This window comes from Azospirillum sp. B2RO_4 (assembly GCF_051124815.1).
Taxonomy (GTDB): domain Bacteria; phylum Pseudomonadota; class Alphaproteobacteria; order Azospirillales; family Azospirillaceae; genus Azospirillum.
The window spans coordinates 540822-595821 of sequence record NZ_CP118487.1 but is presented as its reverse complement, the minus strand read 5'-3'; the positions used below and the strand labels follow the sequence as shown (position 1 = coordinate 595821).

The 55000-nt window shown below is 68.4% G+C and carries 56 protein-coding genes and 2 tRNA genes (2 of these 58 only partly in view); 26 read left to right on the top strand and 32 right to left on the bottom strand.

Going from position 1 to position 55000, the window contains the following annotated elements; all coding sequences use genetic code 11:
* From PWS46_RS20275 to PWS46_RS20245, 7 genes are all read left to right on the top strand, one after another.
* Positions 1 to 198, top strand: partial view of an ABC transporter permease subunit gene (locus tag PWS46_RS20275; RefSeq protein WP_434622416.1) — the final stretch only. The gene continues 813 nt to the left of window position 1, outside the view; only the last 198 of its 1011 coding nucleotides appear in the window; its start codon lies off the left edge, out of view; it ends in the stop codon at positions 196 to 198.
* Positions 199 to 207: 9 nt separating this feature from the next.
* A complete protein-coding gene (locus tag PWS46_RS20270; RefSeq protein ID WP_434622414.1) occupies positions 208 to 1131 on the top strand; it encodes an ABC transporter permease subunit in 924 nt (307 codons plus the stop codon).
* Between the two features lie 4 nt (positions 1132 to 1135).
* Positions 1136 to 2125 carry an ABC transporter ATP-binding protein gene (locus tag PWS46_RS20265; RefSeq protein ID WP_434622412.1) on the top strand — a complete coding sequence of 330 codons (990 nt, stop codon included), beginning with the start codon at positions 1136 to 1138 and terminating at the stop codon, positions 2123 to 2125.
* Positions 2125 to 3150, top strand: a complete 1026-nt coding sequence (locus tag PWS46_RS20260; protein WP_434622410.1) for a peptide ABC transporter ATP-binding protein — start codon at positions 2125 to 2127, stop codon at positions 3148 to 3150. Before PWS46_RS20265 ends, PWS46_RS20260 begins: the two co-directional genes overlap by 1 nt.
* A gap of 91 nt (positions 3151 to 3241) precedes the next feature.
* Positions 3242 to 4189, top strand: coding sequence for a lysozyme inhibitor LprI family protein (locus PWS46_RS20255; RefSeq protein ID WP_434622409.1), 948 nt, complete (start codon positions 3242 to 3244; stop codon positions 4187 to 4189).
* Between the two features lie 97 nt (positions 4190 to 4286).
* Positions 4287 to 4775 carry a YajQ family cyclic di-GMP-binding protein gene (locus tag PWS46_RS20250; RefSeq protein WP_149200103.1) on the top strand — a complete coding sequence of 163 codons (489 nt, stop codon included), beginning with the start codon at positions 4287 to 4289 and terminating at the stop codon, positions 4773 to 4775.
* A gap of 181 nt (positions 4776 to 4956) precedes the next feature.
* On the top strand, positions 4957 to 5361 hold the full coding sequence (locus PWS46_RS20245) for a hypothetical protein (RefSeq protein ID WP_434622407.1): 405 nt from the start codon (positions 4957 to 4959) through the stop codon (positions 5359 to 5361).
* A gap of 19 nt (positions 5362 to 5380) precedes the next feature.
* On the opposite strand, the gene PWS46_RS20240 is transcribed toward PWS46_RS20245, so the two are convergent.
* Positions 5381 to 5596 carry a hypothetical protein gene (locus tag PWS46_RS20240; RefSeq protein ID WP_434622405.1) on the bottom strand — a complete coding sequence of 72 codons (216 nt, stop codon included), beginning with the start codon at positions 5594 to 5596 and terminating at the stop codon, positions 5381 to 5383.
* A gap of 373 nt (positions 5597 to 5969) precedes the next feature.
* Here PWS46_RS20240 and oxlT point away from each other — a divergent pair, with 373 nt between their 5' ends.
* Entirely contained in the window at positions 5970 to 7265 is a 1296-nt protein-coding gene (gene oxlT / locus PWS46_RS20235; RefSeq protein ID WP_434622403.1) for an oxalate/formate MFS antiporter, read from the top strand.
* A 12-nt stretch (positions 7266 to 7277) separates the two neighbouring features.
* Here the strand turns inward: oxlT and PWS46_RS20230 are convergent, their stop codons facing one another.
* The 3 genes from PWS46_RS20230 to PWS46_RS20220 form a co-directional block, all read right to left on the bottom strand.
* A complete protein-coding gene (locus PWS46_RS20230; RefSeq protein WP_434622401.1) occupies positions 7278 to 8180 on the bottom strand; it encodes a S49 family peptidase in 903 nt (300 codons plus the stop codon).
* Positions 8181 to 8243: 63 nt separating this feature from the next.
* Positions 8244 to 8966, bottom strand: coding sequence for a tRNA1(Val) (adenine(37)-N6)-methyltransferase (locus tag PWS46_RS20225; protein ID WP_434622400.1), 723 nt, complete (start codon positions 8964 to 8966; stop codon positions 8244 to 8246).
* Between the two features lie 44 nt (positions 8967 to 9010).
* Entirely contained in the window at positions 9011 to 9217 is a 207-nt protein-coding gene (locus PWS46_RS20220; RefSeq protein ID WP_085083912.1) for a DUF2007 domain-containing protein, read from the bottom strand.
* Positions 9218 to 9317: 100 nt separating this feature from the next.
* Between PWS46_RS20220 and PWS46_RS20215 the strand changes: the two genes are divergently transcribed.
* The 3 genes from PWS46_RS20215 to PWS46_RS20205 all read left to right on the top strand — a co-directional run bounded on the left by PWS46_RS20215 (position 9318) and on the right by PWS46_RS20205 (position 10839).
* Positions 9318 to 10334 (top strand): polyprenyl synthetase family protein, encoded by a 1017-nt coding sequence (locus tag PWS46_RS20215; RefSeq protein WP_434622398.1) that lies wholly within the window; start codon positions 9318 to 9320, stop codon positions 10332 to 10334.
* A gap of 144 nt (positions 10335 to 10478) precedes the next feature.
* A tRNA-Pro gene (locus tag PWS46_RS20210) sits at positions 10479 to 10555 on the top strand.
* A gap of 207 nt (positions 10556 to 10762) precedes the next feature.
* Positions 10763 to 10839, top strand: a tRNA-Pro gene (locus tag PWS46_RS20205).
* Between the two features lie 59 nt (positions 10840 to 10898).
* Here the strand turns inward: PWS46_RS20205 and PWS46_RS20200 are convergent.
* The 3 genes from PWS46_RS20200 to PWS46_RS20190 form a co-directional block, all read right to left on the bottom strand.
* Entirely contained in the window at positions 10899 to 11315 is a 417-nt protein-coding gene (locus PWS46_RS20200) for a carboxymuconolactone decarboxylase family protein (RefSeq protein WP_434622397.1), read from the bottom strand.
* 172 nt (positions 11316 to 11487) lie between these two features.
* Positions 11488 to 12198 carry a metallophosphoesterase family protein gene (locus PWS46_RS20195; RefSeq protein ID WP_434622395.1) on the bottom strand — a complete coding sequence of 237 codons (711 nt, stop codon included), beginning with the start codon at positions 12196 to 12198 and terminating at the stop codon, positions 11488 to 11490.
* A 188-nt stretch (positions 12199 to 12386) separates the two neighbouring features.
* Positions 12387 to 13826, bottom strand: coding sequence for a tetratricopeptide repeat protein (locus PWS46_RS20190; protein ID WP_434622394.1), 1440 nt, complete (start codon positions 13824 to 13826; stop codon positions 12387 to 12389).
* Between the two features lie 124 nt (positions 13827 to 13950).
* Between PWS46_RS20190 and PWS46_RS20185 the strand changes: the two genes are divergently transcribed.
* Positions 13951 to 15213 (top strand): ABC transporter substrate-binding protein, encoded by a 1263-nt coding sequence (locus PWS46_RS20185; protein ID WP_434622392.1) that lies wholly within the window; start codon positions 13951 to 13953, stop codon positions 15211 to 15213.
* Between the two features lie 155 nt (positions 15214 to 15368).
* Here PWS46_RS20185 and PWS46_RS20180 read toward each other — a convergent pair whose 3' ends face one another.
* Positions 15369 to 16013: a trimeric intracellular cation channel family protein gene (locus PWS46_RS20180; RefSeq protein WP_434622390.1), complete on the bottom strand. Its 645-nt coding sequence runs from the start codon at positions 16011 to 16013 to the stop codon at positions 15369 to 15371.
* Positions 16014 to 16098: 85 nt separating this feature from the next.
* Complete coding sequence (locus PWS46_RS20175; RefSeq protein ID WP_434622388.1) at positions 16099 to 16659, bottom strand: hypothetical protein; 561 nt, start codon at positions 16657 to 16659, stop codon at positions 16099 to 16101.
* A 162-nt stretch (positions 16660 to 16821) separates the two neighbouring features.
* Here PWS46_RS20175 and PWS46_RS20170 point away from each other — a divergent pair, with 162 nt between their 5' ends.
* Together PWS46_RS20170 and cueR are read left to right on the top strand one after the other, a co-directional pair.
* A complete protein-coding gene (locus PWS46_RS20170) occupies positions 16822 to 19257 on the top strand; it encodes a heavy metal translocating P-type ATPase (RefSeq protein ID WP_434622386.1) in 2436 nt (811 codons plus the stop codon).
* Positions 19257 to 19655: a Cu(I)-responsive transcriptional regulator gene (gene cueR, locus PWS46_RS20165; protein WP_434622384.1), complete on the top strand. Its 399-nt coding sequence runs from the start codon at positions 19257 to 19259 to the stop codon at positions 19653 to 19655. The genes PWS46_RS20170 and cueR overlap by 1 nt, the downstream gene beginning before the upstream one ends.
* Before the next feature lie 177 nt (positions 19656 to 19832).
* Here the strand turns inward: cueR and PWS46_RS20160 are convergent, their stop codons facing one another.
* Positions 19833 to 19967, bottom strand: coding sequence for a hypothetical protein (locus tag PWS46_RS20160; RefSeq protein ID WP_434622382.1), 135 nt, complete (start codon positions 19965 to 19967; stop codon positions 19833 to 19835).
* A 3-nt stretch (positions 19968 to 19970) separates the two neighbouring features.
* Positions 19971 to 20156, bottom strand: a complete 186-nt coding sequence (locus PWS46_RS20155) for a hypothetical protein (protein ID WP_310118209.1) — start codon at positions 20154 to 20156, stop codon at positions 19971 to 19973.
* Between the two features lie 160 nt (positions 20157 to 20316).
* On the opposite strand from PWS46_RS20155, the gene PWS46_RS20150 reads away from it, so the two are divergent.
* Positions 20317 to 21735, top strand: a complete 1419-nt coding sequence (locus PWS46_RS20150; RefSeq protein ID WP_434622379.1) for an MFS transporter — start codon at positions 20317 to 20319, stop codon at positions 21733 to 21735.
* Between the two features lie 5 nt (positions 21736 to 21740).
* Here the strand turns inward: PWS46_RS20150 and PWS46_RS20145 are convergent, their stop codons facing one another.
* The 4 genes from PWS46_RS20145 to metX form a co-directional block, all read right to left on the bottom strand.
* Complete coding sequence (locus tag PWS46_RS20145; protein ID WP_434622377.1) at positions 21741 to 22331, bottom strand: PRC-barrel domain-containing protein; 591 nt, start codon at positions 22329 to 22331, stop codon at positions 21741 to 21743.
* 211 nt (positions 22332 to 22542) lie between these two features.
* The gene (locus PWS46_RS20140) at positions 22543 to 22797 is read right to left on the bottom strand and encodes a DUF3072 domain-containing protein (protein WP_434622375.1); all 255 of its coding nucleotides are present in this window, start codon (positions 22795 to 22797) and stop codon (positions 22543 to 22545) included.
* Between the two features lie 77 nt (positions 22798 to 22874).
* A complete protein-coding gene (metW, locus tag PWS46_RS20135; protein WP_434622373.1) occupies positions 22875 to 23486 on the bottom strand; it encodes a methionine biosynthesis protein MetW in 612 nt (203 codons plus the stop codon).
* Positions 23487 to 23512: 26 nt separating this feature from the next.
* The gene (gene metX, locus PWS46_RS20130; RefSeq protein ID WP_434622371.1) at positions 23513 to 24730 is read right to left on the bottom strand and encodes a homoserine O-acetyltransferase MetX; all 1218 of its coding nucleotides are present in this window, start codon (positions 24728 to 24730) and stop codon (positions 23513 to 23515) included.
* 199 nt (positions 24731 to 24929) lie between these two features.
* On the opposite strand from metX, the gene PWS46_RS20125 reads away from it, so the two are divergent.
* Both PWS46_RS20125 and hisC read left to right on the top strand, forming a co-directional pair.
* Positions 24930 to 25823 carry a chorismate mutase gene (locus tag PWS46_RS20125; protein WP_434622369.1) on the top strand — a complete coding sequence of 298 codons (894 nt, stop codon included), beginning with the start codon at positions 24930 to 24932 and terminating at the stop codon, positions 25821 to 25823.
* A gap of 150 nt (positions 25824 to 25973) precedes the next feature.
* Positions 25974 to 27065: a histidinol-phosphate transaminase gene (gene hisC, locus PWS46_RS20120; RefSeq protein WP_434622367.1), complete on the top strand. Its 1092-nt coding sequence runs from the start codon at positions 25974 to 25976 to the stop codon at positions 27063 to 27065.
* A 159-nt stretch (positions 27066 to 27224) separates the two neighbouring features.
* On the opposite strand, the gene PWS46_RS20115 is transcribed toward hisC, so the two are convergent.
* From PWS46_RS20115 to PWS46_RS20085, 7 genes are all read right to left on the bottom strand, one after another.
* On the bottom strand, positions 27225 to 28505 hold the full coding sequence (locus tag PWS46_RS20115; RefSeq protein ID WP_434622365.1) for an amidohydrolase family protein: 1281 nt from the start codon (positions 28503 to 28505) through the stop codon (positions 27225 to 27227).
* A complete protein-coding gene (locus PWS46_RS20110; RefSeq protein ID WP_434622363.1) occupies positions 28505 to 29428 on the bottom strand; it encodes an ABC transporter permease in 924 nt (307 codons plus the stop codon). Before PWS46_RS20110 ends, PWS46_RS20115 begins: the two co-directional genes overlap by 1 nt.
* Before the next feature lie 6 nt (positions 29429 to 29434).
* Positions 29435 to 30484 (bottom strand): ABC transporter permease, encoded by a 1050-nt coding sequence (locus tag PWS46_RS20105; protein WP_434622361.1) that lies wholly within the window; start codon positions 30482 to 30484, stop codon positions 29435 to 29437.
* Positions 30474 to 32042, bottom strand: coding sequence for an ABC transporter ATP-binding protein (locus PWS46_RS20100; RefSeq protein WP_434622359.1), 1569 nt, complete (start codon positions 32040 to 32042; stop codon positions 30474 to 30476). Before PWS46_RS20100 ends, PWS46_RS20105 begins: the two co-directional genes overlap by 11 nt.
* A 17-nt stretch (positions 32043 to 32059) precedes the next feature.
* Positions 32060 to 33070: a BMP family protein gene (locus PWS46_RS20095; RefSeq protein WP_434622357.1), complete on the bottom strand. Its 1011-nt coding sequence runs from the start codon at positions 33068 to 33070 to the stop codon at positions 32060 to 32062.
* A 287-nt stretch (positions 33071 to 33357) separates the two neighbouring features.
* Positions 33358 to 33537 (bottom strand): DUF2256 domain-containing protein, encoded by a 180-nt coding sequence (locus tag PWS46_RS20090; RefSeq protein WP_434622355.1) that lies wholly within the window; start codon positions 33535 to 33537, stop codon positions 33358 to 33360.
* Positions 33534 to 34391, bottom strand: a complete 858-nt coding sequence (locus PWS46_RS20085; RefSeq protein WP_434622353.1) for an IclR family transcriptional regulator — start codon at positions 34389 to 34391, stop codon at positions 33534 to 33536. The genes PWS46_RS20090 and PWS46_RS20085 overlap by 4 nt, the downstream gene beginning before the upstream one ends.
* Before the next feature lie 188 nt (positions 34392 to 34579).
* On the opposite strand from PWS46_RS20085, the gene PWS46_RS20080 reads away from it, so the two are divergent.
* From PWS46_RS20080 to PWS46_RS20050, 7 genes are read left to right on the top strand one after another with little or no spacing between them, the layout of a single operon-like run.
* Positions 34580 to 35674, top strand: coding sequence for an ABC transporter ATP-binding protein (locus tag PWS46_RS20080; protein WP_434622351.1), 1095 nt, complete (start codon positions 34580 to 34582; stop codon positions 35672 to 35674).
* Positions 35671 to 36567 (top strand): ABC transporter permease, encoded by an 897-nt coding sequence (locus tag PWS46_RS20075; protein ID WP_434622349.1) that lies wholly within the window; start codon positions 35671 to 35673, stop codon positions 36565 to 36567. The genes PWS46_RS20080 and PWS46_RS20075 overlap by 4 nt, the downstream gene beginning before the upstream one ends.
* A 7-nt stretch (positions 36568 to 36574) precedes the next feature.
* Positions 36575 to 37369 (top strand): ABC transporter permease, encoded by a 795-nt coding sequence (locus PWS46_RS20070; RefSeq protein WP_434622347.1) that lies wholly within the window; start codon positions 36575 to 36577, stop codon positions 37367 to 37369.
* Between the two features lie 42 nt (positions 37370 to 37411).
* Positions 37412 to 37702 (top strand): (2Fe-2S)-binding protein, encoded by a 291-nt coding sequence (locus PWS46_RS20065; protein WP_252139743.1) that lies wholly within the window; start codon positions 37412 to 37414, stop codon positions 37700 to 37702.
* Complete coding sequence (locus PWS46_RS20060) at positions 37699 to 39303, top strand: FAD-dependent oxidoreductase (protein ID WP_434622345.1); 1605 nt, start codon at positions 37699 to 37701, stop codon at positions 39301 to 39303. Before PWS46_RS20065 ends, PWS46_RS20060 begins: the two co-directional genes overlap by 4 nt.
* Complete coding sequence (locus tag PWS46_RS20055) at positions 39303 to 40427, top strand: NAD(P)/FAD-dependent oxidoreductase (RefSeq protein ID WP_434622343.1); 1125 nt, start codon at positions 39303 to 39305, stop codon at positions 40425 to 40427. The genes PWS46_RS20060 and PWS46_RS20055 overlap by 1 nt, the downstream gene beginning before the upstream one ends.
* Before the next feature lie 41 nt (positions 40428 to 40468).
* Positions 40469 to 41530, top strand: coding sequence for a polyamine ABC transporter substrate-binding protein (locus PWS46_RS20050; RefSeq protein ID WP_434622341.1), 1062 nt, complete (start codon positions 40469 to 40471; stop codon positions 41528 to 41530).
* Between the two features lie 54 nt (positions 41531 to 41584).
* Here the strand turns inward: PWS46_RS20050 and PWS46_RS20045 are convergent, their stop codons facing one another.
* Positions 41585 to 42976, bottom strand: coding sequence for a class II 3-deoxy-7-phosphoheptulonate synthase (locus tag PWS46_RS20045; protein WP_434622339.1), 1392 nt, complete (start codon positions 42974 to 42976; stop codon positions 41585 to 41587).
* Between the two features lie 303 nt (positions 42977 to 43279).
* Here PWS46_RS20045 and PWS46_RS20040 point away from each other — a divergent pair, with 303 nt between their 5' ends.
* Complete coding sequence (locus PWS46_RS20040) at positions 43280 to 44644, top strand: AmpG family muropeptide MFS transporter (protein ID WP_434622337.1); 1365 nt, start codon at positions 43280 to 43282, stop codon at positions 44642 to 44644.
* 36 nt (positions 44645 to 44680) lie between these two features.
* Here PWS46_RS20040 and PWS46_RS20035 read toward each other — a convergent pair whose 3' ends face one another.
* The 3 genes from PWS46_RS20035 to PWS46_RS20025 form a co-directional block, all read right to left on the bottom strand.
* A complete protein-coding gene (locus PWS46_RS20035) occupies positions 44681 to 45586 on the bottom strand; it encodes a manganese catalase family protein (protein ID WP_434622335.1) in 906 nt (301 codons plus the stop codon).
* Positions 45587 to 45839: 253 nt separating this feature from the next.
* On the bottom strand, positions 45840 to 47207 hold the full coding sequence (gene gor / locus PWS46_RS20030; protein WP_434622333.1) for a glutathione-disulfide reductase: 1368 nt from the start codon (positions 47205 to 47207) through the stop codon (positions 45840 to 45842).
* Positions 47208 to 47298: 91 nt separating this feature from the next.
* The gene (locus PWS46_RS20025) at positions 47299 to 47793 is read right to left on the bottom strand and encodes a flagellar basal body-associated FliL family protein (RefSeq protein ID WP_434622331.1); all 495 of its coding nucleotides are present in this window, start codon (positions 47791 to 47793) and stop codon (positions 47299 to 47301) included.
* A 392-nt stretch (positions 47794 to 48185) separates the two neighbouring features.
* Here PWS46_RS20025 and PWS46_RS20020 point away from each other — a divergent pair, with 392 nt between their 5' ends.
* Positions 48186 to 49364, top strand: a complete 1179-nt coding sequence (locus PWS46_RS20020; RefSeq protein ID WP_434622329.1) for a nicotinate phosphoribosyltransferase — start codon at positions 48186 to 48188, stop codon at positions 49362 to 49364.
* A 142-nt stretch (positions 49365 to 49506) separates the two neighbouring features.
* Here PWS46_RS20020 and deoA read toward each other — a convergent pair whose 3' ends face one another.
* The 6 genes in view from deoA to PWS46_RS19990 are tightly spaced (at most 15 nt apart) and all read right to left on the bottom strand, a layout consistent with a single transcriptional unit that may run on beyond the window.
* Positions 49507 to 50826, bottom strand: coding sequence for a thymidine phosphorylase (gene deoA, locus PWS46_RS20015; RefSeq protein WP_434622327.1), 1320 nt, complete (start codon positions 50824 to 50826; stop codon positions 49507 to 49509).
* Between the two features lie 3 nt (positions 50827 to 50829).
* On the bottom strand, positions 50830 to 51645 hold the full coding sequence (gene deoC / locus PWS46_RS20010; RefSeq protein ID WP_434622325.1) for a deoxyribose-phosphate aldolase: 816 nt from the start codon (positions 51643 to 51645) through the stop codon (positions 50830 to 50832).
* Positions 51642 to 52475 carry a purine-nucleoside phosphorylase gene (locus PWS46_RS20005; protein ID WP_434622323.1) on the bottom strand — a complete coding sequence of 278 codons (834 nt, stop codon included), beginning with the start codon at positions 52473 to 52475 and terminating at the stop codon, positions 51642 to 51644. Before PWS46_RS20005 ends, deoC begins: the two co-directional genes overlap by 4 nt.
* A 15-nt stretch (positions 52476 to 52490) precedes the next feature.
* Positions 52491 to 52910 (bottom strand): cytidine deaminase, encoded by a 420-nt coding sequence (cdd, locus tag PWS46_RS20000; RefSeq protein ID WP_434622321.1) that lies wholly within the window; start codon positions 52908 to 52910, stop codon positions 52491 to 52493.
* 4 nt (positions 52911 to 52914) lie between these two features.
* Positions 52915 to 53889 (bottom strand): ABC transporter permease, encoded by a 975-nt coding sequence (locus tag PWS46_RS19995; protein WP_434622319.1) that lies wholly within the window; start codon positions 53887 to 53889, stop codon positions 52915 to 52917.
* Positions 53890 to 53892: 3 nt separating this feature from the next.
* On the bottom strand, positions 53893 to 55000 hold the 3' portion of the coding sequence (locus PWS46_RS19990) for an ABC transporter permease (protein WP_434622318.1). The gene runs 35 nt beyond the window's last position; 1108 of the gene's 1143 nt are visible here — the last part of the coding sequence; its start codon lies beyond the right edge, outside the window; it ends in the stop codon at positions 53893 to 53895.

The following is a 55000-nucleotide window of genomic DNA, read 5'->3' as shown; positions in this document are numbered from 1 at the left end:
CTGGGCGGCGCCATCCTGACCGAAACCATCTTTTCCTGGCCGGGGGTCGGCAAATGGCTGATCGAATCGATCAACCGCCGCGACTATCCGGCCCTGCAGGGCGGCATCCTCCTGATCGCCACCTCGGTGATCCTGGTCAACCTGCTGGTGGACGTGCTTTACGGCGTCCTCAACCCCCGCATCCGTCACGCGCGGTGAGGCCAATCCATGTCCGCTGAATATTCGACCAACGCAGAGCCGGCAACCCCCGAACCGGTCGCCGTATCGCGCCCGCCGCATCCGCTGACCGAGTTCTGGTATCACTTCCGCCAGAACAAGGGCGCGCTGGGCGGCCTGGTGGTGATCGCGCTGATCGCGCTGATCGCCATCTTCGCCGGCGTCATCGCCCCGCACGATCCCGACATCCAGTATCGCGATGCGATCCTGACCCCGCCGGTCTGGCAGGATGGCGGCAGCTGGAGCTACATCCTGGGCACCGACGACATCGGCCGCGACATGCTGTCCCGCCTGATGTACGGCGCGCGGCTGTCGATGATGATCGGCCTGATCGTCGTCACCCTGTCGCTGGCCGTCGGGCTGGGGCTGGGGCTGCTCGCCGGTTTCTTCGGCGGGATGACCGACGTGCTGATCATGCGCGCCATGGACATCCTGCTGGCGCTGCCGTCGCTGCTGCTGGCGGTGGTGGTGGCCGCCATCCTCGGGCCGGGGCTGGTGAACGCCATGCTGGCGGTGTCGGTGGTGGTGATCCCGCACTACGCCCGCCTGACCCGCGCCGCCGTGCTGGCGGAGGTGAACAAGGATTACGTCATCGCCTCGCGCGTTGCCGGGGCCGGGCCGATGCGCCTGATGCTGATCGTGGTCCTGCCGAACTGTCTGGCGCCGCTGATCGTGCAGGCGACGCTGGGCTTTTCCACCGCCATCCTGGACGCGGCGGCCCTGGGCTTCCTCGGTCTCGGCGCCCAGCCGCCGACGCCGGAATGGGGCACCATGCTGGCCTCCTCGCTGCAGTTCCTCCAGCGCGCGCCCTGGGTCGTGACCTGGCCCGGCATCGCCATCCTGGTGACCGTGCTGGCCTTCAATCTGTTGGGCGACGGTCTTCGCGACGCGCTCGACCCCAAGCTGAAACGTTGACCTCATGCCTCTTCTCGACATCAAGAACCTGTCGGTCGAGTTCACCACCCGCGCCGGCACCTTCCGCGCGGTGGATGGCATCGACCTGACCGTGGACGAAGGCGAGGTCGTCGGCATCGTCGGCGAATCCGGCTCCGGCAAGTCCGTGACTTCGCTGGCCGTGATGGGGCTTCTCGGCTCCAACGGCCGGGTGGTCGCCGACCGGATGACGTTCGGTGGCCGCGACCTCCTGACCATGCCCGCCGCCCAGCGCCGGAAGATCACCGGCAAGGACGTCGCCATGGTCTTCCAGGAGCCGATGACCAGCCTGAACCCCTGCTTCACCGTCGGTTTCCAGATCATGGAAACCCTGCGGGTGCATGAGGGCTTGTCCGGCAAGGCGCTGCGCAACCGCGCCATCGCGCTCTTGGAGCAGGTCGGCATCCCGGCGCCGGAATCGCGCCTGTCCGCCTTCCCGCACCAGCTGTCGGGCGGCATGAGCCAGCGCGTGATGATCGCCATCGCCATCGCCTGCAACCCGCGCCTGCTGGTGGCGGACGAACCGACGACAGCGCTGGACGTCACCATCCAGAAGCAGATCCTCGACCTGCTGGTCCAGCTGCAGCGCGAGCGCGGCATGGCGCTGATCCTGATCACCCACGACATGGGCGTGGTGGCGGAAACGGCGCAGCGAGTCGTCGTCATGTATGCCGGTCAGGTGGCGGAGACGCGACCCGTCGGCTCCCTGTTCGAGCGGCCGCGTCACCCCTACACCGGCGCCCTGCTCGACGCCCTGCCGGAGCGGGCGTTGGGCAAGCGCCGACTGCCGACCATTCCCGGCATGGTGCCGGGCATCGCCGACCGGCCGGCCGGCTGCCTATTCAGCCCGCGCTGCCGCTTCGCCGACGCCCGCTGCCGTGCCGAGCGCCCGGCCCTGTTCGATGTGGACGACGGGCGCGCCCGCTGTTTCTACCCGCTGCCGGACGGCCATCTCGCCGCCGGGGAGGCGCTGTGATGAGCACCCAGACCGAGTCCAATACCGGCCCCCACATTTTCGAGGCCGCGGCCGAGCGGTCGGTCGTGCTGGAGGCGCGCGACCTGCGCAAGCACTATGCGGTCAAGCGCGGCGCCTTCAAGCCGCTGGCAACGGTGAAGGCGCTTGACGGCGTGTCCTTCCGTCTGCAGGCCGGCAAGACGCTGGCGGTGGTCGGCGAGTCGGGCTGCGGCAAGTCGACGCTGGCCCGCTCCGTCACCATGATCGAGCCGCCGACCTCCGGCGAGCTGCTCTATGACGGCCGCGAGGTGGTCGGGCGCAGCGCGGCGGAGATGAAGGAACTGCGCCGCACGGTGCAGATGGTCTTCCAGAACCCCTACGGCTCGCTGAACCCGCGCAAGACGGTCGGCTCCATCCTGACCGAGCCGCTGGTCATCAACACCGACATGGACAAGCACGAGCGGCGCGACCTCGCGGTGGCCATGATGGGGAAGGTGGGCCTGCGTCCCGATCAGGTCGACCGCTATCCGCACATGTTCTCCGGCGGCCAGCGCCAGCGCATCGCCATCGCCCGCGCCCTGATGCTGAACCCGCGCGTCGTCGTGGCGGACGAGCCGGTGTCGGCGCTCGACGTGTCGATCCAGGCGCAGGTGCTGAACCTGATGATGGACCTGCAGGAGGAGCTGAACCTAGCCTACCTGTTCATCTCCCACGACCTCAGCGTGGTGCGGCACATCGCCGATTCGCTGATGGTGATGTATCTGGGCAAGCCGGTGGAGCATGGCGCCAAGGACGTGGTCTTCACCCGGCCGCGCCATCCCTACACCCGCATCCTGCTGGCGGCGACGCCGCGGGTTAACCCGGATCTGCGGGTCGACCGGGTGGTGCCGAAGGGCGAACTGCCGTCGCCGCTGAACCCGCCGCCCGGCTGTGCCTTCCACAAGCGCTGCCCCTTCGCCACCGACCGCTGCGCCGCCGAGGTTCCGGCCCTGCGTCCGGTCGATGAAAGGCTGGTCGCCTGCCATTACGCCGAAGAGATGAACTGAGGGGTTGCGGAAGAATGACCCCGGCCGCTCTTGCGGCGGTCGGGTTGCCTCTGCTCCACTGTCGCAGTTTCCTTCGACTGGACATCGCGACATGGCCCGCCTTCCTGCCGCCGTTTTCTGCCTGGCGCTCGTCCCCGCCTTTGCCGGTCCGGCGATTGCCGCCAGCTTCGACTGCGGCAAGGCCGGCAGCGCGGTCGAAAGGTCGATCTGCTCGACCCCGGCGCTCGACGCCGCCGACGCGGCGATGGGTGCCGGCTACAAGGCGCTGCTCGGCGATCTGGCTGCCGACGAGGCGGGACGGAGCTTCGCCCGCGCCGAACAGCGCGCCTGGACCTTGCGGCGCAACCGCGCCTGCGGCTTTGACGCCAAGGCCGGCGGCAATGCCGGTTCGGGCTCTGACGATCCCGCCGATTGCCTGCAGGCGGAAACCGAACGGCGGACGCGGCAGCTTGCCGCCCTGAGGGCCGGCCCCGCCCTGGGCGCGCGGCTGCGCACGGTGCTGCTGACCGAAGGACGTCCCGGCTCCCGCCTTCATATCCAGGCCGAGCGGCCGGAAATCGCCGATCCCGCCTATCCAGGGGCGGTGGCTTTCAACGACACGGTACGCCGCTTCGTCGATGGCGAAATCCGCCGGTTCCGCGAGAGCTCCGCCGATCTGCCCGACCGGATCGAAGCCGAATTGATCCTGACCGCCGACAGCTATGTCGTCACCCCCGCTCTGCTGTCCGTCCAGTTCCGTGGCGAGGGGGTGCAGGGAAACGGCTTCCGCTATGCCGCCGCGCTGACGGTGGATTTGGTGCGCGGTGATGTGCCGACCCTGGCGCGGATGTTCGGCGCGGAATCCTGGCTGACGGTGGCCATCGCCGCCTGCCGTAGGGAACTTGCCGCCGATCCGGATCTGGTGCCGGAATGCGACGGCCCCGACCTGCGGGATCCGCGCAGTTGGCGCCTCGAACCGGATCGGGCGGTGGCGACCTTGCTGCTGCCGGGCAAGGAGCTGCGGGAAATCGTCATTCCCTTCCATCCGCCGACCCGTTGACGGGAACCCGGCCGCAGCTGTCTGTTGAGTGTGGCGGCCGTCTTCTTTACGGTGCGGCCGATTCGTTCTTCAGCCGTCCTATAGGGAGAGAGCCGCCATGCCGTCCTTCGACATCGTGTCCAAGACGGACGTCCACGAGGTCGACAACGCCATCGCCGGCGTCCGTCGCGAGATCGAGACCCGGTTCGACTTCAAGGGCTCCAAATGCACGGTCGAGCGGACCGAGAACGAGATCGTTCTGCTGGCCGACGACGCCACCAAGCTGGAGCAGATGCAGGAGCTGCTGCGCGTCTATGTGACCCGCCGCAAGCTGGATGCCGCCGCGCTCGACTTCTCCGCCAAGCCGGAGCGGGCGGCGGGCGACGCGCTGCGCCATGCCGTGACGATCAAGCAGGGAATCGCGCAGGATTTGGCGAAAACCATCGTCAAAGGGATCAAGGACAGCAAGATGAAGGTCCAGGTCTCGATCCAGGGCGACGAGCTGCGGGTGACCGGCAAGAAGCGCGACGACCTGCAGGACGCCATCGCCCTGGTCAAGCGGCTGGGCATCGAGCAGCCGCTGCAGTACCAGAATTTTCGCGACTGATTGGCCGCGGCATGGGCAAGGCTTGCCGGCCGCTGGGAAACTTCTGCCGGGTGGCTGGGTAAATTTTGCCGGTCAAATCGTCGCAGGGGTGGCTGTGAGGCTTGCGATCCGCCGGTTGTGTTGATGGCGTGATTATTGCGTGTGTCCCTGCGGTTCGCCACTAACCGCAGGGAATCGTCCCATGTCGATGATGGCCAACAGCGAGGCCACGCAAGCCATGCGCATCCGGGCGGAAGACGTCCTGGAGCGCAAAGGGACGTCCGCGTCCCGGCAGGCGGGGGCGCTGGCCGGCCAGTTCGCGGCGATGCTGGAAACCCTCAACGGGGTGGGGGAGGCCGGAACCTCCGCCGATGCAACCGGCGTGGTGCCGAATGCCCAGCCCTCGGTGCGTCTCGGCGTCGGTGCCGTCACCCTGTTCGCCCAGGAAGAGGGGCAGGGCGAGGCCGCCATGGATCCTGCATCGATGGTGCCCGATCCCCAGGACCCGGCGACCGCCATGCAGGTGGTGGAAAGCGCCATCCAGGCCGGCGACGGAACGAACTTCCGCTGGCTCACCACCCTGATGACGCAGAACTCCGCGGCTTAGCCTTTCTTAAATATTCCGCTCAGAAGCCCCGACCGAACTCGGCCCAGGACTGCGCGACGTCCGCCGATTCCGGCTTGCGCTTGCCGCCGCCGTGCCGGATGCGGAAGCCGGCGAACAGGTCGGCCATCGCGATCTGCGTCAGCGCCTCGGCAAAGGTGAAGCCGGCGGGAGCGATGCCGGCGGGCGCCAGGACGGCGGGACCGGCGAACGGGCGGCTCAGAATGCTCGACATCATGTGATTTCCCCTTGCTGCGGCACCGTCCGCCGGCGCCGTCGACCATGAGCGGATCATGCGCCCGGTTCGGCGCTGCAGCAAGATATTCTGTATACCAGATACCGTATTTCAAATATGTGTTCGCCGCATGGCTCGGGCTTGACAGTTTTGTTCGCGGGTCAAGCAATACGCGCATGCCAGCAATCGCAAAAAAGCGAGCCTTTTCAACGCATTCCACGATGTGGAAAAGAATTACGCATTCGGTATCCGGTATTTGGAATACGGACTGTTGGGGCGCACAGTCATCTCCGAACGGCGCATGACGCGGTGCGATACGGATCGACCGCCGCACTCCGAGCCTCTTGCGCCCCCACGTTCAACGGGACTTTGGGGCATGACCACAGAGACGACCGAAGACCGCGGTCTTCTGACAAACAAATGGTTCCAGCTCAGCGTCGGCCTGCTGTGCATGGCGATGATCGCCAACCTGCAATATGGCTGGACGCTGTTCGTCGATCCCATCGACGCCAAGCATGGCTGGGGACGTGCAGCCATCCAGATCGCCTTTTCCATCTTTGTCTTCACCGAAACCTGGCTGGTCCCGGTCGAAGGCTGGTTCGTCGACCGCTACGGCCCGCAGGCGGTGGTGCTGGTCGGCAGCCTGCTGGTCGGCGGCTCCTGGGTGATCGACAGCCAGGCCACCTCGCTGCCGATGCTCTACACCGCGGCGGTGATCTCCGGCATCGGCGCCGGCTGCGTCTATGGCACCTGCGTCGGCAACGCGCTGAAATGGTTCCCGCAGCAGCGCGGTCTGGCCGCCGGCGTCACCGCCGCCGGTTTCGGCGCCGGTGCCGGCGCCACGGTCATTCCGATCGCCAACATGATCGCCAACCAGGGCTACGAGCATGCCTTCCTGGTGTTCGGCATCGGGCAGGGCGTGGTGATCTTCGTGCTGTCCTTCTTCCTGCGCAAGGCGCCGAAGTCCAACGCGGCGGCGCGCAAGACCGGCCCGGCCCAGACCAAGGTCGACCATCCGCCGGCCCGCGTCATCCGCACGCCGGTCTTCTGGCTGCTCTACCTGATGTTCGTTATGGTGGCGTCCGGCGGCCTGATGGCGGCGGCCCAGATCGCGCCGATCGCCCATGACTTCCACGTCGCCGATTCGCCGATCAACATGTTCGGCTTCATCCTGCCGGCCCTGACACTGGCGATTTCGCTGGACCGCGTGCTGGACGGCGCCGGTCGGCCCTTCTTCGGCTGGGTGTCCGACCGCATCGGCCGCGAGAACACCATGTTCATCGCCTTCGGCACCGCCGCCATCGCCATCGTCCTGGTGACGCAGCTGGGCCGCAACCCGATCATGTTCGTGATCTTCACCGCGATGTTCTTCTGCGTCTTCGGCGAGATCTACAGCCTGTTCCCGGCCACCGCCGGCGATACCTTCGGCTCGAAATTCGCGACGACGAATGCCGGCATGCTCTACACCGCCAAGGGCACGGCGGCGCTGCTGGTCCCGATCAGCAGCATCATCGCCGGCCATTTCGGCTGGCAGGCCGTGTTCTATATCGCCGCCAGCTTCAATCTGGTGGCGGCGATCCTGGCGATGTTCGTCCTGAAGCCGCTGCGTGCCAGCTTCATCCAGGCCGACGATTACGGATTGCAGACCGCAACCGTCACCGTCGACCGCTGACGGCGGGCTTCCTCAACGCCCCAGCCTGGCCCAGGCCGCCCAATCGTCCAGCGACGTGCGGGCGGCCGTCACCAGGGCCTCGGCGAAGGCCTCATGCGCCCCGGACTCCAGTGCCGGGGCGTTGCCGTATCCGGCGCGCAGCCCAGTCCGTAGGCCCAGCCGCCGCAGCATGCCGCGCTCCTGCTGCACCACGCGCAGCCGCACCTTCTCGCCGAACCGCCCGCGCATCACCGAGCGCAGGTCGCCCAGCCCGTCGATCAGGCCGAGGGCCAGCGCCCGGCGCCCGGCCCAGAAGGCGCCGGAGAACAGCTCCTCCTCCGATCCGGTCAGCCGCGTGCCGCGCCGCGCCCGCACCATCGCCTTGAACGCCTCGTGCACATCGGCCTGCAGCGCCTTCAGATGGGCGACACCGTCCTCGCGCTCCGGCGAGAAGGGGTCGAGCAGCACCTTCTTGTCGCCGGCGGTGTAGAGCCGCCGCTCGATGCCATGACGCTCGATCAGCGCATGCAGCCCGAAGCCCGACGACACCACGCCGATGGAGCCGACGATGGAGCTTTCGTCCGCCCAGATCTCGTCCGCCGCGCAGGCCAGCCAGTAGCCGCCCGACGCCGCCGCGTCCTCGCAGAAGGCGAAGACCGGCACCTTTTTCTCCTCGGCCAGATCGCGGATCCGCTTGGCGATCAGCGCCGACTGCACCGGTGAGCCGCCCGGCGAGTTGATGATCAGCGCCACCGCCTTCTGGTCCTTCGGTGCGAAGGCGCGTTCCAGCAGCGGGGCGACACCGGCCAGCGACAGGCCGGAGCGGAAGGGGCCGCCCTGGCCGATGACCCCGGTCAGGCGGACGACGGACACCAGCGGCCCGGCCTTGCGCCAGGGGCCGAAGGGGAGTTTGGCGAGGAGGGATTGCAGGCTCATGCCGGCAGAGATGGGAGTGTAGTCTCCCGATTGAAAGGCTCCGTTCCCGCTAAATCGGCCCTATTAGATAGCCAGTGCTTCGGCATCCCACAGGATCCGCTCCGCCGCCGGGCTGTAGCCGCCTTCGGCCCTGTGTACGGTCAGGCCGGCGGTCAGCCGGGCCGGCGCCTTGCCGCCCTTACGGGCGACCAGCAGCAGCCGCTTGGCCTCCACCCCCGGCTTGGGCCACAGCGGCACCAGCACGAGGCTGCCGAACCGGCCGCGCAGCGCGTGCAGGATGTCGTCGATCCGGTCGGCGCGGTGGACCATGGTCAGCGTGCCGCGCGGCTTCAGCATGCGGTCGGCGAAGCGCATCCAGTCGGCCAGCCCCGCCGCCCCCTCCACATTCGCCGCGGCCTTCCAGTCGTCGGGCGGGACGCTGGCGGCACCCGCCTTCAGATAGGGCGGATTCATCATCACGCGGTCGAATCCGACGGTCCCGAGCGCCTCGGGCGGGTCGAGCAGGTCGCCCTGGACCACCGTCACCCGCTCCGCCACGCCGCTGAGTGCTGCATTGCGGCGGGCGAAGTCGCAGGCGTCGGCCCGTTGTTCCAGCCCGACCACCGCCACGCCCGGAACCCGGACGGCGAGGCACAGTGCCGCAGCCCCGGTTCCGGTGCCGACGTCCAGCACCCGCTCCCCGGCTGTGGCGGCGGTGATGGCGGCGAGGAAGACGGGGTCGATGGCGGCGCGATAGCCGCCGTCCGGCTGGTGCAGCCGAACCCGGCCGTTCAGCAGGAAATCCACCGGGGGTTCCAGACTTTGTTCCGGAGACGTAACGATAGGGTCGCTCACGCTTCGCCGGCCTCGCGCAGGATGCGGAGGGCTTGTGCGGCGTCCTCCGTTCCGACCATCAGCCGTCGGGGAATGGCGCCGATGGAGCCCTCCAGGATGCTGGTGTAGCTGTCCAGCACGATGGCCTCGATGCCGGCATCGGCCAGCAGGGCGACCAGCCAGGACAGGCGGACGGGGTCGGTGGTGCGCAACAGTTCGGTCATGACGTCTCGAAAGAACGGTCCCCTGCGGACTTGACCGAAGAGGCTAGGCCGTTATGCTCCCTAGCGCAAATTCTGGCGTCAATCACCCGTGGAGTCGACCTTGGCGGTCGTGACCAACTTCGAGCCGAAACGGCGCAAGTCTACCCCGCTCGACGACCTGACCGCTTTGGTGGCCGAGGACCTCAGCGCCGTCAACCAGATCATCCTCGACCGCATGCAGTCGCAGGTCGAGATGATTCCCCAGCTGGCCGGTTATCTGATCGCCGCCGGCGGCAAGCGCCTGCGCCCGGTGCTGACGCTCGCCGCCGCCAACATGTGCGGCTATCAGGGGGAGCATCACCGGCTGCTGGCCGCGGTGGTGGAGTTCATCCACAGCGCCACCCTGCTGCATGACGACGTCGTTGACGAAAGCGACCTGCGGCGCGGCATGGCCTCGGCCAATGCGGTGTTCGGCAACAAGGCCAGCGTGCTGGTCGGCGACTTCCTGTTCTCACGCGCCTTCGAGATGATGGTGGAGGTGCAGTCGCTCGACGTGCTGCGCATCCTGTCCGGCGCCTCGGCCATCATCGCCGAGGGCGAGGTGCTGCAGCTGCGCACCACCAACGACACCGAGACCAGCGAGCAGGCCTATCTGGAAGTCATCAAGGGCAAGACGGCCGAGCTGTTCGCCGCCGCCTGCCGCGTCGGCGCCGTCGTCGCCAACCGCCCGCAGGCGGAGGAATTGGCGCTCTACGACTACGGCATGAATCTCGGCATCGCCTTCCAGCTGGTCGACGACGTGCTGGACTACTCGGCTTTGCAGGCGAAGCTGGGCAAGACGGTCGGCGACGATTTCCGCGAGGGCAAGATCACCCTGCCGGTCGTGCTGGCCTTCCGCCGCGGCAACGACGAGGAACGCGCCTTCTGGCGCCGGGTGATGGAGGATCTCGACCAGAAGGACGGCGACCTTGAGCGTGCCCAGACGCTGATGGCCCGCCACAACGCCCTGAAGGACACGGTGGAGCGGGCGCGCCATTATGGTTCCATCGCCCGCGACAGCCTGGGCCTGTTCGCCGACGGGCCGATCAAGCAGGCCCTGCTGGAAGTCATTGATTTCGTGATCGATCGCGATTTCTGACGGCTTGTCCGCCGGGCCGGGAGGGGCCGGATCTTTTTGGCCGATGACGCATTTTTTGCGTTGCGCGCCGGAGCGCGAACGTTTATACACCCCCTCCACCGGCGGACGACGCACTCCAGAGTGACGGGCCGCCGGTGACAGGACCGGAGAGTAGCTCAGCCTGGTAGAGCACTGCTTTCGGGAGGCAGGGGCCGGAGGTTCGAATCCTCTCTCTCCGACCAACAAGACAAGGGCTTCCGGAGAAATCCGGGAGCCCTTCGTCGTTTCAGGGGTCCGCTTGGCATGGCAAAACGGCACCTCAAAACAGGTTGGCAAAAATGCGCCCGTCAGGCTGTGACTTTGCATTGCGCCGCCGGCCGGAACCGTTTATACACCCGCTCCACCGACGGATGACGCACTTCAGAGTGACAGGCCGCCGGTGACAGGACCGGAGAGTAGCTCAGCCTGGTAGAGCACTGCTTTCGGGAGGCAGGGGCCGGAGGTTCGAATCCTCTCTCTCCGACCATAAAGACAAGGGCTTCCGGAGAAATCCGGAAGCCCTTTGTCGTTTCGGACCGGTGCCGATCAGGCGGCGCGTTGCTGTTGCGACATCTGGCTCCGCACATGGTCGCAGGCCTGATCGACCTCCCGTGTGAAGGTGTCGTAATTCACCTGCATGCCATTCAGGTAGGCACTCCAGCCCGCGCTGGACTTTGCGTAATGAACGGCGGCCTCGATCTCGTCCGGTGTCGCGCCGAACAGTTTGGCGAGCGCCGTATGATAGAAGGCGCAATACCGGCACTTTGTGACGGCAGCAATCCCCAGACCAATCAGTTCGCGGTACTTCTGTGGAATCGGCCCGTCATCGACTTGTACGGCCTTGAACAGGCGCCATTCGGCTTCGATGGTGGTGTCGGGCAGTTCCTTGAAGAAGGATGGAACCAGCCCGAAGATGTCGGTGATCTCCTGGTATACGGCTTGGCGATCCGTTTTGCGATCCATGTGCCCCTCCCTGAGGTGAGGCGTGGGCATGCCGCAAGATGTGCGGGCACGCTCGCGTCGAAGGCGGCCATTATGCGCCGTGAAACGTCGGCTGGACCTTTCCATTGCGGCAGATGTGCTTTTTAGCCCTTGTTCCGGCGCCGATTCCCCCAATTACGGCCAGAGCCCCCCTTCACACCGTGCACAGGAACCGCCGATCCGTCCCCTCCAGCACCAAGGCGGTCAGGCGGTTGGTGGCGTAGGCGCCGGTGTCGATGCCGATGCGGTTGGACAGCAGTTCGGGCTCCGGCGCGATGGTGTGACCGTGGACGACCACCTTGCCATGATCGGCGCGCGAGGACAGGAAAGCATCGCGGATCCACATCCGGTCCTGGTCCTCCTGCCAGTCGAGCGGGACGCCGGGGCGGATTCCGGCATGGACGAAATGATAGTCGCCGATGGTCAGGTGACAGCGCAGACCGGTCAGAAAGGCGCGGTGGTGGGCCGGCAGCAGGCTGTTCAGCATCATCTGCGCCTGCTGCAGGTGCTCCATCGGCGCATCGGGGTCGGGGGCTGGGATGCCGTAGCTCTCCAGCGTCGTGTCGCCACCATAGGTCAGCCAGCCGGGCGCCACGCGCAGGTCCGACAGGAAGCCCAGCATGGTGTCCTCGTGGTTGCCACGCAGGAACACCGCGCCGAAGGCCGGCGGCAGCCCGCAGGCGAGCCGTTCGATCACCAGCCGCGAATCCGGGCCGCGGTCGACATAGTCGCCGAGAAAGACGAGGTATTTCAGCAGGTTCGGCGCCTGTTCGGCGTCGCGCAGGATCTGGCCCAGCATCTGGTCGAGCAGGTCGAGCCGGCCATGGATGTCGCCGACCGCATAGACGCGCATGCCGCGCGGCACCGATGCCGGTCCTGCCCGGCCGCCAAAGGGACCGGTCGAGGGAGCGCCCGAAACGGCCTCCGTCCACAGTTTGCGTGCCAAGCTCAACACGACATCGGTCTCGAATTCGTCACATCCGTCCCTTCACCTGTGTCCGGGCCGTTTCCCCTTCAAGGGGTTCCCGGTGTTGCACCGCATTTGCGCCGCTTTCAGTCGATCGGTGATATGAGGTCGCGCGACGACAGCAGCGGCCGGCGCAGCCGCCCGGCAGCGATGTCGGCGCGCAGCGTCTCGCCGTCCGCGGTGCGCACGCGCTCCAGCTCCGCCCGATTGGCCTCGAAGAAGGGGTTCTGCTCCGACGAGTTGGCCGGCCGGGCATGCTCCAGATGATAGAGCGGTCCCGGCACCCGCTCGACGCCGAGCCCCAGCCGGCGGAAGCGCTCGACGATCTCGTCATCCTCATAGCCCCAGGACAGGAACGCCTCGTTGTAGCCGCCGTTGGCGAGCAGCCGGTCCCGGTCGAAGAAGGCGCCGCCGCCGGGAGAATTGCGGTGCATCAGCGGGAAGCGGGGGCAGACGGCGTTCAGCGGCGCCGCCGACAGGGTGTGGCCGAAACGCAGGACCTCCCGCCCCATGATCCAGAAGAACAAGCCGTTGTAGGGGAAGACCAGCCCGCCGCCCCGGCGCACGGCGTCGCGCGCCAGCACATACTGCACCGGGTCCACCACGATGTCGGTGTCGTGCAGGGCGACGATGGGCGTCTCCGCCGCCTCGGCCATGCGGTTGATGAGGTGGGCCTTGTGGGTGAAGGGCGTGTCGTTGCCGCGCAGATGCAGGTGGCGGCAGCGGGCGGCCAGTTCGGGACCGAGCGCGTCCGGTACGTCGCTCGGCCCATTCTTGTCCTCACCGATCAGGATCGTGGCATCGACATGCTTCAGCAGGAAACCGACGATCCAGCGCAGATTGCGCCGGCGGTCGTCGCTGTCGGCGCGGAAGGGGATCAGGATGGTGGTGTCGCGCAGGTCGTGCCGCCCATCCGGCAGCCGCGCCGCCATCGCCGCGCTGCGGATGCGGAAGGCCTCCTCCTGCGCCGCCAGCCTTTCCCGCGATAGGTCGTCGGCGGGATTCAGCGCCAGCGCCATCTCGTAGAAATGCACTGCGGCGCCGGGCCGGCCCAGATCGGCGGCGATGTCGCCATGCTGGCGCCAGCCGGCGGGATAATGGGGGTGGCGCCCCAGCAGGGTGTCCAGCACCGCCAGCGCCTCGTCCAGGCGGCCGGCGCCCTGCAGCGCTTCGCTCAGGTGGTATTCGGCATCGGGAAAATCGGGGCGCAGCGCCAGGGCCTGACGGTAGGCGACGATCGCCTCCTCCGTCCGCAATGCGCGGTGATGCAGCGTGCCCAGGTTGAACAGTGCGTCGGCATCGGGCACCCGCTCCACCGAGCGGGTCAGCAGATCCAGCGCCCGGTCCATGTCGCCGCGGCGGCCGGCGATGAAGCCCATCCGGTGCAGCGCCTCGGCATTGCCGGGGTCGGCGTCGAGGATGCGGGCATAGAGCTCCTCCCCCTCGTCCAGGCGCCCGGACTTCAGGTGGTCGAGCGCGATGGCGAGCGCCTCGTCGAGGGTAACAGTCCGGCCGCCGTTGGGCATGGGTGTCATTCCGTTGCGTATTGAAGGACTTCGGCGATTCCACTTTGACACGGAGGGGGCCGGCGGTGGACTCTTCGGTCGAACCGAACTGTTTTGCGACCAGCCAAAAGGCATCCGCAGCACCATGACCAACGAACATAAGAACCGCTCCACCGGAGGACTCGCCCTTACCCGCCGCACGCTGGGGCAGGCCGCCATCGCCGGCGGCGTGCTGGCCGGCTTCGGCCGCGCCCCGGTCTTCGCGCAGGACACCACGCTGAAGGTCGGCGTCCTGCTGCCGCGCTCCGGCCTGCTGGCCCAGGCGGGTCAGGCCTGCCAGCGCGGTGCCGACATCGCTCCGGCGGTGCTGTCCGACCTCGGCTACAAGGTCGAGGTGATGTCGGCCGACACCGAATCGAACGCCGACGTCGCCCGCTCGCGCACGGAAAAGCTGATCAACGACGGCGCCCATGTCATCGTCGGCGCCTTCGACAGCGGCCAGACCGCCGCCGCCGCCCAGGTGTGCGAGCAGCGCGGCGTGCCGCTGGTGATGAACATCGCCGCCGCCGACAAGCTGACGGAGCAGGGCTACAAGACCGTCTTCCGCAACTTCCCGACCTCCACCATGTTGGTGTCGAACGGGATGTCGCTGATGAAGGACCTGTTCGCCGCCACCGGGACCACGCCGAAGACCGCCGTCTTCCTGCACGCCAACGACACCTTCGGCATGGCGAACAAGGCCGCCGTCGACGCGCTGTTCCCCAAGCTGGACATGCCGTTCCAGATCCTGGAATCGATCTCCTACGACCCGCGGGCGCAGGATCTGGCGGTCGAGGTGGCGAAGGCCAAGGCCACCGGCGCCGAGCTTGCCATCGTCACCACCCGCGCCAACGACGCCATCATGATGGTGCGCGAGATGGTCAAGCAGCGGTGGGAGCCGAAGGGCATCGTCTCCCCCGGTTCGCCCGGTCTGTATGACGAGCAGTTCTACAAGGTGCTGGGCAAGTACGCCGACTACGCCATCACAAACCTGCCCTGGTACGACCCCAAGGCGGCGATGACCAAGCGGGTCGAGGCGGCCTTCAAGAAGCAGTTCCCGAACGACCGCTTCGAGGGCTACGCCTTCAACGTCGCCTTCACCTTCGAGGCGATCCTGATTGCGGCCGACGCCTTCAAGCGCGCCGGCACGGCGGAGGCCTCGGCGATGCTGGCGGCGCTGCGCCAGACCAACCTGTCGGACAAGCTGATGGTCGGCCCGGCGATCACCTTCGACGAGAAGGGCCAGAATACCAACCTGATCTCCGCCTGCATCCAGAACCACAAGCTGCGCCCGACCGTTGTCCTGCCCAAGGCCTCGGCGGAAGCCGACCCGGTGTTCCCGATGCCGGGCTGGGGCAAGCGGGCGTAAGGTTGCGAATGTAAGTTGCTTATCCCTTCTCCCCCCTGGGGAGAAGGTTAGGATGAGGGGGTTCGGCGGAGCCGAAGAGATCCTCGAAGCGGATCCCCCTCACCCCGACCCTCTCCCCGGGGGGGAGAGGGGGATTCCGATGAATGCGCGCGTTCTCAACTTCCCGGCGCCCTCGGCGCGCTCCAGTTCCGCCGCACGCTGACCACGCGCAGCACGAACACGGCGAGCGCGCCGACCACCGCGACCGGCACCGGCGGCAGCTCCATCCGCTGGCCGGCGATCACCACCGCGGCGCCCAGCAGCGAGGCCATGGCGTAGATCTCCTCGCGCAGCACCCGCGGCACCTCGGCCACCAGCAGGTCGCGCACCGCCCCGCCGCCGCAGGCGGTCAGCGCCCCCAGCAGGGCGGCCGGCAACGGGCTCAGCCCATAGGACAGCGCCTTGCCGCAGCCGGCGACGGTGAACAGCGCCAGCCCGGCGGCGTCCAGCACCATCACCGGCTTGCCCAGCCGGTTGATCGGCTTGTGGAACAGGAAGGCGGTCACCCCGGCGGCCAGCGCCACCATCAGATAGCGGTCGTCATGCAGGCTGGCCGGCGGCACCGCGCCGATCAGCAGGTCGCGCACCACGCCGCCCGCCAGCGCCGCCGCCAGCGACAGCACCATCACCCCGAACAGGTCCAGCCGCTTGCGCACCGCCAGCGTCCCGCCGCTGAGCCCGAAGACGAACACGCCGATGAAGTCCATCACCGTCAGCAGGTCGGAAAGGTCGGTCGGCATCGGAATGGGAAGCGGCGGCATGGTCGGGCTCTTGGGGGGCTTTGGGGGGATTCGTCTGCCCACCGATTGAGCACGGCCGCCCCCGGGACGCCAAGCGAAACCTCCGCTACACCGTGTCGGGCGCCGACAGCCGGATGCTCATGCGCCGGGCCTCCAGCATGAAGGCGCGGGTCATCTGCAACAGGTCGGTGCGCCAATAGAGCTGGGTCAGCGGCTCGTCCAGGAAGCCTTCCGGCAGCATGGCGTAGCAATAGGTCTCCACCACCCGCAGGTCATGGTCCCAGGGATCGACGCCGTCGCGCCAGCCGATGGTCCAGCCGGCATGGCCGGCGCCGATGGCCCAGCGTTCGAAATGCGGGGCGATGGTGTTGCTGTCGATGGGGTCCTTCACCGGCACCTGATAGATGGCGACGAAGCGCCAGACATTCAGTTGAAGCCGCATCAACAGCGAATCGCCGAAGGCGCCAATGCGATAGATGCAGTCGGGGGCGCCGGGGGCATGGCTGAAGGTCACCTCCGCCCGCCGCAGTTCGGTCAGCGGCGTGGCGGACGGGGCGTCGGCCAGGGGCGGCGTCTCATACTCCACGGCGCGCAGATCCTCGACCACGTCATGGGTCAGCAGGTGGGAAACGCGGCTCTGCGCCTCGGCGATGGTCAGGCGGGTCAAGGGGACGGTCCCTTTCTGCTGGTGGCTGAGGGTCAGGACACGAACGCCCCGTCCGGGCTTTTGTTCATGAAGGTGTGATTCTGCGTCGATCGGCCCCTTGACCTTCCAATGGCTGGAAGCCCCATATCACTCCATGCCGAGCGGAATCGAAGGAGAACCGGCATGACCACGACCCAGCAAGACAGCGGCGCGACGACGGCCGAACTCGACCTTGGCGTATCGGGCATGACCTGCGCCTCCTGTGTCCGCCGGGTGGAGAAGGCTCTGGGCCGGGTGCCGGGCGTCACCGCCGTTTCGGTCAATCTGGCGACGGAGCGGGCGCGGCTGACCTTCGCCGGCCCGCCGGACGTCAAGGCCGCGGCCGACGCGGTCGAGGCCGCCGGCTACCATGCCGAAAAGCGGGAATTCGACCTGTCGGTGACCGGCATGACCTGCGCCTCCTGTTCCGGCCGGGTGGAGAAGGCGCTGAGCCGGCTGCCGGGCGTGGAGTCGGCTGCGGTCAATCTGGCGACCGAGCGCGCCCATGTCGTCGCCTATGCCGGCAGCGTCGACACCGCCGATCTGGTCGCGGCGGTGGAGAAGGTCGGCTATGGCGCCACCCCCGTCGGCCAGGGCGGCGAACAGGCGGAGGAGGAGGCGCGGGCCGACCGCAGCCGGCGCGAGTTGCACCATGTGCTGATCGCCGCGGCGCTGTCGCTTCCGCTGCTGGCCGGCATGGTCGGCGACTTGTTCGGGGCGAACTGGATGCTGCCGGGCTGGGTCCAGCTGATCCTTGCCAGCATCGTGCAGTTCTGGCTTGGGGCGCGCTTCTACCGCGCCGGCTGGAACGCGGTGCGGGCAGGGGCCGGCAACATGGATTTGCTGGTGGCACTCGGCACCTCGGCGGCCTGGGGGCTCAGCCTCTACCTGATGCTGACGGCGCATGATGGGCATGAGCCGCATCTCTATTTCGAAGCCTCCTCCGTCCTCATCACCTTCGTGCTGTTCGGCAAATGGCTGGAGGCGCGGGCCAAGGGCCAGACCGCGGCGGCGATCCGCGCGCTGATGGATTTGCGTCCCGCCACCGCCCGACTGCGCCGCGACGGCGTGGAGACCGAGGTGCCGGTGGAGCGTGTCCATGTCGGCGACCATGTGGTGGTCCGCCCCGGCGAGCGGGTGCCGGTCGACGGCCGGGTGGTCGAGGGCAGCGGCGGCGTCGACGAATCGATGCTGACCGGCGAGAGCCTGCCGGTCGACAAGGAGCCGGGCGCCCGCGTCACCGGCGGCTCGATCAACGGCGACGGCCTGCTGGTGGTGGAAACGACGGCAGTCGGCACCGAAACCATGCTGGCGCAGATCGTCCGCATGGTGGAGGGCGCCCAGGCGTCCAAGGCGCCGATCCAGCGGCTGGTCGACCGGGTCAGCGCGGTGTTCGTCCCGGCGGTGCTGGCGGTGGCAGCGCTGACGCTGATCGGCTGGTGGATCGTCGGCGGCGATCTGGAGGCCGCCATCGTCACCGCCGTTTCGGTTCTGGTCATCGCCTGCCCCTGCGCGCTCGGTCTGGCGACGCCGACCGCCATCATGGTCGGCACTGGCGTCGCCGCCCGCCATGGCATCCTCATCAAGGACGCCGAGGCGCTGGAACGCGCCCATGCCCTGACCGCCGTCGCCTTCGACAAGACCGGCACGCTGACGGAGGGCAAGCCCCGCGTCACCGACCTGATCCCGGCCGACGGCAGCGACGGCGAGACCCTGCTGCGCCTCGCCGCCGCGCTCCAGTCCGGCAGCGAGCATCCGCTGGCCCATGCACTGCGCGACCGCGCCAAGGCGGCCGGCATGGCAGCGGAGCCGGTGAGCGACTTCCGCGCGCTGGCCGGCCGGGGCGTTTCCGGCATTGTGGCGGGGCGCCGCCTGCAACTCGGCAACGCCCGCGCGGTGGAGGAGGCCGGCCTGCAACCGGGACCGCTGGCCGAACCGGCCGAGGCGCTGGCGGCGACCGGCCGCACCCTGTCCTGGCTGATCGAGGTCGGCGAGGGTCCGCGTCTGCTCGGCCTCGTCGCCTTCGGCGACACGGTGAAGGACAGCGCGGTCACCGCCGTCGCCTCGCTGAAGGCGCAGGGAGTGGAACCGGTGATGGTGACCGGCGATGGCTGGGGCGCCGCCCGTTCCGTCGCCGCGGCGCTGGGCATCGAGCGGGTGTTCGCCGAGGTGCTGCCCGGCGACAAGGCCGCCGTCGTCGCGACGCTGAAGGGGGAGGGCAAGGTGGTCGGCATGGTCGGCGACGGCATCAACGATGCGCCCGCCCTGGCCGCCGCCGATGTCGGCATCGCCATGGCGACCGGCACCGACGTGGCGATGCACAGCGCCGGCGTCACCCTGATGCGCGGCGATCCGCGTCTGGTCGCCGGGGCCATCGACGTGTCGCGGCGGACCTATTCGAAGATCCGGCAGGGGCTGTTCTGGGCCTTCGCCTACAATGTGGTCGGCATTCCGCTGGCGGCATCGGGCAATCTCAGCCCGGTGCTGGCGGGGGCGGCGATGGCGCTGAGTTCGGTCAGCGTGGTGGTGAACGCCCTGACCCTGCGCGGCTGGGCGCCGCCGAAGAACGGGGATCTGTGATGAAGGACGGCAAGACCATCGGCGACGCCGCCAAGGCGTCGGGCGTCAACGCCAAGCTGATCCGCTATTACGAATCCATCGGTCTGATCCCGGAGGCCGGGCGGACGGCGTCGGGCTATCGCGTCTACAGCGACCGTGACGTGAACGTGCTGCGCTTCGTCAAGCGGGCGCGCACGCTGGGCTTCGGGATCGAACGCATCCAGAAGCTGGTCGGGCTGTGGCAGGACCGTTCCCGCTGCAGTTCAGAGGTCAAGCGGATCGCCCTCCAACACATCGACGAGCTAGAGGCGAAGATCGCCGAGCTGCAGGCGATGCGCGACACGCTGCATGAGCTTGCCGACGCCTGCCACGGCGACGAGCGGCCGGACTGCCCGATCCTGAAGGACTTGGCGTCGTAAGGAGCCCTTTCCCTCCTGCGAAGTCCCCTCTCCCCCCCGGGGAGAGGGTTAGGGTGAGGGGGTGACGATGCGAGGACCCCCGAGAATCCACCCCATGCATCCCCCTCACCCCGACCCTCTCCCCGGGGGGGAGAGGGGGAGATCCCGGTGGTGAAGGGAAGGGACGGGAGAGGGCACCTACCCCCTACCGCTTCGTCTTCGGGTCGTGCGTGTGGTGGATGTCGCGTTCGCCGCCGCCGGCTTGTCGGCGTTCTGCCGGCTGCTGCCGGGACCGCCATGGTGGCGGTCGGTCGCCTCACTGTGCTTGCTCATGCCTCACCGATCCTGCTGATAGCCCTGGTGGGTGGTGTTCTGCCGGGTGTTGGCGGTCTGGCCCTGTTCCTTGGTGTTGGGAACGTCGCGCTTGCCGGCTTCAACATCCGTCGACGCGCTGGTCGCCGGCTCGCCGGGACCCTTGTCGCTGCGGCCCTCGGGCGGGACGGGCGGAATGTGCTTGGTCATGATGGCGCTCCTTCCTGTTGGCTCGCGTTTCCTTCCAACAGGAGGGCGGGGGAGGGGGTTCCAGCCAGACAGAGACCCACCCGTGCGGTCGGCTTTCGCAATGCTTTCATGCGAAATTGCTGCGACCGCACAACGTGGATCGGACTCTATGCTGATCCCCATGCCAGATCTCCCCGTCCAGCCCCTCCCCACCGCACCGTCCCCCGCCCGCCAGCCGCCCGTCGCGGCATCGGATGGGCTGCCGACTCCGCAGCGCTATTGGGCGATGACGGCGATGACCGTCGCGCTGATCATGGCGGTGCTGGACGGGGTGGTGGCCAATATCGCCCTGCCGACGATCCAGCGCGAGTTCGCGGTGGACGCCGCGGGCGCAATCTGGGTGGTCAACGCCTATCAGCTGGCGGTCACCGTCTCGCTGTTTCCGCTGGCCTCGCTGGGCGACATCATCGGCTATCGCAAGGTCTACTGGTTCGGACTGGCGGTCTTCACCGTGGCCTCGCTGGCCTGCGCGCTGTCGCCGAACCTGCCGGTCCTGACCGCCGCCCGCGTGCTGCAGGGCATCGGCGGTGCCGGGATCATGAGCGTCAATCTGGCGCTGGTCCGCCACATCTACCCCTCCACCCATCTCGGGCGCGGGGTGGGGTACAACGCGATGATCGTCGCGGTGTCGTCGGCGGCGGGGCCGAGCCTCGCGGCGCTGATCCTGTCGGTGGCGTCCTGGCCCTGGCTATTCGCGGTGAATGTGCCGCTGGGGTTGGCGGCGCTGGCGGTGGCGGCGCGGGCGATGCCGGTGTCGAACCCGGCCGGGCACCGCTTCGACTGGCTGAGCGCCGCGCTGAACGCCGCCACGCTCGGCCTGCTGATCGTCGGCTTCAAGGGGGTGGACGGCAGCCAGCCTTATTGGCTGGTCGGGGTGGAACTGGCGGCGGCCCTGGCGCTCGGCACGATTCTGGTGCGGCGCGAGCTGGCGCAGGCGGCGCCGCTGCTGCCGGTGGATCTGCTGCGCCGGCCGGTCTTCGCCCTGTCGGTGGTGACGTCGGTCTGCTCCTTCGCGGCGCAGAACATCGTCTTCGTCGCCATGCCCTTCTTCTTCGAGGACGTGCTGCACCGGTCGCTGGCCGAATCCGGACTGCTGATGACGCCCTGGCCGCTGATGGTGGCGCTGGTCGCCCCGATCTCCGGCCGGCTGGCCGACCGCTACGAGCCGACGCGGCTGGCGGCGGTCGGGCTGGCGCTGTTCGCCACCGGTCTTGCCCTGATGGCGCTGCTGCCGCCCGACCCGTCGACGCTGGACATGGTGTGGCGGATGGCGCTGGCCGGCTTCGGCTTCGGCCTGTTCCAGACCCCGAACAACAAGGTGCTGGTCAGCAGCGCGCCCAAGGAGCGCAGCGGCGGCGCCAGCGGCATCCAGGCGACCGGCCGGCTGCTGGGCCAGACGCTGGGCGCCGCCACGGTCGGTCTGGTCTTCACCGCCATCGGCAAGGCGGACGGCAGCGTCGTCGTGCTGTGGCTGGGCGCCGGGCTGTGCCTCGTCGCCTGCCTGACCGGCATCTTCCGCCGCCATCCGGCCGCCACCTGACCGGGTTATTGGTTGTTCGGCTGGCCTTCTTCAGGTTGCTGGCTTTCCGGCCGGGTCAGCGTCGGCTCGTCGCCATAGGCGAAGGTCGGCGCCTTGGCGAAGTCCGCCTGCCCGATGTTCAGCACCGGCCCGGTCGGACCATTGCCCAGCATACCGGCCGGCAGCGCCACCAGCTTCTCGCCCAGCCCCAGCACCTCGTTTGGCGCCACGACGATGCGGTCCACCCGATCGCCGCTCTGGTCCATGGTGAAATCGAGGATGCGGCCGGCCGGCTGGCCGTCGTTGGTGCGCAGTTCGGTCCCCACCATTGCCCGCGCCTGATCGGGGTTGAGCGCGGCCGGCGGCAGGGCCGCCACCGGCGGAGACGCCTGTCCTGACCCCACCGGCGGTGCGGGGTTCTGCACCTCCAGTGAGGGAGCCGCGCCACCGATCCCGGTCGGAGAGGTGATCGCCCCGGTCGCTGGCTGGTCGTCCGGCCGCGGCGCGGTCATCAGCGGCGGCGAGGCGGTGGCGCCCGGCGCCGGTGTGGTCTGGGCGAAGGCGGTGCCGGTCAGCAGCAGCGCCGCGGCCGGCAGGAGCAACAGGGGGCGGAGCATAAGGGCGACCCTTCCGTTCGGATTCGGTATCGCCCTGGTTAACAGCGGAACATGCCCTTGGGTTGCCGACATAGTGTGTGCGGAAAAACTCCCTCTCCCCCCCGGGGAGAGGGTCGGGGTGAGGGGGGTGCATTTCGTGCCCTCCCGAGAATCCTCGCCGCGCGTCCCCCTCACCCTAACCCTCTCCCCGGGGGGGAGAGGGGATTTCCCCTTACTTTCCGCGCCCGGTCTTGTCCTGCAGCGCGTCGATCCGCTTGGACGCTTCCGCCTTGCTCAGCCCGTCGTCGAAGGTCTCGCCGGCTTCCTCGCTCAGCGTCTTCAGGTAGGACGCCTGGGCGCCGGTCATCGGCTCGTCGCCGGTGGTCCAGTCGTCGGGGTTCTTGTCGCGGTTGGAGTGGTCGTCACCGGTCTTCGGGTTTTCGTGTTCGGAATGGGTCCGGGGGTCGTCGGTGTGCTTGCTGGTCATGATCCGTGCCTCGCAGAAAAGGAACGTATCAAGAACAAAACCGAGGGCGGGAAGTTCCCGCCCTCTCCGGAAAACCGTCAGCCGCCGTTGCCGCGCAGCAGGAAGACGCCCTGTTCGCCCAACAGGTTGGCCAGACCGGAATGGGCGTGGCTGGTCACCCGGCCGGCGCGGTCGATGATGCGGGTCTGCTCGATGGTGATGCCCATCTCCTCCGTCAGGACGACGAAGTCGCGCAGCGTGCAGAAATGGATGTTGGGCGTTTCCCACCACTGGTAGCCCAGCTTTTCCGTCACCGGCATGCGCCCGGTCAGCATCAGCTGCAGCCGCACCCGCCAATAGCCGAAATTGGGGACCGACACGATGGCGTGGCGGCCGATGCGGCACATCATCTGCAGCACGTCGCGCGGCTGCCGCATCGCCTGCAGGGTCTGGCCCAGGATGACGTAGTCGAAGGCGCCGGCCGGATAGTCCTTCAGGTCGGTCTCGGCATCGCCCTGGATCACCGACAGGCCGTGCGCCACGCATTGCCGCACGCCGTCCATGCTGAGTTCGATGCCGCGCCCGTCGACGTTCTTGGCGTGGGACAGATAGTCCAGCAGGGCGCCGTCGCCGCAGCCGACGTCCAACACGCGGCTGTTCGGCTCCACCATCTCGGCGATCAGCTTCAGGTCGTCGCGAATGTCCACCATGGTCGGTCGTCCAGTCCCAATCCCAATCAGCGCGCGCGGCGGCGGGCGGACAGGCCGCGATGCTCGGCGCAGCCCTCCAGGAAGCCGTGGATGACCTGATGGAACTCCGGCTCGTCCAGCAGGAAGGCGTCGTGGCCCTTGTCGGTCTCGATCTCCACGAAGCTGACATTGGCGGCGACGGCGTTCAGCGCATGCACGATGGCCCGCGATTCCGAGGTCGGGAACAGCCAGTCGCTGGAGAAGCTGGCGAGGCAGAAGCGCACCGGCGTCGTCCTGCCCCCCGGCCGGAAGGCGTTGGCCAGCGTGCCCCCGGCATCGGCGGCGAGGTCGAAGTAATCCATCGCCCGCGTGATGTAGAGGTAGGAGTTGGCGTCGAACCGCTCGACGAAGGCCGCGCCCTGATAGCGCAGGTAGCTTTCCACCTGGAAATCGGCGTCGAAGCCGTAGGTCACCGCCTTGCGGTCCTGCAGGTTGCGCCCGAACTTGCGGTGCAGCGCCGCTTCCGACAGGTAGGTGATGTGCGCTGCCATGCGGGCGACGGCCAGGCCGGCCTCCGGCTTGGTGCCTTCCAGCAGGTAGTTGCCGCCGCGCCAGTTGGGATCGGCCATGATCGCCTGGCGCCCGACCTCGTGGAAGGCGATGTTCTGCGCCGAATGGCGGGCGGCGGTGGCGATGGGCACCGCGGCGAACACCGATTCGGGGTAGGCCACCGCCCATTGCAGCACCTGCATGCCGCCCATGGAGCCGCCGACGACGCAGAACAGCTTCTCGATGCCGAGATGCTCGACCAGCAGCTTCTGCGCCCGCACCATGTCGCCGATGGTCACCACCGGGAAGGACAGGCCATAGGGCTGGCCGGTGGCGGGGTCGACGTCCTTCGGCCCGGTGCTGCCCAGGCAGCCGCCCAGTACGTTGGAGCAGATGACGAAATAGCGGTCGGTGTCCACCGGCTTGCCGGGACCGACCAGCATCTCCCACCAGCCGGGCTTTCCGGTGACGGGGTGCTTCTCCACCACGAAATGATCGCCGGTCAGGGCATGGCAGATCATGATGGCGTTCGATTTGTCGGCGTTCAGCGTGCCGTACGTCTGGTAGGCGATCTGGAAGCCGCCGATCTCCACCCCGCTGTCCAGCCGCATCGGCCGGTCCACCGCCAGACGCACGCGCTTGCCCGGCATCTCCGGGCTGTCGGCGACCGTGGGGGTGACCAGGGGGGGCTGCTGCGCGGTGGGGGGCGCGGACATGTCGTTTCGTGCCTTGGAAGCGGTTCTGGCCTTCGGGATTTCCAGCCTTGCGGCGCCTTGGCGGAAGCCCTCGGAGAGCTGTGGCGGAACGGGAGGGTATAGCTACGAAGCCGGCCTCAAGAGTGTCAATGTTTTCTTTGATTTCAGGGCGCATGCGGACTACTACTAACCGGCTTTGCATTCGATGGTTTTCTGACCCATGGCCGCCCGGACCCCGCTCGACGATTTGCGCCGCGAGATCGACCAGATCGACGACGCGATCCATGACCTGCTGATGCGCCGCGCCGCCGTGGTGGAACGCATCGGGGCGGCGAAGGGCAATGGCGCGGCCGAAAACGGCACGCAGCCGATCATCCTGCGCCCGGCGCGGGAGGCGACGATCCTCCGCCGCCTGATGGCCCGCCATGCCGGCTCCTTCCCCGCCCAGGTCGTGGTGCGCATCTGGCGGGAGATGATCACCGCCTTCACCCGCATGCAGGGGCCCTTCGCCGTCGCCGTCTATGCGCCGGAGGACCGCCGCGGTTTCTGGGACGTCGCCCGCGACCATTTCGGCGGATTCGTGCCGATGACCGCCGTCAACACGCCGGCCGCCGCGCTGCGTGCGGTGTCGGAGGGGACGGCGACCGTCGCCGTGGTGCCCTATCCGGCCGAGGACGACTCGGACCCCTGGTGGCGCTTCCTGGTGTCGGCCGATGCCGGCCGGCCGCAGGTGGTGGCGCGTCTGCCCTTCGGCGGGCGCGGCAATGCCCGCGGCGAGAATCGCGACGCGCTGGCCATCGCCGCCGTCCCGCACGAGCCCACCGGCGACGACCGCACGCTGCTGAGCATCGAGATCGGCGGCGACCTCAGCCGCGGCCGGCTGAAGGATCTGCTGGAGGCCTGCGGCCTGCCGCCGGTCGGCTTCTGCACCTGGCACCCGGCCGGCCATGCCACCGGGATGAGCGGCGGCGGCCCGTCGGTCCATCTGGTCGAGATCGCCGACTTCGTCGGGCAGGCCGACCCCCGCCTCGCCACGCTGCTGGACCGGTCGGGCGACATCCCGGTGCGGGTCAATGTCGTCGGCGGCTATGCCGTGCCGCTGCATCTGGGCTGATGCGCGCTTTTGGGGCGAGCCGCCGGGCCGGCTCCTGCCTTATCCTGCTCCCCCATTTTCCGCGATGGAACACCGACGCCAGGACTGTTCCATCCTGTTCCACCCCATCCCACCCAAACCCATCCCATTCAGTCGGAAGGTAAGCAGACCATGACCCAGCCGAACGGCCCGCAGCCGCGTCCGGGGATTCTCGACATCGCCGCCTATGTCGGCGGCGAGCATCAGGGTCATATCCGTCTCGCCTCCAACGAAGGGGCGCTGGGGCCGAGCCCGAAGGCGATGGAGGCCTATGCGGCGGCGGCGTCCAACCTGCACCGCTACCCGGACGGCGCCTCGGCGGCGCTGCGCGGCGCCATCGCCAAGCGCTTCAATCTGGATGCCGACCGCATCGTCTGTGGCGCCGGGTCGGACGAGATCATCAGCCTGCTGATCCGCTCCTATGCGGGGCCGGGGGACGAGGTGCTGTATTCGCAGTACGGCTTCCTGATGTACCCGATCGGCGCCAAGTCGGTCGGCGCCACCCCGGTGACGGCACCGGAGGACGGCCTGACCGCCAGCGTCGACAATTTGCTGGCCCGCGTCACCCCGCGCACCCGTCTGGTCTTCCTCGCCAACCCGAACAACCCGACCGGCACCTATCTGCCGGCGTCGGAGGTGGCGCGGCTGCATGCCGGCCTGCCGGCGGACGTCATCCTGGTCATCGACGCGGCCTATGCCGAATACATGAACAAGGACGACTACACCGCCGGCGAGGAGCTGGTGGAGAAGTTCCCCAACGTCGTGATGACCCGGACCTTCTCGAAGATCTTCGCGTTGGGCTCGCTGCGCATCGGTTGGTGCTATGGCCCGGCCGGGATCGTCGATGTGCTGAACCGGGTGCGCGGCCCCTTCAACGTGTCGACCGCCGCCCATGTCGCCGGCATCGCCGCGGTCGAGGATGTCGAATTCCTCGACCGCTCCCGCCGCCACAATGAGCAATGGCGCGAGTGGTTCGCCGGTGCGGTGCGCGAGCTCGGCCTGACCGTCCATCCCAGCGCCACCAACTTCGTGCTGGTCGATTTCAAGGGCCAGCCCGCCGGCAAGGACGACGCCGAGGCCGCCCGCCAGTTCCTGAAGGCCCGCGGCATCCTGGTCCGCCAGATGCCCTCCTACGGCCTGCCGAGCTGCCTGCGCGTCACCATCGGCACCGAGCAGGAAATGCGCGCGGTGGCCGACGCGCTGCGGGACTTTTTGAAGGCGTAACGAGCTTAAGGTCGAGGAAAATCCCCCCTCTCCCCCCCGGGGAGAGGGTCGGGGTGAGGGGGGATGCACCGCGTGGCGATCCCAAGAATCCTCTCCGCGCGTCCCCCTCACCCTAACCCTCTCCCCGGGGGGGAGAGGGGATTTAGGCCCTGTCTCGCCTCAACCCCGGTTCAACAGGAAATCGACCGTCTCCGGCCGACCGGGCAGGTCGAGCTTCGCCTGCACCGGTTCGCAGCGGCTGACGATCCGGCCGCGGCGCAGGACGAACAGGCGGGCGGCGCGGGTCCGGATCGCCTCCACCGGGCCGCCGGCCTGGAGCACCACCAGATCGGCATTGCAGCCCGGCTCCAGCCCGTAGCCGTCCAGATGCAGCAGGCGGGCCGGGTTGACCGTCACCGCGTCGAAGGCGGCCTTGATGCCGTCCTGGCCGGTCATCTGGCCGACATGCAGGCCCATGTGCGCCACCTCCAGCATGTCGCCGGAGCCCAGCGGATACCACGGGTCCATCACGCAATCATGCCCGAAGGCGACGGTCAGCCCGGCGGCCATCAGTTCCGGCACGCGGGTCATGCCGCGCCGCTTGGGATAGGTGTCGTGGCGGCCCTGGAGGACGATGTTGATCAGCGGGTTGGCGATCACCCCCAGCCGCGCCTCCGCCATCAGCGGGATCAGCTTGGAGACATAGTAGTTGTCCATGGAATGCATGGAGGTCAGGTGCGACCCCGTCACCCGGCCATGCAGACCCAGCCGCTGCGTCTCATAGGCCAGCGTCTCGACATGGCGGGACAGCGGGTCGTCGGTCTCGTCGCAATGCATGTCGACCAGCAGCCCGCGCTCCGCCGCGATCTCGCAGAGCAGGCGGACAGAGGCGGCGCCGTCGGCCATGGTGCGCTCGAAATGCGGGATGCCGCCGACCACATCGACGCCCATGTCCAGTGCCCGCACCAGCAACTCCTCGGTTCCGGGCGAGCGCAGAACGCCATCCTGCGGGAAGGCGACCAGTTGCAGGTCGAGGTAGGGGGAGACGCGCTTCTTGACGTCCAGAAGGGCTTCGACCGCCAGCAGGCGCGGATCGCAGACATCGACATGGCTGCGCACCGCCAGCAGGCCGCGTCCGACCGCCCAGTCGCAGTAAGCGAGCGCCCGCTCGACGATGGCGTCCTGCACCAGCTGCGGCTTCAGCTCGCCCCACAGCGCGATGCCCTCCAGCAGGGTGCCGCTCTGGTTCACCCGCGGCAGGCCGTAGCTGAGCGTGCTGTCCATGTGGAAATGCGAATCGACGAAGGGCGGGGTGACCAGCCGGCCGGTGGCGTCGATTTCGGTACCTGCCTCACCGGCGAGATTCGCCTCGACCGCGGCGATGCGGCCGTCCAAGACGCCGATGTCGATGCCGGTGCGGCCATCCGGCAGGGTGGCGCGGCGCAGGATCAGGTCGAACATCAGCGTTCTCCTTTGCGGTACGGGATCATCAGGGCGCGCGGGTAGGAGGCCCGGCGGGCCACCAGCACCAGCGCCAGGATGCTCAACAGATAGGGCATCATCAGGAACAGCTGGTAGGGCAGGACGCCGCCGCTCGCCTGCTGCAGCCGCAGCTGCAGCGCGTCGAACACCGCGAACAGCAGGGCGCCCAGCAGCGCCTTGCCCGGCCGCCAGGAGGCGAAGACCACCAGCGCGATGCAGATCCAGCCGCGCCCATTCACCATGTTGAAGAAGAAGGCGTTGAAGGCCGACAGCGTCAGGAAGGCGCCGGCCAGCGCCATCAGCGCGCTTCCCGCCACCACCGCGCCGATGCGGATGGCGGTAACGTTCAGCCCCTGGGCTTCGGCCGCGGCCGGATTCTCGCCGACCATCCGCACCGCCAGCCCGACCGGCGTGCGGTACAGCACATAGGCGACCACCGCGACCAGCAGGAAGGCAAGCCAGGTCAGCGGCGTCTGCGCCAGGGCGCCGGGCAGGGCCAGCGGCTGGAACGGCTCGATGGTCGGCGGGGTGCTGGCCTGCGGCAGGACGAGGCGGTAGACGAAATAAGACAGGCTGGTGCCGAGCAGGGTCACGCCGATGCCCGTCACATGCTGCGACAGGCCGAGCGGCACGGTCAGCGCCGCATGCAGCAGGCCGAGCAACGCCCCGCAGAAGGCGGCGACCAGCACGCCGGTCCACAGGTCGGCCCCCTGGTAGACCGCCATCCAGCCGGCCATGGCGCCCAGCGTCATGATGCCTTCGATGCCGAGATTCAGAACGCCGGCCCGCTCGCACACCAGCTCGCCCAGCGTGCCCAGCACATAGGGTGTGGCGATGCGCAGCACCGCGGTCCAGAAGGCGGCCGACAGCAGGATGTCGAGGATGATCGACAGGAAATCCATGGCCCCTTACCCCCGCCGCAGCCGGTAGCGCGCCAGCAGCCCGGCAACCAGCATGCAGAGCAGGCTGGCGGCGACCAGGACGTCGGCGATGTAGTTGGGAACCGGCATGGCGCGGCTCATGGCGTCGGCGCCGACGAAGATGCCGGCGATGAACAGCGCCGCCCCCACCACGCCGATGGGATGCAGCTGCGCCAGCATGGCGACGACGATGCCGCTGTATCCGAAGCCGGGCGACAGGTCGAGCGTCAGGTATCCCTTCAGTCCGCAGACCTCCGCCGCCCCGGCCAGCCCGGCGAGCCCGCCCGACAGCAGGGCGGTGCGCAGCATGATCCTCTTCACCGGCATGCCGGCGAAGGCGGCGGCGCGCGGGTTGGCGCCGACCGCGCGGTTCTCGTAGCCCCAGATGGTGCGGGTGTCGACCAGCCACAGCAGAACCGAAAGGCCGAGCGCGATGGCGAATCCGGCATGCAGCCGGGTGCGCGCCACCAGCTTGGGCAGTTCCGCCGCCTCGACGATCGGCGCCGACTGCGGCCAGCCCATGCCCATCGGGTCCTTCAAGGGCCCTTCCAGCAGCATCGACACCAGCAGAAGCACGACGAAGTTCAGCAGCAGGGTGGTCACCACCTCGTCGACGCCGAAACGGACCTTCAGCACGGCGGGACCGAGCAGCGTGACGCCGCCGGCCGCCATGCCGGCGATCATCGCCACCGGGATCAGCGCCCAGGCCGGCAGGTCGAGCATGCCTCCGCCCACCACCACGGCGGCCAGCGCCCCCATGTAGAGCTGCCCCTCCGCCCCGATGTTCCAGAGCTTGGCGCGGAAGGCGACGGCGGCGGCAAGCCCCGTCAGGATCAGCGGGGTGGCGCGGGTCAGCGTCTCGGTCAGGGCGAAGCGGGAGCCGACGGCCCCCTCGAACAGCAGGCCATAGGCGCGCAGCACCGGGGCGCCGGTCCAGGCGACCAGCAGGGCGCAGAGCGCCAGCGCCGCGACCACGGCGCCGACCGGCGCCAGCAGCCGCAGGGCGAGCGGGGTATCGGTGCGCGGTTCAAGCCGCATCTGTGGTCTCCGGCAGGATGTCGCGCAGGATGTCCCAATGCCCGGCCATCAGCAGGCCGAGCTGGCTGACCGACACCCGGTCATGCGGCAGCAGCGGGGTGAGGCGCCCGAGATAGGCGACGGTGATGCAGTCGGCCAGGGCCAGGATCTCGTCCAGATCCTCGGAGATCAGCAGGACGCCGGCTCCGGCGGCGCGGGCGTCGAGCAGACGGCTATGGACGTAGGACACCGCGCCGATGTCGAGACCACGCGTCGGCTGGCTTGCCAGGATCAGGTCCGGACCATGGGCCAGCGTCCGGCCCAGGATCAGCTTCTGCATGTTGCCGCCCGACAGCAGCTGCGTGCGGGCATCGGGACCGGGACAGCGGACGTCGAACTCCTCGATCACCTTGCGGGCGTAGCTCCGCGCCGCACCCCGCCGCAGCACGCCGAAACGGGAGAAGGCGGAGTCGTGATAGCGCTCGGCGATCAGGTTCTCCCACACCGCCATGGCGCCGACCAGACCGGCGCTGTGGCGGTCCTCCGGGATGCGGGCGACGCCGCGCCGGACCATGTCCGCCGGGTCGCCATGCTCCACCACGCCGCCTTTCAAGGACAGCCGGCCGGTGTCGGGACGGATCAGCCCGCTGACCAGCTCGGCAAGCGCCGTCTGGCCGTTGCCGGACACGCCGGCGATGCCGACCACCTGATGGCGCCGCACCGTCAGGTCGACGCCGTCCAGCAACGGGCGGCCATGGCCGGAGGCGACGGTGACGCCCGCCAGTTCCAGCACCGGCTCGCCGGGGCTGAGCGGGGTGGGGGCCGGCGGCTTGACGCTGCGGCCGACCATCAGCTCGGCCAGCTTGGCGCGGTCGGTGGAGGCGGTGGCGTGGGTGGCGACCAGCTTGCCGGCGCGCAGAACGGCGACGGTGTCGCTGGCGGCGAAGACCTCGTTCATCTTGTGGCTGATGAAGACGACGGCCAGCCCGTCGGCGGTCAGCCGCCGCAGCGTCTCGAACAGCCCGGCCGATTCCTGAGGGGTCAGCACCGCGGTCGGCTCGTCCAGGATCAGGATGCGGGCGTCGCGGTAGAGCGCCTTGAGGATCTCGACCCGCTGGCGCTCGCCGACCGACAGCTCGCCGACCAGCGCGTCCGGCCGCACCTCCAGCCCGAAGCGCTGGGAGAGGTCGAGCAGCCGGCGGCGGGCGGCGCCCCGGTCGGAGCGCCAGCGCCACAGCGACTCCGTCCCGACCGCGATGTTGTCCAGCACCGACAGATTGTCCGCCAGCGTGAAATGCTGATGGACCATGCCGATGCCGGCCTCCAGCGCCGCGCGAGGCGAGCCCGGCGGCAGCGGGCGGCCGAACGCCTCGATGCTCCCCTCGTCGGCGACATAATGGCCGAAGAGGATGTTCATCAGCGTGGTCTTGCCGGCCCCGTTCTCGCCCAGCAGGGCCAGCACCTCGCCGGCGCGGAGCGTCAGCGAGATGTCGTCGTTGGCGAGCAGCGGGCCGAACCGCTTGGAAATACCGGCGAGCCGGAGGACGACCTCCGGCCCGCCTTTCACGGGTGATGACATTGCTGATGCGCCGGGCGTCACATCGTCGACTTCGGCTCGGCGTCGTTGACCTTAACGGTGAACTTGCCGTCGCGGATCTGCTGCTCGCGCTCCTTCACCTTCGCCTTGATCGCGTCCGGGACCTTCGACTCGAAGGTGCCGAGCGGCGCCAGGCTGGAGCCCTTGTGCGCCATCATGCTGAAGGGGCCGTAATCCTCGGCCTTGTAGCTGCCGGCCTTCACCGCGGCGATGGCGCGCTCCACCGACGGTTCCATGTGCCACAGGGCGCTGGCGACGACGGTGTCGGGATATTGCGGCTGGGTGTCGATGACGTTGCCGATGGCGAGCACCTTGCGCTCCTTGGCGGCGTCGGACACGCCGAAGCGCTCGGCATACATCACGTCGGCGCCGCGGTCGATCATGGCGAAGGCGGCTTCCTTGGCCTTCGGCGGGTCGAACCAGGAGCCGATGAAGCTGACCGAGAACTTGACCTGCGGATTGACCTCCTTGGCGCCTTCCATGAAGGCGTTCATCAGGCGGTTGACTTCGGGGATCGGATAGCCGCCGACCATGCCGATCATGTTCGACTTGGTCATGCCGCCGGCAACCATGCCGCTGAGATAGGCCGGCTCCTGGATGTAGTTGTCGAAGACCGAGAAGTTCGGTTCCTGCGGCTTGAAGCTGGAGCCCATGACGAAGGCGGTCTTCGGATAGTCCTTGGCGACGGCGCGGGCGGCGCGCTCCACCCCGAACACCTCGCCGAAGACCAGCTGCTGGCCGGCCTCGGCATACTGGCGCATCACGCGCTCATAGTCGGTGTTGGCGACGGACTCGGCCCAGACATACTCGATCTCGCCACGGTCGGCGGCAGCCTTCAGCGCGACATGGATGCGGCTGACCCACTGCTGCTCGATCGGCACGGTGTAGATGCCGGCGACCTTCAGCTTGCCTTCCGCGAATGCCGGCAGGGAGCCGCCGACAGCCGCCGCGAAAGCGACCGCAGCCACGCCGCACAGCACCGCGCGGCGCGTCATTCCCATAACCGTCATCGCCCGATCCCCCATCCCCCGAACCGACATCATGAGTCCCCTTCGTCGCTGAGTATCGTTGGTCGCGTACCGTTGGCCGCCGCCGCCGGCGGCAGCGTGGCAGAGCCGCCGGAGTCATGAATACTCGGGAATGTGCCCGTAAATCCACGGACCCGTACGGCCGCAATTTCGAATGCAACGGAAATGCCATCCGCCGGGACTGCTGCCCATCTCGCAGGCACAAGCCCCCGGCTGTTCAGAATGCTGGCATGTGATTGAATAAAGGGCAATCCTTCCTGACGGTTCGGTCAGGATCGCGGCGAGCCGTCCGCTGGCGGCTGACCGCGTCTGCGGGCATCGGCGCGGCAGCGGTCGGAGCAGTATTTCACCTCGTCCCACACCCGCTCCCACTTCTTGCGCCATGTGAAGGGGCGGTTGCAGACTGGACAGGTCTTGGCCGGCAGGTCGGCCTTCCTGACCCCTCTCATGCCGGGCCGCCGCCCAGCACCGCCGCCGGGCGGCGCAGGACGGGATCGAAGGGGTTCAATTGGCGGCTGATGGCGGCCGATTCGCGCTTAAGGATGTCGACGACCACCGGCAGCCGTTCCTCGTTCAGCCGCTCGCTGATCGTGCCGACGCTGAGCGCCGCCACCGCATGGCCGTCGCGGTCCAGCACCGGCACCGCCACGCCGGACATGCCCGGCAGCAGGCCGGTGGAACGGCTGGCATAGCCCAGATCCCGCACCCGCGCGATTTCCGTGCGCAGATAGACCTCGTCGATGATGCCGACGCCCTGCATGCGCGGCAGGTTGAAGCGGATCACCTCCTCCCGCTCCTCCTCGTGCAGGAAGGCCATGATGGCGAGGCTGCCCTGGCCGACGCCCAGCGTCACCCGGCCGCCGATGTCGCCGGTGAAGGAGCGGATGGGGAAGGGCCCCTCGCTGCGGTCCAGGCACACCGCGTCGAAGCCGCTGCGCACCAGCAGGAAGATGGTGTCGCGCAGGGTCGCCGACAGGCGCAGCAGGATCGGCCGGCAGATGTCGCGCAGGTTGTTCGGGTTGCCGGCCTGGGCCGCCAGACCGAACAGGTCGATGCCCAGCCGGTAGCGCTTGGTCGCCTTGTCGGCCTCCGCCATTCCCTCCTCGACCAGGATTTTCAGCAGGCGATGGACGGTCGGCGGGGTGAGGTCGAGTGCCCGTGAAATGTCGGTCAGCCGCGCCCCCGTCTCATTGGAGGAGGCGAGCAGGCGCAGGATCGCCAGCCCGCGTTGCAGGCTGGACTTGCCGCCCGCCTCTTCGGCCCCGGCATTCTCGTTCCCCTTGCTGCGGGTGTCGGCGCTCATTTTCAGCCTCGGCCTGAAAGTCGGTGATGTTTGCTGCCCCATCTATTCCGTATATCGGAAGCTTTTGCAAAATCTTTTCTGTCTATGGAAAAACCGGATTGACGCGACCGGGGGCGCGGCGGAACCATCGGGGCAACAGGTGAGGCCCGGAGACCGAGGCCAAGTGTCGCAAGAGGGAGAATTCCCCCGTGTCGTTCCTCGAATTGAAAAACATCACCAAGCGTTACGGCCCGCTGACCGCGGTCGGCGATGTCTCGCTGTCGGTGGAAAAGGGGGAGTTCGTCTCTCTGCTGGGGCCGTCGGGCTGCGGCAAGACCACGACCCTGCAGATGATCGCCGGTTTCGTCGAACCGTCGGCCGGCACGATCAGGCTGGACGGCCGCGACATCACGCGGGCCAAGGCCAACAGCCGCGGGCTGGGCATCGTGTTCCAGAGCTATGCGCTGTTCCCGCACATGACCGTGTTCGACAATGTCAGCTTCGGGCTGGAGATGCAGCGCGTGCCCAAGGGCGAGCGCAAGCCCCGCGTGGAAGAGGCGCTGTCGCTGGTCCATCTCTCCCCCTACGCCAAGCGCTACCCGCGCGAGCTGTCGGGCGGCCAGCGTCAGCGCGTGGCTCTGGCCCGCGCCCTGGTGATCCGCCCGCCGGTCCTGCTGTTGGACGAGCCGCTGTCGAATCTGGACGCCAAGCTGCGCGAGGCGATGCAGTTCGAACTGCGCGAGATTCAGCGCAAGGTCGGCACCACCACCGTGATGGTCACGCACGATCAGGCGGAAGCCTTTTCGATCAGTGACCGCGTCGTCGTGATGGAAGCCGGGCGCATCACCCAGATCGACCAGCCCTATCGCATCTACGAGCATCCGGAGACGGAGTTCATCTCCCGCTTCGTCGGCAAGACCAACCTGCTGCCCGGCAAGGTGACCACGGCGACCGGTGCCGGCGCCACGGTGTCGCTGGCCGGCATCGCCGTTCCGGTGGAGACCGCCGGCCTGTCGGTGGGTGACACGGTGACGCTGTGCATCCGGCCGGAGAAGCTGCACCTGACCGTTCCGACGAACGGGTTGCTGACCGGCCGTGTCGCCGACCGCTTCTTCCTGGGCAGCCAGTGGCTCTATCACATCGACGGGCCGCTCGGCACGCTGATGGTGGTGACGCCGAATGACGGCTCCACCCCGGCGGAGCAGGGCGCGACGGTCGGGCTGGACTGGTCGCCGTCGGTCGTGCGCGTCCATCGCGGCGCCATGGCGGAGGCGCCGGACGTGGCGCTCGAGGTGACGGGATGAGCGCCACGGTTCCCGAGGCGGTATCCAGCGACGAGACGCCGGAGCGCCGGTTCCCCACCGCGCCGCTTTTCCTGTCGGCGCCGGCGGTCCTGCTGTTCGCAGCGCTGGTGCTGATCCCGCTGTTCCTGACGGCGCTCTTGTCCTTCAACCAGTTCGACTACGCGACCGGGCGCACCGGCGGCTTCACGCTGGAGCATTACCTGTCGGTCCTGACCGACGAGTATTATCTGGAAATCTTCCTGCGCACCTTCCGGATTTCGGCGTTGGCGACCGCCATCTGTGTGGTGATCGGTGTGCCGGAAGCCTACATCCTCAGCCGGATGAGCAACCCCTGGCGGTCGATCTTCCTGCTGGTGATCCTGGCGCCGCTGCTGGTTTCCGTCGTGGTGCGCGCCTTCGGCTGGAGCATGCTGCTGGGGCCGGAAGGTCCGGTGAACGCAGCGCTGATGGCGTTCGGCATCGGCCGCATGCGGCTGCTCTACACCGAGGGTACGGTGATCGTTGCGCTGGTCCACGTCATGCTGCCCTTCATGGTCATCCCGGTCTGGACCTCGCTGCAGAAGCTGGATCCGGCGGTGGAGCAGGCGGCGCTGTCCTTCGGTGCCTCGCGCGGCACGGCCATCGTCCGGGTTGTGGCGCCGCAGATCCTGCCCGGCATCCTGTCGGGAAGCCTGATCGTCTTCGGTCTCAGCGCCAGCGCCTTCGCCATCCCCGGCCTGCTGGGCGGGAGGCGGCTGAAGATGGTCGCGACGGTGGTCTACGACCAGTATCTCAGCGACCTGAACTGGCCGATGGGAGCCGCCGTCGCGGCACTGCTGCTGATCGCCAACCTGATCGTCATGCTGACCTACCACCGTCTGGTGGAAGGCCATTACCGCCGCCGGCTGGGGTGAGGATGCCATGACCCGCAACGGACCCGTCGCCCTGATCTTCCACACTCTGGTCGTCATCTTCATGCTGGCGCCGCTGGCCATCGTCTGCCTCGTCGCCTTCACGCCGGAGAATACGCTGTCGCTGCCGACCAGCGGCTTCTCGCTGCGCTGGTTCGAGGCGGTGTTCCACCACCCGGATTTTGTCCAGTCCTTCTGGAACAGCCTGTGGCTGGCCGTGCTGTCGGCGACGCTGGCGGTGGTGCTGGCGGTGCCGGCCTCGCTCGCCATCACCCGCTGGGAGTTCCCCGGCCGCGGCTTCCTGAACGCGCTGTTCCTGTCGCCGCTGATCATCCCGCATCTGGTGTTGGGCGTGGCGATGCTGCGGCTGTTCGCCATCGTCGGTGCGACGGGCAGCTTCGCCTGGCTGGTGGCGGCGCACATCGTGATTGTCACGCCCTATGTCATGCGCCTGCTGATCGCCGCGATTTCAGGCTTCGACCGCAGCGTGGAGCAGGCCGCCTTCTCGCTGGGCGCCAGCGAGGCCACCGTGTTCCGCCGCGTCACCCTGCCGATGATCCTGCCCGGCGTCACCGGCGGTTGGCTGATCGCCTTCATCAACAGCTTCGACGAGCTGACCATGTCCATCTTCATCACCTCGCCGTCCACGGTGACGCTGCCGGTGCGGATGTACATGTACGCCACCGAATCGATCGACCCGATGATGGCGGCGGTGTCGGCCCTCATCATCGGCATCACCGCGGTCGCTGTTCTTCTGCTCGACCGCGTCTATGGGTTGGACCGCATCCTGGTCGGCCAGCACTGAGTTCTTGTCCCGGCCGTCCTTTCTCCTCGGAGACCAGTCATCATGGCTTTGCTGCAGCGTGTGGCCGAACAGGGCCGGCGCGTGGTCCGTTTTACCCTCGACGGGCGCCCGGTGGAGGCGCTGGAGGGCGACACCGTCATGACCGCCATGCTCACCAATGGCGAGCGGCTGCGCCGGACGGAGTTCGCCGACAGCCCGCGCGCCGGCTTCTGCATGATGGGCGCCTGCCAGGATTGCTGGGTGCGGACGGAGGAGGGCGAGCGCCTGCGCGCCTGCGGCACCTTCATCGCCGACGGCATGCGCCTTGTGAGCGGCGGGGAGTGGAATTCGTGAGTGAACATCTTCCTCCCGTCATCGTCGGCGCCGGCCCGGCCGGCATCCGCGCGGCGGAACGGCTGGTCGCCGCCGGCCTGTGCCCGGTGGTGGTGGACGAGGCGGCGCGCTGGGGCGGCCAGATCTACCGCCAGCCGCCGGAAATCTTGTCCGGGGGCGGCTTCACCCGGCCGAAGACGGCGCTCTACGGCTTCGAAGCCGCCAAGGCCGACGCGGTCCACCGCGCCATGGCGGCGATCCGCGACCGCGTCGACTACCGGCTGCGCACGCTGGTGTGGAACTGCGAGGACGGGGCGCTCGACCTGCTGTGCGACGGCGCCAGCGAAACTCTGCCCTTCAGCCATCTGATCCTGGCGACCGGCGCCACCGACCGCGTGCTGCCCTTCCCCGGCTGGACCCTGCCCGGCGTCTTCACGCTGGGCGGGTCGCAGGTGGCGCTGAAGTTCCAGGGCTGCGCCGTCGGCCGGCGGGTGGCCTTCCTCGGCACCGGGCCCCTGCTCTATCTTGTGGCCTACCAGTATCTGAAGGCCGGGGTCGAGGTGGCGGGGGTGTTCGACACCACGCCCTTCGCCGTCCAGGCCCGCGCCACCGCCGGCATGCTGCGCGATCCGGCGACGCTGGCGAAGGGGCTCCTATATGTCGGCTGGCTGCGCGCTCATGGCGTGCCGATCCACAACGGCGTGCGCCCGGTGCGCGCCGAGGGAACGGAGCGGGTCGATGCGCTGGTCTGGCGCGACGCGCGGGGGCAGGAGCGGCGCACGGCCTGCGATGCCATCGCCTTCGGGCTCGGCCTGCGGTCGGAAACCCAGCTGGCCGACCTTGCCGGCTGCCGCTTCCGTTTCGACGAGGCCGACCGCGCGTGGCTGCCGGAGCGGGACGGGGCCGGGCGTAGCTCGGTTCCCGGCGTCTATCTGGCCGGCGACGGCAGCGGCATCGCCGGTGCCGATGCGGCGGAACTGGCGGGGGAGCGCGCTGCGCTGGCCCTGCTGGAGGATCTCGGCCGGCCGGTGGACAGCAAACGGGTGAAGGAGTTGGACGGCCGGCTCGCCCGCATCGCCGCCTTCCGCCGCAGCTTGTCGGCGGCCTTCCCCTTCCCGGCGGACTGGGCCGACGCCATCGCCGACGACACCATGATCTGCCGCTGCGAAGGCGTGACCGCCGGTGCGGTGCGCGAGATCGCCCGCAGCGGACAGGCCCGCGAGATGAACCGCGCCAAGGCGCTGACCCGCGCCGGCATGGGCCGCTGCCAGGGCCGCATGTGCGGCGCCACGACGGCGGAACTGCTGTCCCGCACCCTCGGCACCGGCCCTGACGGGGTGGGGCGCCTGCGGGCGCAGCCGCCGATCAAACCTCTCCCCATTGCGACGATCATCCCCTCTCCCCCCCGCTCACGCGCAAACGAAGTTTGCGCTGACGCGACAGGCGGACCTTTGGTCCGCCGAGAGCGGGGAGAGGGTCAGGGTAAGGGGGACGCATCGCGAGGATCCGATCGGCCAACCGCACCGCTCCAGCCCGCCACAAGCGCTCCGCCGCGCATCCCCCTCACCCAACCCTCTCCCCGGGGGGGAGAGGGCTCTGACGACGGACGGGAGGTCGCGTGATGCGGGAACGGATCGAGTGCGATGCCGCCATCGTCGGCGGCGGGATCGTCGGCGGGTCGGCGGCGCTGTTCCTGCGGCAGGCCGGCCTGTCGGTGACTCTGCTGGAACGCGACTGGTGCGGCGCCAAGGCGAGCGGCGTCAATTTCGGCGGCGTGCGCCGTCAGGGCCGCCCGCTGGAGCAGCTGCCGCTGTCCCAGCGCGCCCACGCCATCTGGGGCCGGCTGCCGGAACTGCTTGGCACCGACGCCGAATATATCCGCTCCGGCCATCTGAAGCTGGCGCGCAGCGAGGCCGATCTGGAGTCGCTGATCGCCTACCGCGAGCGCAGCCAGAGCTTCGGCCTCGGGCTGCAGATCATCACGGGCGAGGAGTTCCGCCGCCGCTGGCCGGCGCTGGGCGACCGTGCCCTCGGCGGCTCGCTCTGCCCGGAGGACGGCCACGCCAACCCGCGTCTGGTCTCCCCCGCCTTTGCCCGCGCCGCCGCGGCGCTGGGGGCCGTGGTGCGCGAACAGACGCCGGTCGACCGGGTGGAGAAGAACGGCGACCGCTTCGTCCTGCTGAGCGGTGATGCCCTGGAGGTCCGCGCCCGCTTCCTGCTGAACACCGCCGGCGCCTGGTCCCGGCGGGTGGCGGAGGCGTTCGGCGAGACGGTGCCGCTGGAATCGCTCCACCCGAACATGGCGGTGACGGAGCCGCTGCCGCGCTTCCTCGACGTCAACATCGGGGTGGAAGGCGGCGGCGTCTATGGCCGGCAGGTGCCGCGCGGCAATGTGGTGGTCGGCGGCGGGCGCGGCTTCGCGCTGGACGCCGACCGCGCCCGGCCGCAGCGCGACGCCGTTTTGTCCCTGATGCGCGATGCGGCGGAGCTGTTTCCGCAGCTGCGCCATGCCCACGTCATCCGCTGCTGGACCGGTGTGGAGGGCTACACGCCCGACCGCAACCCGGTCATCGGCCCCAGCCGCACCACCCCCGGCCTGCTCCACGCGTTCGGCTTCTCCGGCGCCGGTTTCCAGATCGGCCCCGGCGTCGGCCAGACGCTGGCCGAACTGGTCACCAGCGGCGAGACGCCGATGCCGCTGGAGCCCTTCCGCATCGACCGCTTTCCGACCATCGCTTTCGACTAGCCGCTTAAAAACTCTACCCCTTGGCCCAATGGAGGACATGCATGCCCAGCTTGCGTAACCTGTCGCTCACCGGTCTCGCCACGGTTGCCATCACGGCAGCCGCCGCGCTCTCCACCCCCGCCGCCGCCGAGACCAAGACGGTCTATATCGGCATGAACGGCGGCACGATGGAGAAGACCTACACCGAGCATGTCTTCCCCGCCTTCGAGAAGGCGACGGGCATCAAGGTGGTGGTGGTCCCCGGCACCTCGTCCGACATTCTGGCCAAGCTGCAGGCGCAGAAGGACAATCCGCAGATGCACGTCGTCTTCCTCGACGACGGGCTGATGTACCGCGCCATCGGCATGGGCCTGTGCCAGAAGATGGACAGCTCGCCGGTGCTGAACGACGTCTATCCGTCGTCGCGCATGAAGGGCGACATGGCGGTCGGCGTGAACATGGGCATGACCGGCCTCGCCTATAACAAGGCGATGTTCGACGAGAAGGGCTGGGCGCCGCCGACCAGCTGGATGGATCTGGCCGATCCCAAGTACAAGGGCAAGGTCGTCGTCCAGTCGGCCGCCAGCAGCTCCTTCGGCCTGCACGCCTTCCTGATGTACAACCGCATCAAGGGCGGCACCGAGGCCAATGTCGATCCGGGCTTCACCACCTGGCGCAAGACCATCGGCCCGAACGTGCTGGAATACATCCCCAGCTCCGCCAAGATCGCCGAGATGGTGCAGACCAACGAGGCGGCCATCTTCCCGCTGACTCCGACCGGTGTCGGCAGCCTGAAGGCCAAGGGCATCCCGGTGGAATATGCCCAGCCGAAGGAAGGCTCGGTCGTTCTGATGGTCGGCGAATGCGTCGTCGCCAAGAACCCGGACAACGAGGCCGCGCAGAAGCTCGCCGCCTATCTGCTGAGCCCGGAGGCGCAGCTCGCCGCCCTGCAGTACGGCGCGCAGATCCCGTCCAACACCAAGGTCAGCGCGCCGGCCGAGGTTGCAGACGAGATGACCAAGTTCCAGGGCTACATGAAGAACGCCGTCACGGTGGACTGGGACGTCATCAACGAGAAGCGCCCGGACTGGAACCAGCGCTGGAACAAGGAAATCGAACGGTAATCAGGGCATGAAAAAGGGGGCGCCGAAAGCGCCCCCCGATCTTTTCGCGGATGCTTATTCGGCAGCCATCGCGGCGCGGCGCTGGGCCTCGCGGGTTTGGCGGCCTTCCTTCAGCTTTTCCGACAGCAGGAAAGCCAGTTCCAGCGACTGGCTGGCGTTCAGGCGCGGATCGCAGGCGGTGTGGTAGCGCAGCGCCAGATTGTGGTCGGTGATCGCCTGGGCGCCGCCCGTGCACTCCGTCACATCCTGGCCGGTCAGCTCGAAATGCACGCCGCCGGCATGGGTGCCTTCGGCCTGATGCACCTCGAAGAAACCGCGCGCCTCGGCCAGCACCCGCTCGACCGGACGGGTCTTGTAGCCGGTGGTCGACTTGACCGTGTTGCCGTGCATCGGGTCGCAGGACCACACCACGGTGCGGCCTTCGCGCTGGACCTTGCGCAGCAGCGGCGGGAACTTCTCCGCCACCTTGTCGGAGCCCATGCGCACGATCAGCGTCAGGCGCCCGGCCTCGTTGGTCGGGTTCAGGATGTCGATCAGGCGGATCAGCTCGTCCGGGTCGGTCGTCGGGCCGCATTTCAGGCCGATCGGGTTCTTCACCCCGCGCAGGAACTCGACATGGGCGCCGTCGGGCTGGCGGGTGCGGTCGCCGATCCACAGCATGTGGGCCGACACGTCGTACCAGTCGCCGGTGGTGCTGTCGACGCGGGTCAGCGACTGCTCGAACGGCAGCAGCAGCGCCTCGTGGCTGGTGAAGAAGTCGGTCTCGCGCAGCTGCGGCGTCGTCTCCGCGGTGATGCCGCAGGCGGCCATGAAGGCCAGCGTCTCGTCCAGGCGGTTGGCCAGCTCCTGGAAATGCTCGCCGGCCGGCGACTTCTCGACGAAGCTCAGCGTCCACTGATGGACCTTGTGCAGGTCGGCGTAGCCGCCCTGGGCGAAGGCGCGCAGCAGGTTCAGCGTCGCGGCGGCCTGGGTGTAGGCCTGCATCATGCGCTCCGGATCCGGAACGCGGGCGTCGCTGGTGAAGTCGAAGCCGTTGATGATGTCGCCGCGGTAGGACGGCAGCTCGACCCCGTCGATCTCTTCCATGTCGGCCGAGCGCGGCTTGGCGAACTGGCCGGCCATGCGGCCGACCTTGATGACCGGGATCGAGGCGCCGAAGGTCAGCACCACGGCCATCTGCAGCAGGACGCGGAAGGTGTCGCGGATGTTGTTGGGGTGGAACTCGGCGAAGCTCTCGGCGCAGTCACCGCCCTGCAGCAGGAAGGCCTGGCCGGCGGCGGCCTCGGCCAGCTTGGACTTCAGCCGGCGGGCCTCGCCGGCGAAGACGAGCGGCGGATAGGAGGACAGGCGCTGCTCGACCGCCTCGACCTTCGACTGGTCGGGATAAGTCGGCAACTGCTTCGCCGGTTTCGTCCTCCAACTGGCGGGTGTCCAACGCTCGACCATGACGCGCCTGCTCTTCCTTGACGATTGCGGAACGGGGGCCGGGCGGGCGGCGAACGACCGGCGGCGAAACCCGTGGGGGGTACTCTATAGCGCGACTCGCGGTAACTTTTCCACAGTTTCGGCCCGCCTGCCGGCAATGCTGTGCCAATAGGACAGGTCGCCTGCCACCGTGGGTGATTTCAGATGAAAGGAAATTCGCCTCGCACCGGATATACACCCGATATTCAAGGGTCGCTGGCGGCGGGTGGCCGCCACCGGTATACATCGGGGGAAACCGACCACGCCCGAGAGGAGCTTAACCCGGTGAAAGCGACATCCTGGCGGGCAGGGCGCCTGTCCTCCTGGGGGCAGGCATTGTCCGTCTATCGCGACCCGCGCGTGCTGGCGATCCTGTTCCTTGGCTTTTCCGAAGGGCTGCCGCTGGCGCTGACCGGCGCCACGCTGAATGTCTGGCTGACTGAGCAGGGCGTCAGCCGCACCAACATCGGGCTGTTCGCGCTGGTCACCATGCCCTATGCGCTGAAGTTCCTGTGGGCGCCGCTGATCGACCGGCTGAGGCTGCCGGTGATGACGCGGCTGTTCGGGCGGCGGCGCGGCTGGGCGCTGACGGCGCAGGCGGCGCTGATCGCGGCGCTGCTGGGGCTGGGCACCACCGATCCCGGGCAGGATTTGTGGTGGACGGCGATGTGCGCCGTGCTGGTCGCCTTCTGCTCCGCCAGCCAGGACATCGTGGTCGATGCCTATCGCGTCGAGGTGCTGGAGGAGCATCAGCAGGCGGCCGGCGCCGCGGTGCTGGTGCTGGGCTATCGCTTCGGCATGATGGCGGCGGGGGCGGGCGCGCTTTACATCGCGCAGTATCATGGCTGGCGCACGGCCTACGAGGTGATGGCGGCGCTGGTTCTGGTCGGCATGGCGACCATCCTGCTGTGCCGAGAGCCGAAGGAACCGCCGCCCAGCGCCCGCGAGAAGCTGATCGCCGAATGGCTGGGGCACCGGCCGCATCTGTCAGGCCGCAGCGCGGTCGTGCTCGCCTGGATTTACGGGGCGGTGGTGGCGCCCTTCGCCCAGTTCATGGAGCGGCGCGGCTGGGTGGTGATCCTGGCCTTCATCGCCAGCTACAAGCTGGGGGAGGTGCTGGCCGGCCAGATGTCCTCGACCTTCTACATCAGCCTGGGCTTCACCAAGGTGGAGATCGCCAACGTCAGCAAGCTGTTCGGGCTGTGGGCGACCATTGCCGGCGGGCTGCTGGGCGGGTTGCTGGTGGGCAAGGTCGGGGTTCTGCGCGGCCTGATGATCGGCGGCATCCTGCAGATGGTGTCGAACCTGGGCTATGTCGTGCTGGCCTGGAATGGCAACGACGTATCGACGCTGGCGATGACGGTGGCGGTGGAGAATGTCTGCGCCGGCATCGCGACGGCGGCCTTCGTCGCCTATCTGTCCAGCCTGTGCAACGTCGCCTACACCGCAACGCAATATGCGCTGCTGTCGAGCCTCTACAAGCTGGGCGGCGACCTGTTCGGAGCGTCGTCCGGCTGGCTGGCGGAGCGGATGGACTGGGTCAGCTTCTTCCTGCTGTCGATGGCGGGCGCGGTGCCGGCGCTCTGCCTGCTGGTCTGGCTGATGGGCCTGCACCGCCGCGAGGAAGAGGCCGCCGTCCCCGCGCAGTGACGGGGACGGCGATGAAGACGGTGAAGCCGGGGGCGCTTAACGCTCGCCGGCGGTCGTCTTGGTCTTGCCGGCGCCCGGCCCGGCGCCCAGGTCGGCGCCGGTGGTCGGATCGGAATCCGGCTTCGACATGGTGCGGGCGGCCACGGCGTTGACCGCCGCCAGTTCCGACGCGGCGAGCTTGACCGTCGGGTTGCCGTCACCGCCGTTGACCGGGGCGTCGCCCATCTTGACGTCGACGAAGTCCCACTGGGCGCCCTGGTTCCACGGGCCGCGCATGTCGCCTTCGCCCTGGCTCGTGTTGTAATACTTGTCGGTGTATTCCGGCTTGCCCGGCAGCTTGCCCGGCGGGAAGTTGTTGTCGATGGCGTACAGCGCCTTCTCGAAGCTCTTCTGGTGAGCGATCTCGCGGGTCATCAGGAAGCCCAGCGCATCCTTCACGCCCGGATCGTCGGTGACGTTGATCAGCCGCTCATAGAGGATCTTGGCGCGCGCTTCCGCCGCCACGTTGGAGCGCAGATCGGCCGTCGGCTCGCCGATGCTGTCGATATAGCCGCCGGTCCACAGCTGCCCGGCCGAATTCACCAGCGCCGGCCCGCCGCCATAGAGCAGCGACAGGGTGTGGCTGCCGTTGCCCTGGGTGATGTTGGCGTACAGGTCGGTGGTCGCCTCCGCTCCCTCGGCCAGCTTGCCCTTGGCGCCCTTGGTCAGCATGGCGACGATGGAGCCGATGATCTCGAGGTGGCTCAGTTCCTCGGTCGCGATGTCGATCAGCATGTCCTTGCGGCCCGGATCCTCATCGGCCAGACCCTGGGTGAAATAGCGCATGGCCGCGGCCAGTTCGCCCTGCGGGCCGCCGAACTGCTCCAGCATCAGGCTGGCGAGCACCGGGTTCGGCTCCGACACGCGAACCGTGTACATGAGCTTTTTGTTGTGCATGAACATGCGAGGGACTCCTCCTGAGTCTGGTGGCCCGTTGGCGGGGCCGAGGATCGGAGAGATCGGGATCGGAGAGGCCGCTCCGTTCCGGATCGCTCCATGCCTCAACCAGAAGCCTTTAGAAGCGTTCCAGGAAAAGTGCCCTGTCTTGGCGTGCTATACCGCTTGGGGCATGGGGCCGGCAGGGAATGCATGAAAATGGCGGCACAGGGGGATGGCTCCCCGCGCCGCCATCGCAACAAAGCGTTCTTCGCAGGCGTCAGATCGTCTTTTCCGGCTCCGCCTTCTCGCGCATCAGGACGAATTCCTCTGCGGTGGAGGGGTGAAGCGCGATGGTGCGGTCGAAGTCGCGCTTGGTGGCGCCGCAGTTCATGGCGATGGCCATCGACTGCATCATTTCCGGCGCGTCCATGCCCATCATGTGGCAGCCCAGCACGCGCTGGCTTTCGCCGTCCACCACCAGTTTCATCAGCACCCGCTCGTCGCGGCCGGACAGGGTGTGTTTCATCGGGCGGAAGCCGGCCTTGTAGATGTCGACCTGCGGGTATTTGGCGCGGGCCTGCATCTCGGTCAGGCCGACCGTGCCCAGCGGCGGCAGCGAGAACACCGCGGTGGGCACATTGTCGTAGCCGATGTGCATCGGGTTGTCGTTGTACAGCGTTTCGGCCAGCGCCCGGCCCTCGGCGATCGCGATGGGGGTCAGCGCCATGCGGTCGGTGACGTCGCCGATGGCATAGATGTTGTCGACGGCGGTGCGCGACCATTCGTCGACGGGAACCGCGCCGGCCTCGTTCAGGGTGATGCCGACTTCTTCCAGGCCGAGATTCTTCGTGTTCGGGCGGCGGCCGGTGGCGGCCATCACCAGGCCGGCGGAATGCTCGCGCCCCATATGGTCGGTCAGGGTATAGCCGCCGGGACCCTTTTCCAGCTTCGCCGGCTTGCAGCGCGATATGATGTTGATGCCGCGCTTGCGCATCTCCTGCGCCAGGGCGACGCGGATGTCGTCGTCGAAGCCGTTCAGCAGGTCGTCGCCGCGGATCATCAGCGTGACTTCGGCGCCCAACCCGCGGAAGATGCTGGCGAATTCCACGGCGATGTAGCCGCCGCCGATGATCAGCACGGAATGGGGCAGCTTTTCCAGGTGCAGCGCCTCGTTGGAGGTCGCGGCATGCTCGATCCCCTCGATCGGCGGCAGGGACGGCCATCCGCCGGTGGCGATCAGGATGTTGCGGGCGGTGTAGCGCTTGCCGTCGACCTCCACCGTGTGGCGGTCGACGATCCGGCCGAACCCCTCGTACAGGGTGACGCCGGAGTTCTTCAGCATGTTGATGTAGATGCCGTTCAGCCGGTCGATCTCGCGGTCCTTGCGCGAGATCAGCGTTTCCCAGTCGAAGGTCGGGGGAGCGACGTTCCAGCCATAGCCGCAGGAATCCTCGAAGCCGTCGCGGAACTGGGCGGCGTAGACCAGCAGCTTTTTCGGCACGCAGCCGCGGATCACGCAGGTGCCGCCGACGCGGCTGCCCTCGCAGATCGCCACCTTGGCGCCATAGGACGCCGCGCGCCGGCTGGCGGCGACGCCCCCGGACCCCGCCCCGATGGTGAAGAGGTCGAAATCGAACTCGGCCACGGCCGTCTCCTTGCGCAACTGGACCTTTATTCCACAAACGAATGTGGTCCGGCAGGATATGGGGTTGGAGTGGGCGTTGGGAAGCGCGCGCTCAGCGCAGCAGCATGTCCTGGATCAGCACTTGCCGAAGCTTCAGCGGGCGCATGGTCTTGTTGGCGACGTAGCGCAGCGCGTCCTTGACATAGACCTGCCCCTCCGCCCCACGCAGTTCGGCCGGATCGACCTCCAGCAGGCGCCGTTCGATGGCGTCGGCGATGCGCGGTAGATGCGGCGTGACCGACTCCAGCGGAGTCGTGGGATCGAATTCCAAAACGGCGCGCAGCCGCAACTCCTGCAGCCGGCGGCCGTCGTTCAGCGTGACGGTCAAAGTGGGCAGGCTGGCATAGACGGCCGGTGCCGCTTCGATCCTGGCATGGGAATAGGCTCCCTGGGCGGGGGCCGGACGCAGCAGCAGCGCGCTGCCCACCCCGGCGCCGGCGAAGGCCAGCATCAGTCCCAGCAATGCCAGGACGATCCGGTTGCCGGTTCCATCGAAGGGGGGCAGGTTGCCTTGGCCGGCTTCGGCAGAGACTGATGCCTTGGTCATTCCGCGCTGCCGGGTTGTTGCCGCTGATCCGCTTCGAAAACTCTAAAAGCGCGGAAGTGGTAGGTCAAATAAAGGTATTTTATCTGGTTTTTCTTTGATTGCAGATGGTTGGAGAGGGATCGACTGACTTATGGTCGGACTTCTTTTGCGAGCATTTGAGGTTTTTCCCAGCGACCGCGACATAGCCCCATCAAAAAATGCAACGCAGCCATCCGCCGCGGGTTGACAGGGTGGGAAGCCTCTTCCCCCGCCCGCCTGCGGCGTATAATGCTGGGATTCCAACACAACCGGCCGGCTGGCCCTGCCCGGCGGCCGGACCATCCATAACGATGTGCCGCAATACCATGCGCAGACCAAGGCGCAGACAGAGGCGGAAGGCGAGGGTGACGGGTATGAGCGACAGCGATAACCGATCGGTTGGCAGCCGGAAGGCCGGTAACGGGCCGACTGCCCTTCACCCGTCCTCTGCCGCGGTTCCCGACTGGACGGACACCTATTTCCGCCGCACCAAGGAGGCGGTCGGCAAGTTCGGCGACAAGACCGTGACCTACGCCATCTTCATGCGGCGCCCGGTGGTCTGCGCCCCGCGCCTTGCGGTGGACTGGCTGGAGTCGGTGGCGCGGGAGCGCAACACCAGCTTCCAGATCGAGCTGAACTACCCCGAGGGCAAATGGGTCGGCGCCGGCGAGCCGATCATGTACATCACCGGTTCCTTCTATCATCTGGTCGATTGCGAAACGATCCTGCTGCAGAAGCTGGGTCCGGCCAGCGTCGCCGCCTACAACGCCTTCACCATGTGCGCCGACCTGCCGAAGGTCGCCTTCCTGGCCATGGATGCCCGCCACTGCGCCGGGACCGAGATGGCGGAGATGATGGCCTATGCCGCCTCCGTCGGGTCCGATCGCGCCAAGCGGAAGGTCGGCGCCAAGGGCTTCGTCGGCAACGCCACCGACGCCACCGCCTCCTATTTCGGGCAGGATCGCGGCATGGGCACCATGCCGCACGCCCTGATCGGCTATGCCGGTTCGACCGTGCGCGCGGCGGAGATGTTCAACGAGACCTTTCCCGACCTGCCGCTGACCGTGCTGGTCGATTATTTCGGCCGGGAGATCACCGACGGGCTGGAGGTCTGCCGCCGCTTCCCGCAACTGGCCGCCCAGGGCAAGCTGTCGCTGCGGCTCGACACCCCCGGCGGCCGTTTCGTCGAGGGGCTGGACCCGCCCGGCTCCTACGCCGTGCTGGAGCGCCATGCGCCGCATGCCATCCGCGGCTATCGCGACGAGACGCAGTTGCGTTACCTGATCGGCACCGGCGTTTCCGCCGCCGCGATCCATTACGTGCGCGAACGGCTGGACGAGGCCGGCTTCCCGGCGGTGAAGATCGTCGCGAGCAGCGGCTTCGGCCCGGCCAAATGCCGGCTGATGGCAGAGGCCAACGCTCCGGTGGACGTGATCGGCACCGGCAGCTACCTGCCCGAACGCTGGACCGAGACCTACGCCACCGCCGACATCATCGAATATGACGGCGAACGCCGCGTGAAGGTCGGCCGCGAGTTCCTGTTCCGGCGGTAGGCTGCATCTCACGCCCTGGATCCCCTCTCCCCCCCGGGGAGAGGGTTAGGGTGAGGGGGATGCACATGGCAGATGTCTTCGGCTCCGCCGAACCCCCTCATCCCGACCTTCTCCCCAGGGGGGAGAAGGAGATAAGCGCAAGTCACCCCAAACGCTTCGCGATCAGCGGCCCACGCTTCGGTGCGGTATCGCTCACCGTGACCGACGCGCGCAGGCGCCGCTCCGCCTCCTCGGCCTGTGCCTCCGTGCGGGCGTGCAGGATCGCCAGCGGGCGGTCTCCCGGCCCCACCGCGTCACCCAGCCCGGCGATCTCGTCGAAGCCGACGGCGAAGTCGATGGAGTCGGTGGTCTTCGTCCGGCCGCCACCCAGCGCCACCACCGCCATGCCGACGCCGCGGGTGTCGATGGCGCCGACGAAGCCGGCCCGCTCGGCGAACACCGGGCGGACGACGGGGGCGCTTTCCAGATGGCGGTCCGGCTGCTCCAGCAGGTCGGCCGGTCCGCCCAGCGCCTTGACCATGCGGGCGAAACGCTCCGCCGCCGTGCCGTCGGCGATGGAGCGGTCGGCCATGGCGCGCCCCGTCGCGACGTCCGGCGCCAGCCCGCTCAACGCCAGCAGTTCCGCCGCCAGCGCCGCCGTCACCTCGTAGAGCCTCGGCTCGGCCGGCTCGCCGCGCAGGATGGCGAGGCATTCGCGCATCTCCAGCGCATTGCCGGCGCTGCGGCCCAGCACCTCGTTCATATCGGTCAGCAATGCCACCGCCGGCAGGCCGGCGCCCTTGGAGACGGTGACGATGCTCTCGGCAAGTGCCTCGGCATCTTCCAGACGCTGCATGAAGGCGCCGGTGCCGAACTTCACGTCCATCACCAGCGCGTCCAGCCCGGCAGCGAGCTTCTTCGACAGGATCGACGCGGTGATGAGGTCGAGCGATTCGACCGTCGCCGTCACGTCGCGGATGGCGTAGAGCCGCTTGTCGGCCGGGGCGATGTCGTCGGTTGCGCCGATCACCGCACAGCCGACCTGCTTCACCACCCGGCGCAGCAGGTCGTTGTCGGGCTTGGCGCGGTAGCCGGGGATGCTCTCGAATTTGTCGAGCGTGCCGCCGGTGTGGCCGAGGCCGCGCCCCGACACCATCGGCACGAAGCCGCCGCAGGCAGCCAGCATCGGCGCCAGGATCAGGCTGACCTTGTCGCCGACGCCCCCCGTGGAATGCTTGTCGATCACCGGGCCGGGCAGGTCCAGCGACCGCCATTCCATCACCGTGCCCGAATCGCGCATGGCGCGGGTCAGCGCCACCCGTTCGTCCAGGCTCATGCCGCGGAAGAAGACGGCCATGGCGAAGGCCGCCGCCTGGGCCTCCGACACGCTGCCGTCGGTGATGCCGCGCACGAAATCCCGGATGGTGGCGTCGTCCAACGGCTGGCCGTCGCGCTTGGCGCGGACGATCTCCTGCGGAAGCATGCCTCAATATCCTCCCGCCGGGGCCGGTTCGCGCTCCCCATGCCCTGCAGCCGCCAGCAGCGAGTCGAGCAGGCTGGAGGCGCCGAACCGGAAGGTCTGCGGCGTCGCCCAGCCTTCGCCCAGGATGTGGTCGGCCAGCGCCAGATAGCACGCCGCCTCCGCCGCATCGCGGATGCCGCCGGATGCCTTGAAGCCGACGCTCTTGCCCGATTCATAGATGCAGTCCAGCATCACCGCAGCCGCCGGCAGGGTGGCGGCCGGCTGCGTCTTTCCGGTGGAGGTCTTGAGGAAATCGGCCCCGGCGGCGATGGCGTCGCGCGCGGCCCAGGCCAGCAGGTCGGCGTCGGGGAAGGCGCCGGATTCGAGGATCACCTTCAGCAGCGCCTTGTCGCCGCAGGCCTCGCGGCAGGCCTTCACCACATTCATCGGCTGGGTGCGGGCGCCGTCGATGAAGGCCTTGTAGGGCAGCACCACGTCGATTTCGTCGGCACCGTCGGCGATGGCGCGCCGGGTTTCCGCCGCCACCGAGGAGGCGTCGGCCTCGCCGGTCGGGAAATTCACCACGGTGGCGACCTTCACCGGCGTTCCCTCCAGCGCCTTGCGGGCGGTGGGGACGAAGCGCGCCCAGACACAGACGGCGGCGACCGGCCCTACGGGTGTGACGGCGCGGGCGCAGAGGTCCTGCACCACCCGGTCGCTGTCGTCGCCGTTCAGGCTGGTAAGGTCGAGCATACCCACGGCACGGCGCGCCAGATCGGCGTCGGACGGGGCGTTGGCGCTGGCGTCGAGCGCGCTTTGCAGGTCGGCAGACAGTTTCATGACCGGGACCCGTCCTTTTCATGCAGGCGTTCGAGGAAGCCGACCAGCAGGCGTTCAAGGTCGGCGGCTGCCGCCGATGCGGCGGTCAGGGTCTGGTGATGGTCGACCGGCCCATCGCCGAGCCCGACCCCCAGGTTGGTGACGACGGCGCAGCCGGCGACCCGCAGGCCGCAATGGCGGGCGATGATGCATTCCGGCACGGTGGACATGCCGACCGCGTCGGCGCCCAGCAGCTTCATCATCCGCACCTCGGCCGGCGTCTCGAAGGACGGGCCGGGATAGGCGGCATAGACGCCCTCCGCCAGATCGATGGACAGGCCGGCGGCAACCTCCTTCAGCAGGCTGCGCAGGTCCGGGTCCCAAGCATCGGTCATGCTGGGGAAGCGCTCGCCGAAGGCCTCGTCGTTCGGGCCGGTCAGCGGGTTGGAGCCCAGCAGGTTCAGATGGTCGCTGATCGCCATCAGCCGGCCCGGCCCGACCTCCAGCCGGAGCGAACCGACGGCGGCGGTCAGCACCAGCGTGTCGCAGCCCGCCAGCTTCAGCGCCCGCACGGCGGTCTTGAGTGCGTCGAAACCGTTGCCTTCATAGGCATGGACGCGGCCCTGCATGCAGGCGACCTCGACCCCGCCGAGCTGGCCGACGACCAGCCGCCCGGCATGGCCGGACACGCTGGGAACCGGGAAGCCGGCGATCTCGCCGTAGGGGATGGATACGGCATCGTCGATGCGGTCGGCGATGCCGCCCAGGCCGGAACCCAGCACGATGCCGACCCGCGGCCGGTGGCCGGAGGCACGGTGAAGGATGTCCGCGGCGGCGCGGGCTGCCGTCATGTCGGGAAACTCCGCTCAGAAGGCTAAATTGGTGGGACCGAACGATTCGGGCAACAGGGTCTCCAGCGAAAAGGTCCTCCGCAGGCCGGCCGGGTCGCAGATGTGGATCGGGGTTTCCGGGGACGCGAATTCGCGGATGCGCTGGCGGCAGCCGCCGCAGGGGGTGCAGATCTCCTCCGCCCCCGCCTCGCCGCCCATGACGAGGATGGCGCGGATGCGGCGGTCGCCGGCGGTGACCATGGCGCCGATGGCGCTCGATTCGGCGCACTGACCCTGCGGATAGGCGGCGTTCTCCACATTGCAGCCGGCGAAGATGCGGCCCGAGTCGCCGAGGATGGCGGCGCCGACCTTGAACTTCGAATAGGGGGCGTGGGCGTTCTCGCGCGCGGCGCGGGCGGCTTCGATCAGCGGGGTCAGCTCTGCCGGGTCGGTCATGGCGTCAGCGCTCCTTGACATAGGGGATGCCGCTCGCCTTTGGGGCGACGGCCTTGCCGACGAAGCCGGCCAGCAGCAGGACGGTCAGCACATAGGGCAGCATCTGGATGAACTGCACCGGGATGACGCCGATGCCCGGCAGCTCCACCCCCTGCAGCCGCACCTGCACCGCGTCGGTGAAGGCGAACAGCAGGCAGGCGAACAGCGTCGGTCCCGGCCGCCATTTGCCGAAGATCAGCGCCGCCAGCGCCAGATAGCCCTTGCCGGCGGTCATGTCGCGGACGAAGCCGGCGCCGTGTCCCGTGGAGAGATACGAGCCCGCCATCCCGGTCAGCGCGCCGGTCACCAGCAGCGCCTGATAGCGCAGCCGCGTCACCGACAGGCCGGCGGTGTCGACCGCCGCCGGATTCTCGCCCACCGCGCGCAGCCGCAGCCCGAAGCGCGAGCGGTAGAGCACCCAATGGGTGGCGATCACCAGGACCAGCGTCACCCATATCAGCACATTGTTACCGTTCAACAATTCGCGGTAGACCGGCCCCAGCACCGGGATCCCGGACAGGGTCTCCACCCCCGGCAACTCGACCGCGGGGATGCGCGCCTGATTGGGCAGAAGCGGGGTCTGGCCGCCCTGCTGGAACCAGGCATAGGCCAGCGTCGGCGCCAGCCCGGCAACCAGGATGTTGATCGCCATGCCCGACACCACCTGATTGCCGTTGTGGGTGATGCAGGCGAAGCCGTGGACCAGCGCCAGCGCCACACCGGCGGCGATGCCCGCCAGCAGACCGAGCCAGGGATTTAGCGTCGTCGAGGCGACGGCGGCGGAGAAGAAAGCGCCGGCCAGCATCTTGCCCTCCAGCCCGATGTCGACCACGCCCGACCGCTCGCAATACATGCCGGCGAAGGCGGCAAGCACCAGCGGCGTCGCCACCCGGATGGTGGCGCTCAGCAGCTGCAGCGCCAGAAGAAGTGCGTCCTCCATCGCTCAGCCCCTCCCCGTATCGGCGGTGGCGGTGGTGCCGCGGCGGCGGAACAGCGCCTCCACCTGCGGCTTGAACAGGTTCTCCATCGCGCCGGCGAACAGGATGACCAGACCCTGGATCACCATCACCAGTTCGCGGTTGATCGTGGGATAGTCGAAGGACAGCTGGCCGCCGCCCTGCGCCAGAACCCCGAACAGCAAGGCGGCCAGAATGATCCCGACCGGATGGTTGCGCCCCATCAGCGCCACGGCGATGCCGACGAAGCCGACGCCGCCGGTGAAGTTCAGGATCACCCGGTGCTGCACGCCAAGGATTTCGTTCACTCCGACGAAGCCGGCCAGCGCGCCGGAGATCAGCATGGCGATGATGATGTTGCGCGACGGCGAGATGCCGGCATAGACCGCCGCCCGCTCGTTCCGGCCGACGGTGCGCAGCTCGTAGCCCCAGCGGGTGCGGCGCAGGAAGATGTGGAACAGCAGGCAGCAGGCCAGCGCCCACAGGAAGGACAAATTCAGCGGCGAGGCCGGAATGGTGATGCCGAACCAGCCAAGCGCCCGGTCCATCGACGGTAGCCAGACGCCGGGATCGAACTCGCGGGTTTCCGGCGACTGGCTGCCGGGGCGGATCAGCACGTCCACCAGCAGCCAGGTCATGATCGACGCGGCAATAAAATTGAACATGATCGTCGTGATGACGATGTGGCTGCCGCGCTTGGCCTGCAGCCAGGCCGGGATGAAGGCCCAGGCTGCGCCGAACAATGCCGACGCCAGCACCGCCAGCAGCGCCACCACCGGCCAGGGCCAGCCGGTCAGCGCCAGCGCCACCAGCCCGGCGCCGAGCCCGCCGAGATAAGCCTGCCCCTCGCCGCCGATGTTGAACAGCCCGCAATGAAAGGCGATGGCGACCGCCAGCCCGGTGAAGATGTAGTCGGTGGTATAATAAAGGGTGTAGCCGATTGCCTCCGGGTATCCCAGAGCCTCCGACAGCAGCAGCGACAGCACGTCGACCGGATTCTCGCCGATCACCAGGATCACCAGCCCCGACAGCACGAAGGCCGCGACGAGGTTGAGGACCGGCAGCAGCGCATATCCGACCCAGCCCGGCACGGCG

Bases quoted from the DNA above. Each gene is read 5' to 3' on its own strand.
- PWS46_RS20200 (WP_434622397.1), bottom strand. From the start codon at position 11,315: ATGGATCGCAAAACGGATCGCCAAGCCGTATACCAGGAGATCACCGAC.
- PWS46_RS20140 (WP_434622375.1), bottom strand. From the start codon at position 22,797: ATGACCAGCAAGCACACCGACGACCCCCGGACCCATTCCGAACACGAA.
- PWS46_RS20125 (WP_434622369.1), top strand. From the start codon at position 24,930: ATGGCCGCCCGGACCCCGCTCGACGATTTGCGCCGCGAGATCGACCAG.
- PWS46_RS20065 (WP_252139743.1), top strand. From the start codon at position 37,412: ATGGCTTTGCTGCAGCGTGTGGCCGAACAGGGCCGGCGCGTGGTCCGT.
- PWS46_RS20100 (WP_434622359.1), bottom strand. From the start codon at position 32,042: ATGTCATCACCCGTGAAAGGCGGGCCGGAGGTCGTCCTCCGGCTCGCC.
- PWS46_RS20230 (WP_434622401.1), bottom strand. From the start codon at position 8,180: ATGAGCCTGCAATCCCTCCTCGCCAAACTCCCCTTCGGCCCCTGGCGC.
- PWS46_RS20075 (WP_434622349.1), top strand. From the start codon at position 35,671: ATGAGCGCCACGGTTCCCGAGGCGGTATCCAGCGACGAGACGCCGGAG.
- PWS46_RS20180 (WP_434622390.1), bottom strand. From the start codon at position 16,013: ATGCCGCCGCTTCCCATTCCGATGCCGACCGACCTTTCCGACCTGCTG.
- PWS46_RS20045 (WP_434622339.1), bottom strand. From the start codon at position 42,976: ATGGTCGAGCGTTGGACACCCGCCAGTTGGAGGACGAAACCGGCGAAG.
- PWS46_RS20025 (WP_434622331.1), bottom strand. From the start codon at position 47,793: ATGACCAAGGCATCAGTCTCTGCCGAAGCCGGCCAAGGCAACCTGCCC.
- PWS46_RS20250 (WP_149200103.1), top strand. From the start codon at position 4,287: ATGCCGTCCTTCGACATCGTGTCCAAGACGGACGTCCACGAGGTCGAC.
- PWS46_RS20155 (WP_310118209.1), bottom strand. From the start codon at position 20,156: ATGACCAAGCACATTCCGCCCGTCCCGCCCGAGGGCCGCAGCGACAAG.
- metX (WP_434622371.1), bottom strand. From the start codon at position 24,730: ATGTCCGCGCCCCCCACCGCGCAGCAGCCCCCCCTGGTCACCCCCACG.
- PWS46_RS20020 (WP_434622329.1), top strand. From the start codon at position 48,186: ATGAGCGACAGCGATAACCGATCGGTTGGCAGCCGGAAGGCCGGTAAC.
- PWS46_RS20110 (WP_434622363.1), bottom strand. From the start codon at position 29,428: ATGGATTTCCTGTCGATCATCCTCGACATCCTGCTGTCGGCCGCCTTC.
- PWS46_RS20095 (WP_434622357.1), bottom strand. From the start codon at position 33,070: ATGACGGTTATGGGAATGACGCGCCGCGCGGTGCTGTGCGGCGTGGCT.
- cueR (WP_434622384.1), top strand. From the start codon at position 19,257: ATGAAGGACGGCAAGACCATCGGCGACGCCGCCAAGGCGTCGGGCGTC.
- PWS46_RS20255 (WP_434622409.1), top strand. From the start codon at position 3,242: ATGGCCCGCCTTCCTGCCGCCGTTTTCTGCCTGGCGCTCGTCCCCGCC.
- PWS46_RS20240 (WP_434622405.1), bottom strand. From the start codon at position 5,596: ATGATGTCGAGCATTCTGAGCCGCCCGTTCGCCGGTCCCGCCGTCCTG.
- PWS46_RS20005 (WP_434622323.1), bottom strand. From the start codon at position 52,475: ATGACGGCAGCCCGCGCCGCCGCGGACATCCTTCACCGTGCCTCCGGC.
- cdd (WP_434622321.1), bottom strand. From the start codon at position 52,910: ATGACCGACCCGGCAGAGCTGACCCCGCTGATCGAAGCCGCCCGCGCC.
- hisC (WP_434622367.1), top strand. From the start codon at position 25,974: ATGACCCAGCCGAACGGCCCGCAGCCGCGTCCGGGGATTCTCGACATC.
- PWS46_RS20265 (WP_434622412.1), top strand. From the start codon at position 1,136: ATGCCTCTTCTCGACATCAAGAACCTGTCGGTCGAGTTCACCACCCGC.
- PWS46_RS20260 (WP_434622410.1), top strand. From the start codon at position 2,125: ATGAGCACCCAGACCGAGTCCAATACCGGCCCCCACATTTTCGAGGCC.
- PWS46_RS20190 (WP_434622394.1), bottom strand. From the start codon at position 13,826: ATGCCCAACGGCGGCCGGACTGTTACCCTCGACGAGGCGCTCGCCATC.
- PWS46_RS20050 (WP_434622341.1), top strand. From the start codon at position 40,469: ATGCCCAGCTTGCGTAACCTGTCGCTCACCGGTCTCGCCACGGTTGCC.
- deoA (WP_434622327.1), bottom strand. From the start codon at position 50,826: ATGCTTCCGCAGGAGATCGTCCGCGCCAAGCGCGACGGCCAGCCGTTG.
- PWS46_RS20245 (WP_434622407.1), top strand. From the start codon at position 4,957: ATGTCGATGATGGCCAACAGCGAGGCCACGCAAGCCATGCGCATCCGG.
- metW (WP_434622373.1), bottom strand. From the start codon at position 23,486: ATGGTGGACATTCGCGACGACCTGAAGCTGATCGCCGAGATGGTGGAG.
- PWS46_RS20115 (WP_434622365.1), bottom strand. From the start codon at position 28,505: ATGTTCGACCTGATCCTGCGCCGCGCCACCCTGCCGGATGGCCGCACC.
- PWS46_RS20070 (WP_434622347.1), top strand. From the start codon at position 36,575: ATGACCCGCAACGGACCCGTCGCCCTGATCTTCCACACTCTGGTCGTC.
- PWS46_RS20035 (WP_434622335.1), bottom strand. From the start codon at position 45,586: ATGTTCATGCACAACAAAAAGCTCATGTACACGGTTCGCGTGTCGGAG.
- PWS46_RS20085 (WP_434622353.1), bottom strand. From the start codon at position 34,391: ATGAGCGCCGACACCCGCAGCAAGGGGAACGAGAATGCCGGGGCCGAA.
- PWS46_RS20090 (WP_434622355.1), bottom strand. From the start codon at position 33,537: ATGAGAGGGGTCAGGAAGGCCGACCTGCCGGCCAAGACCTGTCCAGTC.
- oxlT (WP_434622403.1), top strand. From the start codon at position 5,970: ATGACCACAGAGACGACCGAAGACCGCGGTCTTCTGACAAACAAATGG.
- PWS46_RS20145 (WP_434622377.1), bottom strand. From the start codon at position 22,331: ATGCTCCGCCCCCTGTTGCTCCTGCCGGCCGCGGCGCTGCTGCTGACC.
- PWS46_RS20270 (WP_434622414.1), top strand. From the start codon at position 208: ATGTCCGCTGAATATTCGACCAACGCAGAGCCGGCAACCCCCGAACCG.
- PWS46_RS20105 (WP_434622361.1), bottom strand. From the start codon at position 30,484: ATGCGGCTTGAACCGCGCACCGATACCCCGCTCGCCCTGCGGCTGCTG.
- PWS46_RS19995 (WP_434622319.1), bottom strand. From the start codon at position 53,889: ATGGAGGACGCACTTCTTCTGGCGCTGCAGCTGCTGAGCGCCACCATC.
- deoC (WP_434622325.1), bottom strand. From the start codon at position 51,645: ATGAAACTGTCTGCCGACCTGCAAAGCGCGCTCGACGCCAGCGCCAAC.
- PWS46_RS20160 (WP_434622382.1), bottom strand. From the start codon at position 19,967: ATGAGCAAGCACAGTGAGGCGACCGACCGCCACCATGGCGGTCCCGGC.
- PWS46_RS20170 (WP_434622386.1), top strand. From the start codon at position 16,822: ATGACCACGACCCAGCAAGACAGCGGCGCGACGACGGCCGAACTCGAC.
- PWS46_RS20185 (WP_434622392.1), top strand. From the start codon at position 13,951: ATGACCAACGAACATAAGAACCGCTCCACCGGAGGACTCGCCCTTACC.
- PWS46_RS20150 (WP_434622379.1), top strand. From the start codon at position 20,317: ATGCCAGATCTCCCCGTCCAGCCCCTCCCCACCGCACCGTCCCCCGCC.
- PWS46_RS20220 (WP_085083912.1), bottom strand. From the start codon at position 9,217: ATGACCGAACTGTTGCGCACCACCGACCCCGTCCGCCTGTCCTGGCTG.
- PWS46_RS20055 (WP_434622343.1), top strand. From the start codon at position 39,303: ATGCGGGAACGGATCGAGTGCGATGCCGCCATCGTCGGCGGCGGGATC.